This window comes from Lacisediminihabitans sp. FW035, assembly GCF_054880895.1.
The window spans coordinates 732,596-790,266 of sequence record NZ_CM142187.1 but is presented as its reverse complement, the minus strand read 5'-3'; the positions used below and the strand labels follow the sequence as shown (position 1 = coordinate 790,266).

The following is a 57,671-nucleotide window of genomic DNA, read 5'->3' as shown; positions in this document are numbered from 1 at the left end:
CCCCTTCTGCCGCAGACGTCACGGTTTCGTGGCGAATCTCCTGCGTTTTCGTTGGACGTGAGATCGCGCTGTCGACCGCGAGAGGATGCCGCGAACGTGGGCTCGATGAACATTGAGGCGATATGGCCGGCGCTTTCGGATCGTCATGAGCGCGAAATCGTCCGCCCGGCATCGATTCACGGCCAGAAGGATGCGCGCGAAATCGCCGTAGAGCTGGCGGTAGGTGAACCGCAGCACGCGGTCCCCCGTGATCGCCATCGTCGTGTCCCTGTCGTGGTCTTTCTCCCACGAGTTCGATGCCGTGGTCGTCCACTCCGGATCGTGTTGACCACCGTCGATCTCGACGAAGGTGTGCGGCCCGACTTGGAAGTCGAGTCGCCCGACCCCCCGACGTGACACCTGTTGAACCACCGAGAGTCCCGAATCCCCGGCCCAGAGCCGGAAAAAGGTCTCACCGTGCGACTCGTCAAGTGGACTCACCAACCGCCGCCACGCTCGCACTTCCCGAGGGGCGCGGGCGAACACGGCGTCCATCCGGCGATCGGTCCACCGCTCGAAATGCATCACGAGACTCGCGCATGCGACGGCGATATCCCGTGGCTCGTCGATCAATATCTGCAAGAGGGCGTCATCACTCGACACCCTCCACCGGGAACCCGCGGATGCCACGCGGTCGACCCAGTGGATGCGCACATCGCGCTCGCCCGCGAGGCGCTCCCGGCGATCATGTGTCGACCGGAGCCGGCTGGCTGTCGCTTTCACCGCGACGTGGATTCCCGGTCGCCGAGGAACGGGGATCCCGTACGACTCGAGCGCGGAGATCGAGGTCAACCGCCCGCCGACCCTCACCGCGCGGATCGCTAGCTCCGGGGCATCCGGAACCGAGTACCAGCCCTGCCGCACCCGAAAGATCCGGCGGTCACCGAGCGCGGCACGGATCGATTTGTCGGTGTGGCCGAGCGCCAGCAGGTCCCTTCGTCGCAGGAACCAACCGGATTGTCGCAGGAGCGTGTCGATGGGCATCATCGGAGTAGCTTCCCGGCACTCGGATGTGGCGTAGGCCGCCGCCTGCCGGTGTGGGGAGATCGTCGTCCGCGACGCTTCCGGAGGGAGAGGTCACCCCGCCACAGCTTCCCAAAACGCAGGAGATCCGCCACCAAACCGCCCCTCCGGCGGCAGACGACGGCGTTTCGCGGCGAATCTCCTGCGTTTTGGGGAAAGTCTCGGCAGGGAGTCGGCCGACGACGCCAGGCGGACGGCCGAGCGCGCCTACGACCCCGTCGTCGCCACGAATACCGTGCCCGAGCCGGTGAACCGCAGCCCCGCCTCATCCGGCGTGATGTAGACCGCGTCCCCGAGCACCAGCGCGACGGATGACGCGGCGCCGGAGATCGACACCTCGCCGGCGGTGCACAGCGCGATTGCCGGCCCCGTGAGCGTGACCGAGGCATCGAGGAACATCCCGTCCACGCGGAGAAGCTCGAAGTCCGCGACATCCGGGGTGAAGGCGGCGACGCCATCGGCGGGGGATGTCGAACGCAGGTACGGCACCGGCACCGGCGTGAAGTCCAGCACGTCGAGCAGCTCGGGCACGTCGACGTGCTTCGGCGTGAGCCCACCGCGGAGCACATTGTCGGAGGCGGCCATGAGCTCGACTCCGAGCCCGCTGAGGTAGGCGTGGATGTTGCCGGCGGGCAGGTAGAGCGCTTCGCCTGCCGCGAGCGTCACCCGATTGAGCAACAGGGCGATCACGATTCCCGGATCCCCCGGGTACTCCTCCGCGAGCTGGGACACGGTCGCCATCTCGGCGTCGTAGCCCGCCACGCCGCGAGACGCCAGCGTCGTCACGAGCGACACGAGGGTCGCGACGCCGGTGCGCCGGCCGATCAGCCATTCGAAGGTCTCCGGCAGCGCGACATCCGATCCCGACAGCGAATCGAGGAGGTCTTCGAGAGGCTGCGGCTGCGGGTCTTCGAGGGCGAGCGACGCATCGATGAGTGCGTGCAGAAGCGCTCGCACCTCGTCGAGTGGGCGGAATCCGCAGAGTGCGTCGAAGGTGGGCGACAGCGCGTAGATCAGCTCTGGCTTGGGGAACGCGTCCTTGTAGTTGCGCTCCGGGGCGTCGAGGGCGATTCCGAGCTCATTCTCGCGGTCGAAGCCCGCTCGTGCCTGTTCAACAGTCGGGTGCGCCTGGAGTGAGAGCGGCGAGGCAGCCGCGAGCACCTTGAGCAGGAACGGCAGCCGACCGGATGCCGCGAACCTCCCGAGTGTGGTCGTCGGGTCGGCGTCGATCCACTCCGCGAGATCCGTCGCGCCGCCCGTCTGAGTCGGATCGAGGATCACGCTCGGCGAGCCCGGGTGCGCGCCGAGCCAGAGTTCCGCCTCGGGGCTTCCGGTCACCTCGTGTCCGAGCAGCTGGGCGATCGCGGTGGTCGACCCCCACGCGTATGGCCGGGGGGTGTTGGTGATGCCTACAAACATCCGCGGGTTCCTTCGATCGGGGGTTAGACAAAACTACCAATCGCTTGGTCAACGCCCAGAATCGGCACTTAAAGTGGCGGAACCCCTCCACGGAACGGAAGACCCCATGACCCTCACCGCCGAAAACTCGCCCGCCTCCGCCGAGCTCGCCCCCTTCACCCCGCTGGTCAGCGACTTCTACGGCTACGAGAGTCTGCTCAGCGACCACGAGAAGCAGTACATCGTGAAGCTCCGCGCGTTCCTCGAGGCCGAGGTGCGACCGATCATGAACGACCTCTGGATGAAGGCGGAGTTCTTCCCCCGCCACATCATCGACGGCCTCGCCGAGCTCGGCCTCTTCGGCCAGTCCTACCCCGAGACCCAGCAGTTCCCCAACAGCGCCACCTTCCGCGGCTGGGTCGCCCTCGAGCTGGCGCGGGTGGATGCCTCGGTCGCGACCCTCGTCGGAATGCAGAACGGTCTCGTGATGGGTTCGATCGCCGTCGCCGGCTCCGCAGAGCAGCGCGCAGAGTGGCTGCCCCGGTTCGCCAGCGGCGAGTTGCTCGGCGCCTTCGGACTCACCGAGCCGCTCTCCGGATCCGACACCGCCCAGGGGCTGCAGACCGTCGCCAAGCGCGAGGGTGACCACTGGGTCATCAACGGCGCCAAGCGCTGGATCGGCAACGGGTCGATCAGTGACGTCACAATCATCTGGGCCCGCGATGCCGACGACAACCAGGTCAAGGGCTTCATCGTGCCGACCACGACCGAGGGCTATTCCGCAAAGCGCATCGAGAACAAGCAGGCGCTGCGCATCGTGCAGAATGCCGACATCGTGCTCACCGACGTGATCGTTCCGGAGGCGAACCGCCTCCAGGGTTCCAAGTCGTTCCGCGAGACCGCGGCCGTGCTCCGCCTCACCCGCGCCGAGGTGGCCTGGGCCGCGGTCGGCAACTCGGTCGGCGCCTACGAGGCCGCCGTCGACTATGCGGGCACGCGCATCCAGTTCGGCCAGCCGATCGGCAGCCACCAGCTGGTGCAGGAGCTTCTGGCCAAGAGCCTCGCCAACATCACCTCGTCGATCGGAGTCGTCACCCGCGTCTCCGACATGCTCGACCAGGGTACCCAGCGCGACGAGCACTCCTCGCTCGCCAAGGAGTTCACCACCCGGCACATGCGTGAGACCGTGGCGTGGTGCCGTGAGCTCTTCGGCGGCAACGGCATCGTCATGGACTACGGCGTGATGAAGTACTTCGCGGATGCCGAAGCCATCTACTCCTATGAGGGCACGCGCGAGATGAACACCCTCATCGTCGGGCGCGCGATCACCGGCAAGGCGGCGTTCGTCTAACCACCACCCTGCTGGTTGAGTAGCGCCCGAGGAACGAGGGCGCGTGGCGAAACCCCGCACCCCATACCCTGTTCTTTATGAAGACACTCGATAGCCGCGGATTCCGCCTGGGATTCGCGACTTTCGTGCTGTTCACCGGAATCGCCGGTGACTTCTGGAGAAACTCCTTCAGCTGGTACGGATACGGCGTGTTCGTCGTGGTCATCGCCGCCATCTCGATCGTGGTACTGGTGCACAATCGGGCCCGATTCCGCATCGGATCGCTGCCCTATCCGCTGCTCGCCTTCATCGCACTGGCGTTCTTGTCGATCGCCTGGTCGTTTTACCCCGGATTCACGGCCCTCGGCGCCATCGTGCTGCTGCTCACCACCGCCTCGGCCGTGTCGATCGCGGTAACCGTGACCTGGCCGGAGCTCCTCGTCGTGCTCGGCTGGGTCTTTCGGCTGGTGCTCGGCCTGTCGTTTCTGTTCGAATTCATCGTGTCGGCGATCATCCGCCATCCGATCTACCCGGTCTGGGTCACCCCACAGAGCCACCCGGCCAAGCTCCTGTACTGGTCGCGCGACCTGCTCTTCGATCTCGGCAAGATCCAGGGCATCGTGGGCAACTCGAGCCTGCTGGCCATGGCCGCGCTGCTCGGGCTCATCGTGTTCGCTATCCAGCTCGCCTCGAAGACGGTGAAGCGCGGATGGGGCTGGTTCTGGCTCGCCGTCGCCCTCGTCACGGTCGCGCTCACCCGATCCGCCACCATCATCGTCGCGCTCGCCGCCGTGATCGTGGTTGCCCTCGCCGCCCTACTGGTGCGTCGGGCACGGACGCCCCGCGGGCGGGCCTATGCCTACGGCGGTATCGTCCTCGTCGCGGCCGCCCTCGCCGTGCTCGCGGATGTCGCGCAGAGCCGCATCCTCGCCCTCCTCGGCAAGAGCTCGGACTTCACAGGCCGATTTACGATCTGGCATGAGGTGATCACGCTCGCCCAGCAACGCCCGGGCGCGGGCTGGGGCTGGCTCGGCTATTGGATCGTCTGGATCGCCCCGTTCGACACCCTCAAGAAGGCCGGCGGAGTACAGCCTCCCCATGCCCATGACGCTTGGCTCGACGTCTGGCTGCAGCTGGGGATCATCGGGGTGGTCGTCTTCGGCGCCCTGGTGCTCGCCACGGTCGTGCGCTCCTGGCTCATCGCCGTCGACCCGGTCGTCACCGCACCACGCGACCCGGGAACCCACGTCTGGCTCTCGCTGCTCCCGCTCCTCATCCTGACGGCGCAACTCGTGCAGAGCATCGCGGAGAGCCGCATCCTGCTCGAGGGCGGCCTGATGCTGCTCGTGATCTGGGCGGTCAAGACCAAGACAAGCCCCCTCGGTCTCGAACCGGTCGAACCCGAACTCTCCCCCGTGACGCTGCGGACCCGCCCGTGAACCGCGGTCGCCCGTGAGTGCGGGCCTCGCGCCGCCGCGGCATCCGGCCTTCGACCTCGCGCGGCAGATCCTCGGATCGCCGCGTTTCTCTGCCGCGCTCACCCAGGCGATCATCGGTGCGCTCGTCGCCTCCCTGCTACTACGGGAGCTGATCGGCTGGGCCGGCTGGCTCGCCGTCCTTGCCGGGCTCGTGGTGCTCGCGACGCTCTCCCTGCTCGCCCAGCGCGAGGAGATCGAATGGCACGGGCTGCTGCCGATCTCCCTGCTCGTGTTCGTCGGCTGGGCCTCGATCTCGGTGTTCTGGAGCCAGTACAACTGGGCGACCGCCGGCAGCGCCATCTACCTGCTCTCGGTAACGATGCTCGGGATCTATATCGCGCTCATCCGTGACACGATCCAGATCGCGCGGGCCTTCGGCAACGTGTTGCGCGGAGCCTTGCTGCTCTCCCTCGTGCTGGAAATCTTCTCCGGGGTGCTCATCGACAGCCCTATACATTTCCTCGCCATCGCGGGCAATCTCGATGTGCTCGGGCCGATCCAGGGTATCTTCGGCACTCGCAACCAGCTCGGCATCGTCACGCTGGTGGCGATCGTCACCTTCGGAACCGAGCTGCGAACCCGGTCGGTTCCGCGCAATCTCGCGATCGGCTCCCTCGTGCTCGGGGGGCTCACCCTTCTCCTCGCCCGCTCCCCGATCGCCTTCGGCACCTTCCTGGTCGTGATGCTCGCCACCCTTGCCCTCTACGGCCTTCGCCGGATATCGCCGGAGCGCAAACGCGTCTGGCAGTTCGTGCTCCTCGGATCGACGATCACGGTCGGCGCGATCGCCTGGGCGGTGCGCACCCCGATCATCAATGCCCTCAGCGCCAGCAGCGAGCTCAACCAGCGGCTCGCGATCTGGCGCCCGATCCGGCTGCTGATCCCCACCCACGAGCTCGAGGGGTCGGGTTGGGCCGGCCGCTGGTGGGACGGAATTCCCCCATTCAGCTACATTCCCAACGGACCCCATCCGTCGGCCCTCAACGCCTACCTCGACGTCTGGTTCCAGCTCGGCCTGATCGGTCTCTTCGCCTTCGTGTTCATGGTCGGGCTCGCCTTCATCCGCTCCTGGCTGCTCGCCTCCCGTCAGCGCAGCTTCGTCTACGCCTGGCCCGCCCTCGTGCTCGTGGTGTTGCTCGTCACCGGGCTTGCCGAGAGTTCGTTGCTGGTGGAGTTCGGCTGGCTGACCTTCGTGGTGTGCTCGGTGAAGGCGTCGAGGGAGCTGAGCTGGCGGAAGGCGTTCGCGGCGACGCGCGTGCCCGCGGTGTGGGAATAGTGGCCCTACAATTGCAACGGCCCGACGGGCCGGAAGCTTTCCTCGTGTGTGATATTTGCGGAGTTCCATGCGCTTGACCAGCCCTCGGATACCCGGTCGGGCGCGTTCCTTAGTTGCTGTCGCGCGACTCCGGCTGTCTCGATTCTCGGAGCCTCGCGCCGACGGACTGCCGAGGGCGCGGGTCCTCCTCTCCTTCCCCGCGCTCTTGCTTCTCTTCGGAATCGTCTGCGTTTCGTTCGGCCTCAACGGCACGTCATCGGGAGAGATGTACGGAAGGGTCTACTCCGGCTCCGATCCGAGCCTGATCTCCGGGCACCCGGAGAACATCCGCTCCGACGAGTGGTACGTGAACACGTCCTGGTCGATCGCGCAGGTACAACAGGGTCTGCCCGATCGCAACCAGACAATGCCTGGAGGAATGGATGCTGCGCTGCCGCATGACCTTCCCCGAGCGGATTGGTCAGTGCTGCTGCGCCCGCACCTGTGGGGATATCTCTTCCTGGACGTCGGCCACGCCACGGCATTCAAGTGGTGGATCGCCGCCCTCACATTCATTGCCGCGGCATTCTGTTTCCTGGTGACGTTGCTTCCCCGTCGTCCGATCCTGTCCGCCGCGATCGCCGTAGGGTTCTATTTCAGTCCCTTCTTCCAATGGTGGTTCCAGACTGTAATCTTCTGGCCGTTGGCCTGGGCTCTCGTCACGATGACGGCGATTCTCTGGGCCACGCGAGACAAGTCCTGGGGATCACGGTGGGCGTGGGCCGCGGTCATCGCCTTCCTCACGCCCGTGATGGCCATGGGCATCTACGCCCCATTCATCGTTCCCGTCGTGCTTGTCGTGATCTTCTTCGCCGCTGGGGCGATCGTGGAACAAAAACGCATGGGCTCGACCTGGGTAGATCTTCTCAAGCGAGCAATTCCCATCGCTGTCGCCGGCGCGCTCGGCGCTGCGATAACCCTGGTCTGGCTCGCGACGAAGGCGAAGGCGCTTGGCGGATTCCTGTCGACTTCGTATCCCGGAACGCGCCTCACGCCCACCGGGGAGGCGACTCCGCTGTCGGCCGCCCGCACCATCAGTTCTGCCTTCACAGAGTCCCTCACCTACAGCAATGGATTCCTCGGCCTCAATTCCTCGGAGTCGTCGACCTTCTTCCTGGTGGGTGCATTCATGGTGCCCATCGTGGGATGGATCGTCTATCGCGCCGTTCGGGCACGGCGGGCGCTTCCCTGGATGCTCATCGCCCTTATCGCCGTCCTGCTGATTTTCGTCGCGTTCTCGTACCTTCCCGGTTGGAATGCGATCGCGCACCTCCTCTTTCTCGACCGCACCTCCGATAATCGCCTTCGAATCGGCTTGGGGCTGGCGTCCTTCGCGATCCTCGGACTGGTCCTAAGGCATCTGGAGCACGATTCGAAACGACCGCCCTCGTGGCTCTCCGCCGCCACGGCAGCCCTGTTCCTCCTCTCGCAGATCGGTGTTGCTGCGGCGGTCTGGATCGTCGAAGGGCGCGATCGGCTGTGGCACGACGCTCCGTTCTGGTGGCTGTACGCGCTCGCCTCCGCTGCCGTGATCTTCTGGTTCGCTCGAAAGCGATTCGCGCTCGGCGCCCTTGCCTTCGTGCTCGTCGGAGTGCTCGGAACCGCCGCCGTGAATCCCGTCTACGTAGGTGTGTTCGATCTGCGAAAGACCCCGGTGTCTCAGGCGGTCGTGAAACTCGACCGTGTGGACAAGGGAACCTGGGTTGGAGTCGGCGGCGTCGAAACCTCCGCGATCCTCCTCGAATCCGGTGTGCGGGCTTTCAACGGCGTCCAGGGGGCGCCATCCGCCACCATGTGGCGCGACATCGACCCGACCGGCCGGTATCGCTTCAGCTGGAACCGTCTCGCCGGGATCGGATGGATGCCCGCCCCGGGCGAACCGCAGGTGTCCAACCCTGCTCCAGACCAGATCCTCGTCACCTTCGACGCCTGTTCCACGTTCGCGCAAAAACACGTGGAGTACGTCTTGTCGGGCAAATCGACGCTCGGCAAATCGTGCCTGCACGCCATCGATTCTTTCGTCGTTCCGAGGCAGACGCTGACAATTTACCGGGTCGTCCCTGCACCGCGATAACGGGTCAGACGCGGTCCTCGAGCAGCGCCAGATCCGCTTCGACCATGATGTGGACAAGCTGTTCGAAATCGACGCTCGGTTTCCACCCCAAGGAACGCAACTTCGACGGATCACCTACCAAGCTCTTGGGATCGGCGGGGCGGTAGAGCGCCGGATCGATGATCACATGAGATTCCCAGTCGTCGATTCCCACATACGAAAACGCCGCTTTCACGAATTGTCGCACCGAGTGCGCTACGCCGGTGGCGACGACATATTCGGAAGCGTCGGGCTGATCGAGGATCGTGAGCAGCGCTTCGACATAGTCGGGCGCGTAGCCCCAATCCCGGAAGACGTCGATGTTTCCGAGCGTCAGCGACTCGGCTCCGCCCGTGGCGATCAGCGCCGCCTGGCGGGAGATCTTGCGGGCGACGAAACTCGCTGGGCGACGTGGAGACTCGTGGTTGTAGAGGATCGCCGAGCTGGCGAGCATGCCGCGGGCACGATATACGGCCACCATCTCCTGGGCGAAAGACTTGGCCGCACCATACGGCGTGACAGGCATCCGAGGAGTCGATTCGCGCTGGGGTGACGAGAGAGCGTCCCCAAAGACCTCCGCGCTAGACGCCTGGAGGAATCGCACTGGCGCGCCAGCCGACAACTGCAGTTGCCAGGCGGCCTCCAGCAGTCGAACCGGGCCGACGCCGAGCACGTCGGCGGTCTCCGTGGGAAATTGCCACGAGCGTTCGACCGACGTGTTGCCCGCGAGATTCACGATATGTGTGGGACGCACGTTCACGACGACATCGGTAATGCTCGCTGTGTCAGCGAGATCGGCGACGTGCGCAGTCACTCCCGGGAATTCGGCGATGAGTCGGCTTGCGCCCTCCGTGGAGTGACACATGCCGTGCACGTCGAACCCCCGCGCCACGAAACGCTCGACGAGATAGTGCCCGTCCTGGCCGTTCGCTCCGGTGACGAGAACGATGTTCGAGCCGTCGGATGCACCCATGGCGACAAGCATAGGGGAGGCCGTCAGACAGACTGGAGCGCTTGACGATACGCGCTCAGGTGCACGTCGCGGCACGCCTCCCAGGTGAACCGGGCCGCCTGGTGAACGCCTGCCATAGACAGGGTCGCTCGATCGGCGATCGCTGTCTCGATGCCGGATGCGATAGCGCCGACGTCGAGAGGATCGAAGAGTATAGCCGCGTCGCCGCACACCTCGGGGATGGAACCCGCATTCGAGACGGCAGCGGGACATCCGGATGCCATCGCCTCGAGCGGCGGAAGGCCAAACCCCTCGTACAGGCTGGGGAACGCGATCGCGGATGCCGACCGATAGAGGGAATGCAACTTCTCGGTGCTCACGAGACCCAAGCGATCGACCCAGTCGGGGAGCGCGCCGAGCGAGTCGAGGTTTCCGCCGGTGAGAACCAGCCGGATGCCCGGAATGGAGGTTCGAACGACGGCCATCGCCTCGACAAGTCGGGCGTGGTTCTTGTGTGCCCAGCCCCGGGCGGGATAGAGCACGAAGTTCTCTCGTTCGCCGAAATTCGGCACGAACGCGGAGGTGTCGACGCCGAGATGGGCGACGCGGATCTTCTCGGGCGAAAGCCCGAGTAGCTCGACCATTCGCGTCTTGGCGAACTCGCTGATTGTGATCACAACGTCGGCGCGCTTCGCCGCTCCCTGGTAGAAGTGGTGGCGATACGCCAGTTCCGCGCGGCTGAACAACTGCGGCAGGTCGAGGTGCTGCACGTCGAGCAGTGACTGCACGAAACCCTGGTGGCCCGTCGGTCGGGGCACAGGAACTGTGAAGGGGAAATGCACGACGTCGCGGTCGGCGGTCAGTCGCCGAATGCTCTTTGCGCGCACAGTGGCAGTCGCAACGGTGCGCAGTCGATCGCCCGTGGAAGCACCGCCTCGCACTTGCTCAACTACTCGTTCCGAGATTCCCTCACTGAAACCTGCCGCGGTAGCCGGCAGCACTGCCACGGCCGACACGTCGTCTATGCCGTCGAGCTGCCGGGTGAGGGCGCGGGCGTAAGTCTCGCTGCCCCCCATGCCACCGGGAACAAGAGTCAGCATCGACAGCGCGACGCTCAGTCCTGTGGATCTGGTCGGGCTCACTCGGGAACGTAGACCGTGTCGATCCAGGGCTTTCCACTCACGGCGAGCGCCTCGACATCGGCGTCGACCATGAGGCGGGCGAGCTGGGGAGTGTGGACCCGTGGCACCCATCCGAGCTGTTCCTGGGCACGGGATGCATCGCCGACGAGAGCATCCACTTCTGTCGGTCGCAGATACCGCTCATCGAAGGTGACGTACTTCTGCCAGTCGAGTCCGACGTGCTCGAACGAGATCTGCAGGAAGTCTTTGACCGTGAAGTTCGTTCCGGTCGCAACGACATAGTCGGTAGGAGTGTCGTGCTGCAGCATGCGCCACATCGCCTCGACGTATTCGGGCGCGTATCCCCAGTCCCGCACGGAATCGAGATTTCCCATGAACAGTTCGCTCTGCTGCCCCGCGGCGATTCGGGCGACCGCGCGAGTGATCTTGCGGGTCACGAAAGTCTCGCCGCGGCGAGGAGACTCGTGATTGAAGAGGATGCCGTTGACCGCGAACATGCCGTAGCCCTCGCGGTAGTTGCGAGTCACCCAATAGGAATAGAGCTTCGCGGCACCATAGGGAGAGCGCGGATAGAACGCGGTGTCCTCGTTCTGCGGTGGTGGTGTAGCGCCGAACATCTCCGAGCTCGATGCCTGGTAGAAGCGGCAGTCGAGACCGATCATCCGGATCGCCTCGAGAAGGCGGATGGAGCCGAGACCGGTGGAATCGCCAGTGTATTCGGGCTCATCGAAACTCACCCGCACGTGAGATTGTGCTCCGAGGTTGTACACCTCATCGGGGCGGATCGACTCGAGCAGCGTGACGAGTCGTGATCCGTCGCTCAGGTCACCGTAGTGCAGGAACAGCTTTGCGCCGCTCTCGTGGGGGTCGCGGTAGAGGTGATCGATCCGCGCCGTGTTGAACGTCGAAGCCCGCCGGATGAGCCCGTGCACCTCATAGCCCTTGGACAGCAGCAACTCGGCGAGGTAGCTTCCGTCCTGCCCGGTGATTCCCGTGACGAATGCACGCCTGGCCGTCTGTTCGCTAATGGTAGGCACTCCTGCATCGTGACGTTGTGGCGTGGCTGCGTCGGTACGCGCGCGCCGAGATCGGTCGCAACTCTATCGCACAGGCCCTATCTGGCCTGCGCGCTCACACGGCGTGCGGCGAAGGACGACGCCCAGCGGATCGGGTAGTTCCAGAGGGGGCTGATGGGGCGAAGCAGCGGTACGAGGTGCCTGGTCTTGACCGATTCCGACTCACGACTTGAATTGAGCCGATTGGCCACGGTGAGCGAGTCAGGGTGCCATCGGAACGCAGATACCGCGGTTCGCGTGCAGACGAAAGTCCCGTATGCCCGGAGCTTGAGGAACGCGTCGAGGTCCATCGCGTATTTGAGAGTGACGTCGAAGCCTCCGATGGCCTCGAGCGCATCCAACCTGATCATCGTGCCGGGGTGCGGAATCAGGTCCGGACCCCAGGGGAGCAGGAACTTGGCGAGTACGCCGGCATTGCTCACCGCCAAAACATTCCCCGCCGGGTCGATGTACTCGCAGCCGCCATAGGCGAGAACGGCCTCCGGATGCTCACCGAGCAAGCCCCGGAGAGTGTGGAGTCCGCCCGCCCGAAAAAGGTCGTCGTCACCGATCCAGGCATAGACTTCTTCGTCGGTCCTGGCTGCAAGGCCGCAGTTGATGGCAGCCGAGATCCCTTCCTTCGGGTCGTCAACAATCACCGCGGCGAATCCGGCCACGAGCTCGCGAGCGGCGACCGCGCCCGTCGGCATCACTACGATGAGGGTGAGATCGACGTCAGCACGCTGCGCGTCAACCGCCGAAAGCGTCTCTGCCAGAGAATCCAATCGCTCCCCCAGCGTGGGAAGAACGACCAGTATCTTCGCGTTGGACATGTTCGTCTCTCGAATTGTTAGAATCTCTGGCTGAGCGCAATTCAGCGCCTATCCTGACCGTCGCTGTTCGCGCCGCAGGCAGAATGAATATGGATCCCGTGAGTATATCCAGCCCTGAATTCCCTCTCGACCGGTCCGCCCGTATCTACGTGGCCGGCCATCGGGGTCTCTCCGGATCGGCAATCTGGCGCAGGCTGGAATCCTCCGGATTCACCGATCTCGTCGGAGCCCCCTCTTCCGACCTGGACCTTCGTGACCGCGATCGAGTCTTCGAATACTTCGAGGGGACCCGTCCTGAGGTCGTCATCGATGCGGCAGCCCGGGTCGGCGGCATCCTGGCGAACGACACCTACCCCGCCGACTTCCTGAGTGACAACCTGCAGATCCAACTCAACATCATGGATGCCGCGAATTCCGTCGGCGTCGACCGCCTTCTGTTCCTTGGCTCGTCGTGTATCTATCCGAAGTTCGCGCCGCAGCCCATTAAGGAGACTTCACTTCTCACGGGCGAACTCGAGTCGACCAACGATGCCTATGCGATCGCGAAGATCGCGGGAATCATGCAGGTTCAGTCGTACCGGCGCCAGTACGGACGTCACTGGATCTCGGCGATGCCGACCAACCTTTACGGGCCAGGAGACAATTTCCACCCGCGCAATTCGCACGTTCTTCCTTCGCTCATCCGCAGGCTGGATGAAGCTCGCCGAGACGACGCGCCCGAGGTGGTCGTCTGGGGAACGGGCACTCCTCGTCGCGAGTTCCTGCATGTGGACGACCTCGCGGCTGCGGCCCTCTTCCTTCTTGAGAACTACGACTCACCGGACACCATCAATGTGGGCGTCGGAACCGACCTGTCGATTCGGGAACTCGCGGAACTAGTCGCCCGCACAGTCGGATTCACCGGCATTCTCGTGCAAGATCTGACCAAACCGGATGGTACCCCCCAGAAGCTCCTCGACGTGAGTCGGCTATCAGAGTTGGGATGGAACTCGTCGATCGACCTTGCGGATGGCATCGCGAGCACCTTCCAGTGGTACTTGGACAACCACGAGCACCTCCGCGCAAAGTAGATCTTCAGCCGAAGTCGACGGGCGACGGCCGTTTCGCGAAAGCCAGCGAGAATCCGTGAATCACCAAGCCGGCTACAGGACCGAAAAGCAACGCCACGACAGTTCGTGTCGTCAGGTCCACAGGCAACTCGAGCGACAGGACTGTGATGACGGCGGCGGCCACCCAGCCCGCGGTGTAGCCGAAATGCTGGCCGCGAGCGAGCACCGCCGGGGCGCTGATGAAAAGCGCTGCCACCAAAGCCGATGAGATGACCAGCACAGCGATATACCAGCCTTGCAGCGCGACCTGGCCGCGGAACAACAGGCTGAAGACCGCCGGTCCGATGAGCCAGCCGATGATGGCGAGCACTAAGCCGCCGCCGAGAACCATCGCCTGCAGCCTGAGGAACGTTCGCCAGAAGTCGCGAGGCCGAGCCCGGAACGTCACAATGAAGTAGCTCTGGAGGGATATCGCGACGACGATCAGTGGCGCCCGCGCGAGCGTAATCGACAGGATGAGGGTTCCCACGAGTGCCCGCGGCTCGCCGGGTGCAGTGATCCCGATGAGGAACGGTAGACCGCTCACCATCGCGCTCGCGGCCGCTGCCGCCAACGTGGTGCGCGCCACGTTCCAGGTGAGTCGACCGTAGCCGACATCCAGTTCGGAGCGTCCGACGATCGACTGGCGGATAAAGAGCCAAAGAACGACGAGCGCACCAGGGAATGGGATGGCCGCCGCCCAGGCGAGCGCCACGATGTCGTGGGTGAGTGCCAGCACGATCCCGATTCCGGCAAGGCGAAGAAGCGAATCGACCACGATCATGAGGGCGATAGGCACCCACTGTGCGACCCCATAGAACGACCCCGCCAGAACCGCAACGAAGACGTAGGACCCAGCACCGACCGCGAGCGGCCCGACCAGTGCCCACCCCTCGGTCGGGAAGATTGCCGACACCCAGGCCGGTGCCGAACCGAGTATCACGATCAGCACGATCGCCGAAACGAGAACGGCGAAAACCGCCGCCCGCGCCGGCGCGTGATGCCGTGATCCACCGCCGACGTCCACGGCTACCGCGTGTGTGGCGCGAGTGACTTCCTGCTGGATTCCCGAAAGGGTCCCGACCAGCAGGTAGAGGAACGACCAGAAGACCGCGAAGAGCGCGTAGTGCGCGAGCCCGATCTGGTTGGGAACGAGCCAGGTGACCAGGTAGGAGGCGACGCCAGCGACGCCGGTGGCAACGATGATGAGCGAGACCCCGGAAAGTCGTAGACCATTGCGTTGCGGCGGTCCCGGTGCAGTCACGGATCCGAGTCTAAGCGGGGGCGTCGGAGGTCCCCGTGCGCGAATTGCTCGTTGGTAGGATCGCACCATGTCGCCCCTTCTCGAGCAGACGTTGGTGGTCATGCCGGCATTCAACGAAGAAGCCTCCGTCGGCGCAGTCGTCAGAGAAGTCTTCGAGACCCTGCCAGGAGTGACCATTCTCGTGGTCGACGACGGTTCGACGGATGCGACATCCGAGCGGGCGCAGACTGCCGGCGCGCTCGTCGCCACCCTCCCGTTCAACCTCGGCGTCGGGGGCGCGATGCGCACGGGCTTCAAGTACGCGCAGGCGAATGGATTCAACAATGTCGTACAGATCGATTCGGACGGACAGCACGATCCATCGAGTGTTCCCCGCATGCTGGCCGAACTCCAAGCCGCAGACCTCGTGATCGGTGCCCGGTTCGCCGGCGAAGGAGACTACGCGGTAGGCGGTCCACGACAGTGGGCCATGAAGTTCCTCGCTGTGGTGCTGAGCAAGACGGCTGGAACCCGGCTGACAGATACGACCTCGGGATTTCGCGCAAGTGGTCCGAAGTGTGTCGCACTCTTCGCCGATCACTATCCCGCCGAGTATCTCGGTGACACCATCGAAGCGCTTGTCATCGCGGCGAGGTTCGGTTGCGTAATCCGTCAGGTGCCCGTGTCAATGAGAGTGCGCTCTGGCGGTGTGCCTTCCCACAATCCGTTCCGCGCGGCCGCCTACCTCGGTCGGGTGGGCATCGCACTCGTGTTCGCGCTCGCGCGGCCATCATCGACTCTTCAGGGAACCTGATCCAATGAGCCTCGTCTCCTACATTTTTGGAATCGCGTCAGCGACCCTCGCCCTCATCGTGGTGATCGAGCTGCTGCGGAGAAGGAGCCTCCGGGAACGCCACGCGATCTGGTGGCTCGTTGCCGGCACGCTCGCCCTTGTCGTGGGGGTCTTCCCTGCGACGCTCCAGTGGGCTGCTTCGCTGATCGGCATAGAGGTTCCGCTCAACCTCGTCTTCTTTGTCAGCATCGCCGTCCTGTTCCTCGTGTCCCTGCAGCACAGTTCAGAACTCACGCGCGTCGAATCGAAAGTGCGGACCCTCGCTGAACTCGTCTCGCTCCAGGATCTGCGCATCCGTCAGCTCGAAGAGGCCGCGTCGCGCAACGCCGACGGCTGAGGGACATTCAGCTCTCAGCCAGTACCTGTCGAGGTCGGCCGCGGACGGCCGTCTCCCGACCATTGGGTAGTCTTGATGCGAACTCTTACCCTTCCCGGACCGTGCGCGCCCCGTTTCAAAGGATTCCAGTGCCAGAAAACTTCCCCAATGACGTAGTCGTAATCGGCGGAGGAGGTCATGTCGGATTGCCTCTCGCAATCGCCCTCGCTGACCGCGGATCGAAAGTCGTCGTCTATGACCTGAGTTCGAAGGCGGTCGACACGATCAACTCGGGCAAGATCCCGTTCAGCGAACCCGGCGCTGAGGCAGTACTCAATCGCGTCATCGCCGCCGGTCGATTCTCCGCCTCGACAGACGCTTCGGTCGTCGGCTCCGCCCGCAATGTGGTGGTTGTCATCGGCACGCCCGTGGATGAGCACCTCAATCCCGACCCCAACGCCATTCCAGCCGCGCTCGGCGGCTGTAGCGAATACTTCCAGGACGGTCAGCTCCTCGTTCTGAGGAGCACTGTTTATCCCGGCGTCACCGCTCTCGTCGAAAAGATGGTCGCTGCCCTCGGCGTCGACATGCCGGTCGCATTCTGCCCTGAGCGCATCGCCGAGCACAAAGCGATGGAAGAGCTCTTCACGTTGCCTCAGATCGTTTCGAGCCGGTCAGCAACGGGCAGGCAGCGAGCCGCGGAGCTCTTCGGCACCCTTACGGACACGATCGTGCACCTCGAGCCCGAAGAAGCCGAACTCGCCAAGCTATTCACCAATACCTGGCGCTATATCAAGTTCGCTGCGGCGAACCAGTTCTATATGATGGCGAACGACAGGGGCCTCGATTTCGAAAAGATCCGTAAGGGGCTCACTCAGGACTACCCGCGGGCAAAGGACTTGCCCGGGGCGGGTTTCGCTGCCGGGCCGTGCCTGTTCAAGGACACAATGCAGCTCGCGGCTTTCAGCGACAACAAGTTCAGCCTCGGCCACTCTGCAATGCTCGTCAACGAGGGATTGCCGCTGTACCTCGTAAGCCAACTCGAGAAGCGATTCGACCTCTCTGAGCTGACTGTCGGAATCCTCGGGATGTCGTTCAAAGCCGGCTCTGATGACATCCGGTCCAGCTTGTCGTACAAGCTCCGCCGGGTGCTCAAGTTCAAAGCGAAAGCGGTGATCGGTACGGACCCCTACGTCTCAGACGAGATCGACGACACGCTTTTGCCGTTGGAGGATGTATTGAAGAAGGCAGACCTGTTGATCATCGCGACTCCGCATGACGAATATCGCGCACTGGTCACCGACAAGCCGATTGCCGACGTGTGGAACATCCAGGGCGCCGGAGTGGTGGTGTGACCGCCTCTCCTCGGGTTTCGATAGTCATACCCGCCTATAACGAGGGTGAAGGCATCCTTGCGAGCCTCGACCGCATCTTCGAAGCGGTATCTCTGCCAGCCGAAGTGCTCGTGGTAGTCGACACCCCGGAAGACACGACGCTCCCGGTGGTTGCCGCGTACGAGAAGAAGGAGCCCCGCCTTCGCCACGTGATCAATACGTACGGGCGAGGGCCTGCGCAAGCCATTCGATTCGGAATCGACAGTTCGACTGCTCCCACGGTGGTCGTCACCATGTCGGATGGCTGCGATGACCCGCGACAGATCGACGATCTCGTCCGGTTGGTTGAGCGCGGCGTCGTCGTCGCAGCGGCATCGCGCTATATGGCCGGCGGGCAGCAGGTCGGCGGTCCGCGCTTCAAGCGATTCCTCTCGCGATCCGCGGGCACCTCGCTCCAGGTGCTCACGAATGCGGGCACCCGCGATGCCACCAATTCGTTCAAGGCATACAGCAGGGCATTCGTGCAGTCCGTCGGCATCGATAGTCGAGACGGTTTCGAAATCGGTCTGGAGCTGACGGCGAAGGCTCGACGCCTTCGACTCCCGGTGGCGGAGATACCCACGATCTGGCTCGATCGCGCATTCGGAGAGTCGAATTTCAAGCTCACCACATGGATTCCGAAATATCTGCGCTGGTATAGATTCGCTTTTGGCCCTCAACTGACCGTCGCCCAGCTCACCGAGCGAGCGACCGGCGGTAAGGGCCTCGCCCCTCAGCCGCACAACGATAAAGGAAATTCGGCCCCATGAAAAAAGTAGTTGTCACCGGCTCAGCGGGATTCATCGGCGGATACATCGTCGAAGAACTTCTCTCCAAGGGGTACCAGGTCGTGGGAGTCGACAACTTCTCCAAGTACGGCCCGGTCACGAAGTCGTACGACACCAACCCCAACTACGAGCTCGTCGTCGGCGATGTGCAGGATGTCGAGCTCATGACCCGTCTGCTCTCGGACGCGGACCACTTCATCGCCGGCGCAGCGCTCATCGGCGGAATCTCCTACTTCCATACGTACGCGTACGACCTTCTCGCGCAGAACGAGCGCATCATCGCTTCATCTGTCGACGCGGCGATCGCGGCGAAGAAAGCGGGAGGGCGCCTGGAGAAGGTGACCTACATGTCGTCTTCTATGGTCTTCGAGTCCACCGACCGCTGGCCGAGCAAGGAGGGTGACGAGCGGATCGTGCCGCCGCCGCTGTCGTCGTATGGATTCCAGAAGCTCGCGGTCGAGTACTTCGCCATTGCCGCCTGGGACCAGTACAAGCTTCCCTATACGATCCTGCGCCCGTTCAACTGCGTGGGAATCGGCGAGCGGCGCGCACTCGGTGACGTGGAGATCCATTCCGGAAATGTGGCACTGGCAATGAGCCACGTGGTGCCCGACCTCGTGCAGAAGATCCTGAAGGGACAGGACCCCCTTCACATCCTTGGAGGCGGCGACCAGGTGCGTCATTACACCTACGGCGGCGACCTTGCGCGCGGCATCGTTCTGAGCCTCGAACATCCGGCTGCCCTCAACAACGACTTCAACATCTCCACTGCCGACGGCCACACGGTCACCGAACTCGCCGGCATCATCTGGGAGAAGATCAAGGGACCCGGAGTTCCGCTGCACCTCGTGCACGATGAGGGCTTCGAGCACGACGTTCAGAAGCGCATTCCGGATGTCTCGAAGGCCAAGGACCTCCTCGACTTCGAGGCGACGACACGGCTCGAGGACATGCTCGACGAGGTCATCCCGTGGATTCAGAATGCCATTGCAGAACGCACCATCTAGCGAGGGCTCGACCGGTCCGGCAACCGCCGGTCCGGTCGGACACAGCATGTGGCTCGGTCGGACTGCTCGGGCTGGAGATTGGGTCTTCGGGCCGAAGGCCACGCTGACGTTTGGTTGGCGCGAGGGAACGCTCGCATTCGTGCTCACCGTCGTCGGTGCGTTAATCGCATTCCTCAGGGTTCCACTAGGCGCACGGAATGTGCTCTGGGCCGAAGACGCATCGGTCTTCGTGACAAGTGCGCTCCAACACCGCCCTGATGCATCGCTGTTCGAGCCTTATGCGGGCTACATGCACGCCTTTCCGCGACTCGTCACAGCTCTCGTGGTGGGCACGACGCCAATAGGCGAAGTGCCGGTTGTCCTGACTGCCGCGGCCTGCGTACTCACCGGCGTGATAGCGACGACTGTAGTTCTCGCCTTCCGGCCGCGCCTGCCGTCCGTGCTGATCCGTCTCACGATCTGGCTGGGCATAGTCACCCTTCCGATCGCGGGGATCGAAGCAAACGGAAGCATCGCCAACTCGCATTGGTATCTGCTCGTCGGGCTGTTTGCAATTCTCATCACCCGCCGCCAGAACACCGGGTTTCTCGTGCTCGGCGGGCTTGTCGTGGCCTTCGCAGTTCTCAGCGATCCGCTCTCGGCGATCTTCCTCCCCCTCGTGCTCGCTCGTTTCGTGCTCATTCGCAAACCGAGTGACGGCTGGATACCGACGATCTACGTAGTCGCGATGGTCATCCAGCTCTCCGTCGTCCTGGCGACCACGGTGGTGCCCGCTGCCGGGAGACCGTCGATCGTCGAGGTTGTGCGGACCACCGGGTTCCGGGTATTTCTTGCCGTTCTCACCGGTGAGACCGGGTCGGTGTCGCTCTTCCTTCAGTTCGGCCTGAAGGCCATTGCTGTTGCCACCCTGGTCGTCCTCGCCATCATCACCGCGGCGGTTCTCCGCGGAAAGCAATTCGGGGGACTCGCGCTTGTCTCGACCGGTGTCGCAGTGGTGTTCTTTCTCGCCGCGGCGATCATCCGCTGGAATCCCCAGTACGATCCGGCCGTGTCTACAACCTGGGGCGGAAGCCGCTATTCGGTCGTACCCATCAGTCTGCTACTCATATCTTTGGGAAGCGCGGCCTCGGCGTGGTTCACAGGTGCGTGGCGACAACGATGGGTGAGGTTCATCGCTCCGGCGGCGTTCGCAATGCTCGTGATCATCCTTTCTGTTCCGTCATTCGGCACGACTGCTCGAACCTCTAACGACTCGTGGGAAGTCGGACTGCACGATGCGCGACAGACCTGTGCCACTTCGAAGGATTCGCATCTGGTGCAAATCCCTGCGGAGCCCACGAACTTCGTGCTGACGGCGAGTTGCGAAAGTCTCGACTTCTAGTCGGCCGACTCGGACGCCGTCAGGCTGGCTGCAGAAGGTCGCGCGCGACATCGAGCCACCCGCGGCTGTATAGCGCGTAACGCCCTCTTGCCGCCTCGCGCAACACGGGTCTGATCCGGCCAACGTACGAAGTCGGGAGGTCTGCTCTCACTTGCTGGTGGGCGACCTTCTCACGGGTCCGGATGACCACGCGAGGGTCCACGGCATCCCCGAGGTCTTCCAAACGGTCCAGAAGCACACTCGCACGGTCGAGGAGATACTCGTTGCGGCCAAGCCTGGGTTCGCGGAGTCTGCCGAATTTTGCGCGCAGGCCGAGCTTCTCCGCGCCGATCTGATTGCTTCCATGCTGCCTGTAGTCGGTGAGCTGCTGCGCAAGCACGCCGATCTCGCCGGTTGCCGCCGCTATCATCGCAAGCCACTCGTCGTGCACCCACGGCGCAGGGAACGGTGCGGCGAGATCGAAAAGGCGGCGTCGGATCACCGTGGTCGCTCCCGTGACGAGATTGCGGCGAAACAGCTCATCCAGTGCGTGGCCGCTATTGATCGACGCGATGTCGCTCTCCCGGATTTCCAAAGCGGCGAAGAGCGTCAGACCAAGCGGAGCGCCCCCTGCGTCGACGAGCCGGGCATCTCCCGATACGAGCAGCAGCTCAGGACCTTCGGCAAACCGTTCGAGAACTGCCTCCAGCCGACCGGGATGCCAGACGTCGTCCTGGTCACTGAGTGCGATGAAATCACCCGTTGTAGTTCTGATCGCTTGCTCGAAATTGCGCGCAACCCCTAGCGGTTCGGCATTCTCGACAACGACGAAGCGGATGGCAGGGTCTGCTGTCGCCGCGAACTCTCGGACGAGTTGCGCGGTGCCGTCGCCAGAAGCGTCATCCGATATCACGATCTCTCCGGGCGGAACCGTTTGCTCCACGATGGAGCGGAGTTGCTCGGCGATGAATGCGCTCCCGTTGTGGGTGCAAAGCGCAACCGAGACCCCCGTGGTCACGACCGGGTGCGCTTCAGCCTGGTCGACACCTTGCGGAGAACAGTGCGCGGTCCGCTGGTGCGCAGGTAGTAGACCGCCAGTTTGACGTCATGGCGGAGTCCGGACACACGCACACGCTGGCGCGTGCGTACGCGGACGCGCCCGGAGCCGTGTTCGTATTCGCTGTTGTCGCCGGCGTGGTGAGGATCAGCAACGAAGGCGACGAGCGGCGCAAGAGCCTGCTCCCAGAAGTAACGTCCACGTACGCGACGGATGTTCCGCTTCGATGCCTCGATGAACTTCACGTCGAAGAGCACGCGCTCGAGTGCTGCGGCGAGAGCGGCGACATCACCTGCTTCGACCACTATTCCGAGTTTCTCGGCCTCGATCAGCTCGGCGAAGTGGTCGCCGGCGGTCACCACCATGGGGAGCTCGGCCCACAGGTAGTCGAGGATTCGGGTGCGAAAAGAGAAGGTCGTCTCGATGTGCGAATGGTGGGTGCTCACGCCAGCATCCGCCTCGGTGAGGTAGTTCTGGCGGTCGCTGTAGTCCACCCACGACGCGTTGAAGAAGACTGCCTTGTCGAGCACTCCCAATTCGGCGGCGAGGGAGCGGGATTCGGCGACAATTTCCATTTCGGGGACGCCGGGGTGTGGATGCTTAGTGCCCTGGAAGAACAGTCGCACATTGTCGTGGCTCTGGGACACCTGCGACACGGCCCGGATGAGAGTCTGCGGATCGAACCAGTTGTAGAGGCCCCCGCTCCATAGCAGAACCTTGTCCTGAGCGCCGATCCCTGGAAGGACCCCCTTGAGCACATCGCGCTCGTGTCGGGGCGGCACCGAGGACAGACCGAAGGGAGCGATTCCGATCAGGCCATTGAGATCCGGATCACCGTCGTAGTTCGACGGGTTGATTCGACCGAGGGAGGCCAGCTGCCCGAGCCAGAACATGCGCTGGCGGTCTGACGCCGCGAGGAAGAAGTCACCCCGCCGCATCTGCTCGTTGAGCACGCCTGTCGCGTCGCTCACCTGGCGGTTCCACTGTTCCGGCGGGAGTTCGCGGCCCTGCTCGAGCTGTTCGAGGTGCATCGGGTCGTAGATGTCCACGACGAGAATCTTGCGAGAGGTTCGGAGGGCATCGAAGACCGCCATGGCGTGACCCTGGAAAATGATCACATCGGCCCACTCCTCGAGTTTGTCGAAGGCACGGTTATTGCCGGGCGCGACGTGCACGAGGCCGAAGGGTGCGTCGAGTTGCTCGACGCCGGTGAGCGACACGATCTTCACGTCATGGTCGTGTGCGAGCAGCTGCGCCATGTTCCAGGCACGGATGGCGGGACCAGCGAGCTTTCGTCCGATCGGGTCGCCGGTGATGATGAGCACTCGTGTCGAGGCCGGAGGCTCCGACACATCGAAAGTGGTGACGATGTGCTCGTAGCCACGCAGGTAGTCGTCTTGCTGGTAGACCGGAGCGTCTGCGTACCCGAACAGCCGCCAGATCTGGCTCTCCGAGACGCTGCGGGTGGCCTGGATCTTTGCGCGGGAGTCGGCGAGACTGGGCAACTGCTCGACGAACTGGTCGATGCTGAAGAGGGCTGCGACCGCCTGTTTGGAGATATCGACGGACTTCTCCGCATCGCCGCCGGGCTTTCGCAGGTCGAAGGAGGTCGAGTCGACGGCACCACGAGAGATGTTTCGACGCACCGAGAGCATCATGGCGGCGGGCAACGCCTGGTCGACGGTCTCCTCGCCGATGTTCTTGTACAGGGTGAAGAGCGCATTCCGTTCGAGGAGGTAGGTCTCCTTGTACGAGCCGAATCCCTCCATCGAGGCATGATGCTTGTGATATGCAAGCGAAGCGGGTTCGTAGACGAACCTCCACCCTTGCAGGTTGAGACGCCACCCGAGGTCGACATCTTCGAAGAACATGAAAAACCGCTCGTCGAAGCCTTCCAGAGCGTCATAGACCGAACGGCGGACGAACATGGCCGAGCCCGTTCCGAATAACACATCATGTGCGACATCCGCTTTCGAGGGCACTGGCTCAGCAGTGAGCGGCTTGTAGCCCATGCCATACCACGTCATGGCGGAGCCGATGTAGTCGACGAGCTTGCCGTCCCAGTCAAGAACCCTGCTCGCAACCGCTCCGATTCGCGGCGACTCCTCGAACTTTGCCACAGCGGCGCGTACCCAGCTCCTGTCGGGCTTGGCATCGTTGTTGAGAAGAGCGATGTACTCGCCGCTCGACGCCTTCACCCCAATATTGCACCCGCCCGCAAAGCCCTCGTTCGTCGTGGAGACGACGAGATTGATATGCGGAGCGGCGGCACGGAGTCGCTCGGCGCTGTCGTCGCCGGAGCCGTTTTCGACAACAACGATCTCCAGCTTTTCCTGGGGCCAGTCGAGCAGCCCGAGCTGCCCTATCGCTTCAATGGTGTCGGAGGCGCCCCGAAAATTCACGAGGACAACGGAGACGACACCAGGTCGCAGCTTAGGCATGGAGATCTTTCTCACGGGAGCAGAGGGCGTAGAAAGTCTACCAAGGCCCTCTTTTGGCAACGCTCCACGTCGCGGGCGCTGCTATCGAACTCGCTAGTGGGCAAGAAGGGAAGCGGGTACCTCGTGTAGCGCGGCCGCGACCTGCGCAACCTGCGCATCGGTCATCCACGGCCCCATCGGCATGCTCGTGACCTGTCGGGACAACGCCTCGGCAACCGGGAACGACCGCGACAACGAGTCCTCCGACATGAGCGCCCGCATCGGCGCGAGCTCGTGGACTGAGTACGGATAGTGCACGTCTGTAGTCACTCCATGATCAGACAGGAAGGCCTGGAGTTCTGGCCTGACCTCCGCTCGAAGGACGAAGTGATGCCAGACGCTGGCCGCTACATCTGCGGGTCCGACGACTCCCGCGGCACGATCGGGCCCGAGGGCGGCGAGATAGCTCGATGCGATTGAGCGACGGCGTTCTGTCCATCCATCGAGTTTCACCAGGTGCTGGGAGAGGAATGCGGCCTGCAATGGGTCCAGCCGGGAGTTCCAGCCGGTGTCCACGTGGTCGTACTTGGAAGCGCCCTGGCCGTAGGAACGCCTGCTCGATACGCGACGAGCGATCTCCGGGTCGGACGTGGTGACGGCACCGGCGTCTCCGAGTGCTCCGAGATTCTTCGTCGGATAGAACGAGAATGCTGCGGCATGCCCCGCGGATCCGGTCATCCCGGCCGTCGACATCGCGCCGTGGCTCTGGGCTGCGTCCTCGACGACGACGAGACCGTGGGCGTCAGCCACCGCGCGTACCGCCCGCAGATCGGCAGCCTGCCCGTACAGGTGCACGGCGATGATCGCCTTTGTGCGTGGGGTGATAGCTCGCTCGATGTCCGATGCGTCTATGTTCGCCGACGATCCGCACACTTCGACTGGAACCGGGGTGGCTCCTGTCTGAGTAACTCCGAGCCAGGTGGCGTAGAAAGTAAAGGCCGGAACGATGACCTCGTCGCCGTCTCCGATGTCGTAGGCCTCGAGAATGAGGCGAATAGCGTCGAGCCCGTTGCCGGTGCCGACGCAATGCTCGGCGCCGACGAACTTCGCGAACTCGGTCTCGAAACGGCCAGTGAGCGCCCCGCCGATGAAGTACCCGGAGTCGATGACTTCGTCGAGCGCGAGATGCAGTGCCTCTCGCTCGGGCCGGATTGCCTGGCCGAGGTCGAAGAACGGAACGATCTCCGTCACTTCTGGCTCCAGGACACGAACTCCTCATAGTCGCGGATGTAGTCGGTCGGGTCGTACTCTTCGGACGCGAAGACCAGGGCGGCGGCTCCACCGGAGAAGTTGCTCAGCGTTCTCCAGTAGCCCGGCGGCACGCGCAGGCCTTTGTCCGGGCTGTGTAAGTCGTAGCTGGTCTTTTCCGTACCGTTGTCGAGCTCGACGACGAAGCTCCCCGATACGGCGATGATGAGCTGATTGAGCGCCTTGTGAGCGTGGGATCCACGCACAGCGTCTGCCGGAACGTCATAAAGGAAGTAGACGCGCTTGATCGGAAAGGGAAACGGGAGATCCTTCTCGACGACACCGAGCGCGCCGAGATGATCTCTCACTGCTGGGATGTCGACGAGGCCTGGGGTATCCCAATTAGTCATGGCAAAACTGTAACAGTGCGGGCTCTCGGCCTCGGCAACCAGCCACGCAGGGAGCCAGCCTCTAAGATGTTCGGTGCCGAGTGACTCCGGTCGTCGCTTTAAGGTGAGGTAGGCAAGCCTGTGAACTCTCGAGTTATCAACCTTCTTACCAAAGGTCGAGTCCGCAAGCCTCTGCCGCTGGTGAGCGTCGAGGCCGAGCTCACATGTCTCTCGGCGCTGAGGGTCGAACTTGCGAGCTCCTACCCGCACATCCGCACGGATCAGCTACTGGCGATCGCCACCTCACACGGCCTCGACCGATTTCCGACCGGATTCCTCGTCTCGGGTTCGATCCGCGCTGCAGGCGCAGACAGCGCCCGGAGCGCGCTCGATCGCGTGCGCGAATCCTCGAACGGCACCCCGGAAACAGTGCATCCGCTGTTCTCCCAAGCGTTCTATGCACTGGCGAACCCGGATGTCGTAAGCGCCGGTTTGGTCCCGTGGCTGCACTACCAGGTCCATGGCCGAGCCGAGGGCCGGGCACCTCACCCACTCATCAATACAGAGTTCCTCGCCGCGTGGATGCCTGGGGTCCCGCGCAAGAACGTCGTCGACCGCTACCTAACCGATTCGGAATTCTGGCTCGCTGACCCCGGCCCGTACGTGGACTGCCGCAAGTTCATGGTCGACGGCCCGTGGGACGGCGTGACGAATCCGCTCCTCCAGATCGTCGCTGGGCGGCTCGCGTCACCCTGGGTTCATGCCCGCCTTCAGCTCGTCGACACAGACTCCCAGTCGCAGCAGGTCGCGAGGCTCACCGGGGCTGCATTCCTTCTCGGCACCACCGGTGCACGCTCGCGACTCGCCAATATCGAGACTTGGGCACTGCCTGAGGTCGATGAGGCGGTGACGAGAACATCGACGTTCACAGCGGTGCCAGGATCATTGCTCGGCGCCGACAAGCGCGTGCTCTGGTCGAGGCCCAGTCTGGTGCTCAGCCCCGACTCCACGATTGTGCGGCTGCCGACGGAAATTCTCAGCCTCCGTGCCGGTGAGACCACGAAGGCGGTGCGACTGCTCAATCTGGAAGGGGATTTCGAGCATTCGCGGCTTGCCGCCCTGGTGTCGGCGCTTCCGCCGCGTTCGGCGATTGCGCCATACACCTTCGCGCAGGAGGAGTCCCTCGTCGATATCGTCGCCCACTCCGGAATCGACGGCCTGCACATACTTCCTTTCGGTCGACAGGTACGTGTCGAGAGCGCCGAGGTCCTCCGTGAATATCCACCCGCAGCGCGCAGCTACGACGCCTGGCAACCCGGGCCGAGCGAGGATGGCGCCCGCTCGGCTTTCGTCCTCACCGACGACGAGCTCGCCTTTCGGCTCGTCGACGCCGGGGTAAAGCAGATGATTGCGGCCGGCGCGCTCGTCTGTGTCGTCGGAGCCTCCGGGCTCACTCCATGGCTCCCCGCCCTGAAGGCCCGGGACCAAATAATCTGTCGCGAGCCGCTCGCAGGGCTCGTCGCAACCTTCCTCTCCGTCGAAATCAGAGTGTTCGGCGACAACCACGCGGAGAAATTCTGATGAGTGCACCGCGCTCGGCGGCGATCATCGCCACCTTCAACCAAGACGGTTTCATCGCGGAAGCCGTGGAGAGCATTGCGGACCAGGTCGACGAGGTCATCGTGATCGACGACTGTTCGAGCGACAACACCCCGCTGGTGATGGCAGGGCTCGACATCCCTCACCTTGTCTCGATTCGAAATGATATCCAGCAGGGTGTCTCGCGGTCGTACAACATCGCTGTTGCACGTTCCACGGCTGACATTCTCGTGATCCAGGGCGGCGACGACCGCTCGCTTCCGGGGCGTGTGCCTGCCCAACTGGCCGCCTTCGATGACCCGGCTGTCTCACTCGTCTACAGCCTTCCCTACGTGATCAGTGCAACAGGCCGCCGCTTTCCCGACGAACTGGCCGCAGAATTCCTCATCGGGCGAGATGCGGTCGACCCGCTCGCGTTTCTGTTCTTCGAGGCGAACTTCATCTGCGCCCCTTCAGCCGCGGTGCGGCGGGACGACTATGTTCGGTTCGGCGGATTCCGCGCCGGGCTCGACCTCCTCCAGGATTACGCGCTCTGGCTGGACCTCGCTGCACACGGCAGTTTCGTTTCGTTGCCCGAGCCCATAGTCGAGTACCGGAAGCACGGCTCGAACCTGTCCCGGGAGTATGTCGGCATCGACGCTCCCAAACAGCGCCGCCTAGTGGCGGAGCGGGAGTCGATCCGCACCCGTTTCGCCGAGGACGCATCGGCCGAAACACTCACCCGGCTGGCCTCAGATCGTGACCTCGACCTCGACCTGTTCAGCGGCCTGGGACACGAAGAGCAAGTTGCCCTGATCGAGCTCGCCCATCCCGACAAACTCGTGCTCAGGCGCGGCTTGGCATACTTGTTCGGGGCAGCGGGCGAATCCGACGGCGAGGAGCGACTCTCGCGGTTGGGCCTGGACCTCTCGGCCCTCGGTCGGCTGTCGCTCGTAGCCGACCATGAGAATCTCGATGAGGTGGGCCGGGCGCTCGCCACTGCCGGTTCAATCGATCGTTTAGCCGCACGCAGACCAAGGGAATGACCGCAATGCCCATACATCCGACTGCGTCAATCGATCCCCGGGCACGCCTGGGCGACGGTGTGACGATCTGGGCGGGAACCCACGTTCGCGAGTTCGCGGTCATCGGCTCGCGCACATCCATCGGCCAGTATGCCTATGTCGGGCCTGGGACGACCATCGGCAGCGATTGCAAGATCCAAAACGCTGCGTTGCTCTATGAACCGGCCATCATCGGCGATGGTGTGTTCATCGGGCCGCGAGTCGTCTTCACCAACGATCGCCATCCTCGGGCCATCACCCCAGGCGGAATGCAGAAAGGTCCAGAGGACTGGGATGCCGTCGGCGTCACGGTCGAATACGGAGCGTCCATCGGCGCTGGTGCCATCTGCGTTGCCCCGATTCGCATCGGAGAATGGGCGACGGTCGCTGCCGGGGCCGTCGTGACGACCGACGTGCCCGACTATGCCGTCGTCGGAGGAGTACCCGCGCGACGGCTCGGCTGGGTAGGTCGGTCGGGACTTCCACTTCGCAAGGAAGGCACGGACTGGGTGTGTCCCACAACCGCGGAGCGCTACCACGAAACCGAGAACGGCACCCGACTCGTGCGACTTCAGCCATGAGCTCGTTCACCTCCCAGACTCGTGCCTATCGAGCATTCGAGAAGAAGTTCATCGAAGCTGTTCATGCTTTCGCTCTGGAATACGACGAGCGCTACCTCGAGTCCGCCGCGCAGCTGCTCGCCTCGATCAGCGCCGAGACCCATGACCAGCATGTGATCTCGCCCGTGCGCACCGTTTCCCTCACGGGCTGGATGCTCTCGAACAGCGGTTTCCGAATCCGGTCGAGGCGGCTCCGAGCGCTCAACCCCGACTACACGATTCATGTCAAGCGATACCGGCGACCGGAGATCGACAAGCGGGACCAGCGGCCGACCCCCGCGGGTTTCATCATCAATGCGAGAAGTGCTGTCGAGTCGCCGCTCTTTGATTTCCGCGTTAGCGACTCGTCAGGCCGGACCTACCTTCTGCCGACCTCCAACTCGGACGCGGCCTTCCAGTCCAGCTTTTATCCGCACCTGATCGACGATGACGGCGAACAGTCTCCCGATCAGCCGCTCGGATATCTCGACTCGATCCGTCAGTCGCCCTGGCCGATCGACGGCGATCGATCAACCTGGCTCGGCGTTCTTGCCCACCGGGTGCCGACGGAGTTGCTGACCGTCGTCGACGCACCGCAGGGGGAGCCCTGGCGAGAGACTTTCGCCGATCTCCTCGGGGTGTTCTCTTCGGAGGCCCGCTGGGCCGATCGCTTCAATTTGACCGGCCGGGGAGCTGCAGGGCGTTTTCACTCCGATTTTCGATTGGTACGAGTTGATCGCCCTCCAGCGCTGATCGAAGAGAAGTCGGGAGATGGCGTTGCTCTTCCCGTATTCGACGAGTCGCGGCGCATTCACCGAGCCGTGCCGGGACCGGTCAATTTGAGAATCCCCTCTACCGACTGGTTGCGGCTCGAGAACGCCTCGGTACAGGATGGCGGAACCGTCCTTGTGGGCGAATCTCTCGTGCTCTACGAATCGGCGTCTGATCCACAAAACGATTTCGTTGCGGGACAGTGGGACTCGGTGTTCGGCTCCCAAGCCCATCCCGAGGCTGCGCTCGTAAACCTCAAGGAGCTGGCGGGCGACATCATCCCCGAAGGAATCCTGCTGGCCGGACGAAGTGACGCTAACTGGTATCACTGGCTGATCGAGTACCTGCCTCGCGTGTTGATGATTGATCCGGAGATCTCGCCAGACATCCCCCTCCTAATCACGCCTCGAACTCCAGCATCGGGCCTTGCAGCACTTCGAGCGATCACCGATCGTCCTCTCGTCTCCATCGATCCCGGTCGGCTTCAACGCGTCGAAACGCTCCATGTGGTCGCTCCGCCGGTCCAGGTTCTGGATACCACTCGGGTGCCCTGGAGCGAGGGGCTCAGCCTCAACCCGGAGCCACTTCGTCTTCTGCGCTCAGCCTGGGGTCTCACCGACGAGCCGATCATCGGGGGTCGCAAAATATTCCTCAGCCGTAAGTCCGCTCACCGCGGCCTGCTCAACGAGGCGGAACTCGTGGATCTCGCGGTCGCGAACGGGCTCGAGATCGTCGAGCCGGGAACCATGACGTTCGAAGACCAACTCGAGTTGTTCTCCTCCTCGTCCCTGGTCGCCGGAGCGAGCGGGGCAGTAATGGCAAACTACTTGATGATGAGCAGGGGCTCCAGGGTGATCGCCCTGACTTCTGAAGCGCTCACCGAATTCGTGCTCCCCGCAGCAATCGCCGCGGTCGCTGGCGTTGGTTTCACGTATGTCTCCGGGCCGACCAACGTGACACTCTCTGAAAGTAAGACGCGGAACGACTGGATGCACTCGGACTTCTCGATCGAGCCCGCAACGTTCTCCGCAGCTCTGACAGATCATTAAGCATCTGTAGGCGGGCCTCGCCCGAAGCGTGGTGGGCAGTTCACAACGCAGCCCGACGGTCAGTTCTTCGTTGCGGCCTGGCCGCCGGGATACATCGAGACACCTTGCGAAACGGCGAGTCAAATGAGTTTTCCACCACTATCCTCGATCAAGGCAAGTCTCAGGATCCTTGATATCAGGTCAAAGCCGGGACAGTCGCGTATCGGCCGGTGGGGAGATGACGGAGCGATGGCAATTTCGGCTATGGTCCTTGCCGACGCGGTCCCGTGATTCGTTTTGCGCGAGGCGGCTCCAAGTACGCCGCATTCGAAACGGCCGTCGTCGCTGCGATCCACCTTTACTGGCTTGACAACGATGAGAAGCATCTGCGGCGCTCGGCAGACCTCCTTCGACATCTGGACAAAAGAGTTCGTTCGCGCCACACGGCATCAGACATCCAATTGGTCACGATCGAGGGTTGGCTCCTTTCAAAAAATGGCTATCGGATTCGGATGACCCACCTTCGAAAGTTGAACCCTGGCTATCGCATAAAAATTGAACGCTACGTTCGGGTTGAGTTCCGGCGCAGCAGGAATCTCCCCCCTGCTGGGTTCCGAGTAACCGCGCTAGGCCCGCGATCCCTTCCGCCATTCGACTTCTCCATCGCGGACGCTTATGGCGATTCGCACCTCCTTCCCCTCTCGAACTCTGACGCCCTCTATCAAGCGAGGTTCTTCCCCCACTTGATAGACGATGGTCCTCTCGACCTGTTCGAGTACTCCCACGGATACATTGACTCCATCGTGCAATCGTCATTGGGAATCGACGACAATCCCAGTACCTGGCTCAGCACGCTCGCCCATCTCTTCCCCGCCGAAATGCTCGAACTTGTCGAGTCGCGTTTCGCGCGGTTCCTCGCCCCTATCGTCGCCGAACTCCTGACGCTCTTCCCGTCGCAGGCCCGATGGTCGGATCGATTCGCTCTGGCTGCACACGGGGCCGATGGAGCGTTCCATTCGGACTACACGCCCATGCGGGTGGATGCCGTTGCTGAGAGCTCACGCGTGATCGTTAAGCACTCGATTCCCATTCCTCTGCTCCGAAAGGTCGGAGCAGTTCATCGAGCCGTGCCCGGAGAACGGATGCTTCCGGTCCCGGACACCCGATGGATACGGCTGCGCGATGCGCGTGTTCAGAGCGGCGGCACTGTGCTTGCCGACAACGCCCTCGTGTTGTATGAGGAGGCCGCCGACCCCCGCCGAGATTTTGTCGCCGGGCAGTGGGACAGCGTGTATGGCTCTCCCACCCATCCGGAAGCCGCGTTGGTGGAACTCAAACCCAGCTCCGTCGAGTCGATCGATGAAGGAATCTTGCTCAGCGGTCGGAACGATTCCAACTGGTTTCACTGGATGATCGAGTACTTGCCTCGAGTTATGCAGATCGACCCGTCGATCGATTCGACGGTCCCGCTCCTTGTCACAAATCGCACGCCTGTGAACGGACTTGCGGCCCTTCGCAGCCTCACCGCCCGTCCCGTCCTGGTGATCGATCCGGAGGTGGCTCAACTTGTAAACACGCTTCACCTGGTCGCTCCTCCGGTGCAAATTCTCGATACGACCAGAACACCCTGGCGCGAGGGCCTGAGCCTCAATCCGGCGCCACTACGAGCCATGCGTGCGGCATGGGCGCTAGACAACTCTTCACCGCAAACGCCGAGCCGGAGAATCTTCCTTAGTCGCAGGTCTGGCCATCGGGGCCTGATCAACGAACAACATCTCGCCGACATTGCAGTTGAACTCGGATTTGAGACTCACGAGCCAGGATCGATGTCTTTCGAAGAGCAACTTCAGGTCTTTTCTCACGCGTCGTTGCTCGTGGGTGCCAGCGGCGCAGTTATGGCCAATTATCTCATGATGTCCCCGGGTAGCACGATCATTGCGCTCACCTCAGATGCGCTTACCGATTTCATTTTGCCGGCCGCGATCGCCGCAGTAGCAGGGGTCCACTTCAGCTACCTCTCTGGGCCACCGGTGAGGCCCTTGGCGGAGAGCGGCACCCGGAACAACTGGTTGCACTCTGATTTCACTGTTGATCCGAACACTTTCAAGTCGGTGCTGGGGCGTGCCCTGGAAGAGCCGGACTCAATCGACAGCCAGCCCACTCTGGCCGGAAAGCAGAGGGACGGGGGACAAAGGACCCGACACCTCGGGGCATTTCGCGCCCACTCCCCGTGGTCGCGCACAAGGCGCTGAACTGGCAGCTACCAGGTCTTCCACGGTGCGTCGCCGGAATCCCAGAGGTCGTTGAGCATCTTTGACTCGCGATAGGTGTCCATCGGCTGCCAAAACCCATCATGGGGATGCGCGGCGATCTGCGCATCGGCAGCCAGACTTTTCAACGGCTTCTCTTCGAGCATTGAGTCGTCGTCGAGGTAATCGAAGATCTTTGGCTCGAAGAGAAAATACCCGATGTTGATCCAGCCTTCAACCTGCGGCTTCTCCTTGAACTGCTTAACCGCACCGTCCGGTTCGAGATCGAGAACTCCGAAGCGGCTCAGCGGCTGAATCGACGTCATCGTCGCGATCTTGCCATGCGACTCGTGATATTCGGTGAGCGCTTTGAGGTCGATATCGGCGAGGCCGTCTCCGTACGTGCAGAGGAAACGCTCACCCTTGACATACTTCTCGATCTGCTTGATCCGGCTGCCGGTTGGAGCGTTCGGACCGGTGTCGGCGACGGTGACGGTCCAGTCGAACTCGTCGTGCGCACCGTGGTACGTGATTCCGGCCTGGTCGCCGAGGGTCACGGTGAAGTCTTGGTTCACCGCGCCGTAGTTGGTGAAATAGTTCTTGATGATCTCGCTCTTGTAGCCGGTGCAGATCACGAAGTCCTTGATGCCCTGCTGGCTGAGAACCTTCATGATGTGCCAGAGGACGGGCCTGCCGCCGATTTCGACCATCGGCTTCGGCCTGAACTCAGTTTCTTCACGCATGCGCGTTCCGAGCCCACCGGCAAGTAGTACTGCCTTCATGTGATTTCCTGTCGTACTGGGGGGACGGGCCGCTCCGTGGCGGACCCACCGACAGACAACCCTAGCCTTAGGCCTGCTTGACTCCTCCTAGAATGGTTGGTCGGACTACATTTTTACGGAGCACATACATCGTGGCTGAAGACCTAGAACGCCAGCAGATCCTCGACCAGGTTCGGGCCTACGCCGAAAAGGCACTCGCAAAAGCCGAATTCGTCCCAGGAGAGACTTCCGTTCCCGTCTCGGGGAAGGTGCTGGGGCCAGAGGACTTCGAGGCCCTAGTGGATGCGTCGCTCGACGGCTGGCTCACGGCCGGTCGATTCCACACGCAATTCGAGCGCGAACTCGCCCGTTACGTCGGCAGTCGCAGCGCGATGTTCGTGAATAGCGGATCGAGTGCGAATCTCGTCGCGCTGAGCGGCCTGACGAGTCCCAAGCTCGGTGCACGGGCACTCAAGCCGGGCGACGAGGTCCTCACCGTCGCTGCAGGCTTTCCCACAACCGTGAACCCGATCATCCAGAACGGACTTCGCCCTGTGGTCGTCGACGTCGAGCTGGGTACCTATGACGCGATCTCGGAGCGATTGCGCGAAGCGGTCAGCCCGAAGACGCGCGCCATCATGATGGCCCACACACTCGGCAACCCGTTCGACCTCGACACGGTACAAGAGTTGTGCCGCGAACACGACCTCTGGCTGGTCGAAGATTCGTGCGACGCGCTCGGATCGACCTACGACGGCAAACGAACCGGTAGTTTCGGCGACACCGCCACGCTCAGCTTCTACCCTGCTCACCACATCACCACCGGCGAGGGCGGAGCGGTCTTCGTGAAGTCGCCTCTCGTGCGTAAGCAGGTCGAATCATTCCGCGACTGGGGTCGGGACTGCTATTGCGAGACCGGCCACGACAACACCTGCTTCAAGCGCTTCGAATGGCAGCTCGGGGATCTGCCCGTCGGCTACGACCACAAGTACATTTACAGTCACATCGGATACAACCTCAAGGCAACCGATATGCAGGCCGCACTCGGATCCTCGCAATTGACCAAGATCGATCGTTTCGTCGACGCACGAAAGAAGAATTTCACCCACCTTCACGAACGGTTCACCGGTGTAGACGGCCTGATTCTTCCGTTCGCTACGCCGAAATCGGATCCGTCGTGGTTCGGCTTCCCTATCACCCTCGATCCCGAGCATCCGGTCGACCGCAATGCTCTCATGCGCTTCCTGGATGACCGGAAGATCGGCACCCGCCTGCTGTTCGCCGGCAATCTCACCAAGCAGCCGGCCTATCGCAATGTGGACTTCCGGGTCGTGGGAGATCTCACCAACACCGACATCGTGATGAACCGCACCTTCTGGGTGGGCGTCTATCCCGGGCTCACAACACCGATGCTCGACTACATCGCTGATTCGATCATCGAGTTCGTAGAAAACGCCGCAAGGTAGACGGTGCACTATCTCGTCACTGGACATACCGGTTTCAAGGGGGCGTGGCTCGTTCTCCTTCTCCGGTCTAGAGGCCACACGGTGTCCGGGCTTGCACTCGATCCTCTCGAAGGGTCGCTATTCGAGACGGCTCGGCTGACGGAATTGATCGAGGCGGATCGGCGAGTGGACATTCGCGATGCCGCCGCCACCGCTGCAGCGATCCGGGAGATCGCTCCGGACGTGCTCCTTCATCTTGCCGCGCAGCCGCTGGTGAGACGTTCCTATGCGGATCCACGCGAGACATTCGAGACCAACGTCATGGGAACGTTCAACGTGCTCGAGGCTGTCTCGACGACCCCCTCGATCGCAGCGCAAGTGATCATCACGACCGACAAGGTCTACCGAAATGTCGATCAACGCGCCGGATACCGGGAGTCTGATCCGCTCGGCGGCGACGATCCGTATAGCTCATCAAAGGCGATGGCGGACCTCCTCACACAGTCGTGGGTGAAGAGTTTTCCCGGCGTTCCGACCGCCATCGCTCGAGCAGGAAACGTCATCGGCGGCGGCGACGTCAGCCCGGATCGACTACTGCCCGACCTCTTGAGTTCCTATTCACATGGGGAGCCGGCATCGTTGCGGTACCCACTCGCAGTTCGGCCCTGGCAGCACGTGCTCGACTGCCTCAATGGCTACCTCGCGCTCACTGATGCGCTCCTCGTGGGTTCAGGCGAAGGCGAGTGGAACTTCGGGCCGGGCGAGGAGAGCTTCGTCCCGGTCGGCGAGGTCGCTGACATCACCGCCCGACTGTGGGGCGAAGGGGCGAGCTGGAAGGCGCCCGGCGGCGAGTACCCCCACGAGGCGAACCTCCTTGCCCTCGACTCTGCTAAGGCTATTAACCAGCTTGGGTGGTTCAATCGGCTTCTGTTTCCCCGAAGTGTCGAGTGGACCATCGACTGGTACCGTGCGGTGGCGGACGGGCAAGATGCGCGTGACGTCACGTCTGCCCAAATCCGCGCGTTTGGCGAAGTTCACTGAATCCGTTCGGCTGTCGCCCCACTATGGGCGCTTCCGTCAGAGCGGTTCTTCAATCAGAGCGGTTCTTTAACGGGTTATCACCGCTCCGCCGCCCGGCGTCCACGAGATCGCGCCATGCTGAAAAGCTTGGGCACAACTGGTCGCCTGAGTGTTGCAGACCGCGGCACCGGTTGGCCATCCGAGAGCTCCCCCCTCGCCCAACACCGACCAATACGCGTCACGGATTGCGCCGGAAACAGCCCACCCGCCGGACGCTGCCGACCAATAAATCGACCCGTTCTGGAAACCCTGCGCCTTACCCCCACCATTCACCGACTCGACGAAAACCGGACTTCCGATCTGGCCAAGTGAACCACTTGCTCCACCGAGACTCTGATGGACGGCATCGATCTCCGGAGATGTCGACGCGACACGCGCGGTCGACGCACCGGTCGAGATGATGTTCGCGTTCTGGAACGTCTGGGTGCACTGTCCCCCCGCACAGGTCGGCGCCGCGGTCGGCCAGCCCAACGGCCCCCCCTCGCCCAGCACCGACCAGTACACGGAGCGGAACACGCCGGACACTGCGAAAGCCCCGAGGCTCGACTGGTATATCGACCCGTTCTGGAACCCCTGCGACTTTCCCCCACCATTGACTGTGAGCTGATACGGGCCACTAATCGGCCAACCCAACGCACCAGCCGGCCCCCCAGCAACGCCGTATGCCGTCAGGATGGCACCAGACATCATCACTCGCGCTCCACCCGATCCGGACGAATAGATCGACCCTCCCTGGAAAGTCTGGACGCTACCGCCACCGTTGGCCGAGGACGGCACCGCGGCACCGGTTGGCCATCCGAGAGCTCCCCCCTCGCCCAACACCGACCAATACGCGTCACGGATTGCGCCGGAAACAGCCCACCCGCCGGACGCTGCCGACCAATAAATCGACCCGTTCTGGAAACCCTGCGCCTTACCCCCACCATTCACCGACTCGACGAAAACCGGACTTCCGATCTGGCCAAGTGAACCACTTGCTCCACCGAGACTCTGATGGACGGCATCGATCTCCGGAGATGTCGACGCGACACGCGCGGTCGACGCACCGGTCGAGATGATGTTCGCGTTCTGGAACGTCTGGGTGCACTGTCCCCCCGCACAGGTCGGCGCCGCGGTCGGCCAGCCCAACGGCCCCCCCTCGCCCAGCACCGACCAGTACACGGAGCGGAACACGCCGGACACTGCGAAAGCCCCGAGGCTCGACTGGTATATCGACCCGTTCTGGAACCCCTGCGACTTTCCCCCACCATTGACTGTGAGCTGATACGGGCCACTAATCGGCCAACCCAACGCACCAGCCGGCCCCCCAGCAACGCCGTATGCCGTCAGGATGGCACCAGACATCATCACTCGCGCTCCACCCGATCCGGACGAATAGATCGACCCTCCCTGGAAAGTCTGGACGCTACCGCCACCGTTGGCCGAGGACGGCACCGCGGCACCGGTTGGCCATCCGAGAGCTCCCCCCTCGCCCAACACCGACCAATACGCGTCACGGATTGCGCCGGAAACAGCCCACCCGCCGGACGCTGCCGACCAATAAATCGACCCGTTCTGGAAACCCTGCGCCTTACCCCCACCATTCACCGACTCGACGAAAACCGGACTGATGATGGGCCCAAGAGAGCCTGACGCTCCCCCAAGACTCGAGTAGACGGTCTGGATTTCAGGCGAGGGAGGCTGAATTACCTGCGCCCCTCCTGAGGCTGTCCAAACAATGGTGCCGTTCTTGAACACCTGAGTGCAGGTTCCTGAGGCGCAAGTCTGAGCTGAGATCGGGAATCCTAAGAATCCGCCCTCGCCGAGAACGGACCAGTACTTGTCCCGAATCGCGCCGGACACTGCAAATCCGCCTGCCGAAGGACTCCAGTAAAGAGAGCCGTTCTTAAACCCCTGGGCCTTCCCACCATCGTTTGCGGTGACCGCGTACTCGTCACTGATTGGCCATCCAAGCGCACCCTGCTGGCCTCCCAAACTCTGATACGAGGTCAGCATCGGGGCATAGAGCGCGTGCGCGCCGCCAGAGGCCGACCAGAATATTGTCCCCTTCTGAAACTGTTGTTGTGTTCCCGAGCCGTTGGCAGAGTCGTAGTATCCGGGGGTTGTCGGCCACCCGAGCGTTCCGGGCGGGCCGCCAGTCGATTCAAATAGCTCCGAAAGAGGGCCGATGATCGCCCGAGCACCGGTTGTGCTCGACGAATAGATCGTTCCGAACTGGAACGACTGTACGACGCCGCTGATTCCTTGCGCACTCTCGGCAACAGTGCCAGTGGTAGGCCACCCCAAGGATCCATTGAAGGCACCGATGTTGTTATATGCCGTGAGAACAGATCCCGTGACGGAATACGTCCCGTAGCTGGAAGTCCAATAGATCGATCCGTTGGCGAAGGTTTGAAACAGACCGCCGCCGAACGTGCTCGCGGCTTGGACCGTGCTGGTGGAGGCGCCCAGAGCGCCTGCCGCTCCCCCCTGGGCTGCATAGAAGGCGGCGATTTGCTCCTGTCCGGCCGCTGCCGCTGTCGTAGTTGGCCCGAACCAGGTGCTGTAATAGACCCAGAAATTGCGATTTCCGTATGACGAACACCCGTCGCCGAGGCCGGTGACGTTGGCGAGCGCGGCAGGGTTCGGTTGGTAGGGAGTGTAGTTATAGAGGGCCGCCGTTGCGTAGTTCTGAATGTTCACTGAGCCGCTGCCACAGCCCGCATTCGGGTTCCACAGCACATTGCGCACTCCGGGCTGAACTCCAAATCGACTGGCCTTATAAGTTACAAGCTGCCGACTACCTGCATAAATCTGATTGCCGAACCCCAACGTGTCGACCGCGCAGGGAGCGGTGTCGGGACAGGCCATCCCCATCGCTCGGTCGAGCGCTGCCTGCGATGGTGCCGCCTTCGTAATCAGCCCCTGTTCTTTCTGGAGCGTTACCAGGATGACCTTCGCGCTCAAGTTACAAGCGACCTGCGCTCGGAATATGATCGTCGATGCCGCGAGGGTACCGCCTTGGAAAGCGTTGCAACGTAGGTTCCCTGTCGAGTCGGAGACCGAAAGTCCACGGCTGGCGACCGCGAAATTCATCGACGCGAGCCCACTTCCCATCCCGGACAGGAAGCTTTGAATTTGGCTCTCCGACATCGCGTTGCCGTCATAAAATTTCGAATCATCAATGATTCGACCCGCGTGGAAGTCGGTGCCGGAGAGTGCCGCCGCCGGTTCTGGGGAATTGAATACAACCGCGGACGTGGCGATGGTCAGGGCGAGGAAACACCCAATGACTAGCGATACCGGACGCGAACGTCCCCAAGATCGAGTTCCCATCGACTCATCCACCCATGATTCGGCGTAGCGCAGCCCGACATACGGGTGCTCGCGAGCTTAAGAATATGCGTTTTCAGGTACTTTGACGAGATCCGACACCGTCACGCCGGGAATGAGGCGCGTCACGTTTCCGCGAACGAGTAGGAATTCCACCTCGACAATAGGCTGCCACAAGACATTCGCCCCTATGCGTCGAGAAGTCCCGCGAGATAGACCCCGTACCCGCTCTTCTCCAAGGGTGTGGCAAGCTCGGCGAGCTGATCGTCTGAGAGCCAACCGGCGCGCCAGGCAATCTCTTCAACGCATCCAATCTTGTAGCCTTGGCGATCCTCAACGACCCGCACGAACTCGGTCGCCTGGATCATCGATTCGAAGGTTCCGGTATCGAGCCATGCCGTGCCCCGGTCAAGCACGCGCACCTGGAGCGACTTGTTTGCCAGGTAGTGGTCATTGACGGCGGAGATCTCGACTTCGCCACGTGCGGACGGTTTGATGGCCTTGGCGACTTCAACCACTGAGTTGTCGTAGAAATACAGGCCCGGAACGGCGTAGCGACTCTTGGGGTTTTCCGGCTTCTCTTCGATCGATATCGCCTTGCCGTCCGCATCGAACTCCACGACGCCATAGGCGCGGGGGTTTGCCACCTGGTAGGCGAAGATCAGTGCTCCTTCGACGTCGGCGTGCGTCCTGAGGTTGGATCCGAGTCCGGCACCATGGAAGATGTTGTCGCCGAGAACGAGAGCGACCTTTTCTTCACCGATGAATTCTTCGCCGATGACAAAGGCCTGCGCGAGTCCATCTGGCGAGGGCTGCACCGCATACGAGAGTTCGATCCCCCACGCGCTGCCGTCACCCAGCAGCCGTTGGAACTGTGCCTGATCCGAGGGTGTCGTGATGATCAGGATCTCGCGGATACCAGCGCTCATAAGCGTCGAAAGCGGATAGTAAATCATCGGTTTGTCGTAGATCGGCATCAGCTGCTTCGAGATGCCCTTGGTTATCGGCCACAGGCGGGAGCCGGAGCCGCCCGCCAGAATGATTCCGCGCATCAGCTTCCTTCCACTAGCGACTGGTAGTAATCGACCGCTTCGTTCCACCTCGGAAGTGCCTCGATCGCGAGAGCCTCTGCAAGGGACGGCGCTTCTCGGTCTTTCTCGGAAAACAGCAACTCCCCGGCCTCCGCAGGGAAGACGAGACCGATTTCCGAATCGAGCGGGTTGATGCCGTGCTCGACACTGGGGTTGTAGACGTCCGAGACGAGGTAGGCCACTGTTGCTTCATCCGTGAGAGCGACAAAAGCGTGGCCGAGTCCTTCGCTGAGGTAGACGGCTCGGTGCGTCTCCGTGTCGAGGCGCACAGCTTCCCACTTACCGAACGCGGGTGATCCGACCCTGATGTCGATTACATAATCGAGTACCGCACCGTGGGTGACTGTGACGTACTTGGCTTGGCTCGGCGGAATGTCGGCGTAGTGAATTCCACGAACGACGCCGCGTTTGGACACGGACAGGTTCGCCTGGCGGAGTGTGAACGGGTGCCCGATAGCAGCCTCGAGATCGTCGAACCGGTACCACTCGAGAAAGACACCGCGATCGTCTTCCCGCTTTGTCGGGGTCAGTTCGTAAGCGTCAGGGATCGAGAGCTGGCGAAGTTGCACGGGTAGATCCTATCCGGGACACACGTCGGGGCAGATGAGCAGGCGAGAGAGCGGTTTGGGGATTGTGGGCGCGAATCTCCGAAGAACTTTCCGGCTAGCCTGCGGAGAGGGAGTGAAGGTAGGCGTTGATCGTCGGGACTGCCGCGCCGGCAGAAATCAGTTTTCCATGACTGAGCCACGCGGCGTGATCGCACATCTGCTTGACGGTATCCATCGAGTGGCTGACGAGGATGACGGTCTTGCCGTCTCTCTTGAAGTCTTCGAACTTGTGGAAGCACTTCTCTTGGAACTCCGCGTCGCCGACGGCGAGGACCTCGTCCACAACGAGGATGTCCGGCTCCACGTTGATGGCGATCGCGAAACCGAGGCGCACATACATACCGGATGAGTAGTTCTTCACCGGCTGATCGATAAACTGCTCGACTCCGGAGAAGTCCACGATCTCATCGAACTTGCGAGTGACTTCTTTTTTGGACATCCCGAGGATCGATCCGTTGAGAAAGATGTTCTCCCGGCCGGAGAGTTCATGGTGAAAGCCCGAGCCCACCTCGAGCATCGCCGCGATCTTGCCGAAGTGCGTGATGCTGCCGGCATTCGGGTGATAGATGTTCGCCAGACACTTCAAGAGTGTCGACTTCCCCGAACCGTTGCTGCCGATGAGACCGAAGGTCGATCCGGTTGGCACATCGAAGCTCACGTCGTCGAGCGCGAGGAAGTCATCGTGCACTGAACGTCGTCCGCGCATCACCGCAGACTTGAGGCTCTGGTTTCGCTCGTGATACAGGCGGAACGACTTAGTGACATGGTCGACCCGCACCGCAGCCGGCGTCACAGCGCCTCCGCCAGGTTTCGCTCGTTCTTTCGGAAAACGATCATTCCGATCACGAGCGCCGCGAGGGCCCAGCACACGCAAATGAGCCATTCGACGCCGTCCGGCCAACGGTTGTCATAAATCAGCTCACGAAACAGTGCCACGAAGTGGACCATCGGGTTGAGGTCGTAGAGACCGAGAATCGTCACGGGAGTTCCCAACAGTCCGCCGTGGGTGTGGGATGCCGCCTCCACGAGCTGGATCGGATAGATGATCGGGGTGAGATAGATCCAGAGTTGAAGCACGATTCCGAGAAGGTATTGGGTATCGCGAAAGTACACGTTCGCGATGGAAAAGATCAGGCCAACGCCAGCGGCGAACACGGCGAGCAGCACCATCACTATGAGAAGAAGGGGGATCCACGGGAGAACGAAGCCACCTGCAATCGATACCGCCACAAGGAGGACGACCATCTCGAATCCCCAGTTGTACGCTGACGAACCGACTGTTGACAGCGGAAGCACAATCCGGCTGAACGACACCTTCTGGATGAGGTTGGCATTGCCGACGAGAGATGACGCGGCGGTACTGACAACTGCCGAGAAGAAAGTCCAGGGAAGAAGTCCGCAGAGAAGCCACAGCGCGAAGACGTCGAGCCCGCTCGGATCCCCGGGAAGAGGGTTGCTCTTGAAGAGCACACCGAACACCAGGCTGTAGATGAGCATGAGCGCGAGCGGGTTCGCCAGCGACCAGAGCTGCCCGAAAATCGTGCGCTTGTACTTGCCGCGTACCTCTCGGGAGGTCAGGTTGAGGAGCAGCTCTCGGGAGCCCCAGACTTCCTGCAGGTATTTCATACATCCTCTTAGTTGAGCGCGCTGACGACGTGGAGCCGCGCTAATTCTCGAACAATCTAGCCTAGACGGTCGGTAATCCCGGCAGCGCCAGGTACTGCGCGAGAGGATAGGGCGGCTCCGTTCGGCCCGCCGACGGTACATCGGGTACCGTGAGTCGAAACGCTGAATTCGCAAGACCGGCATGCAGACCCCGCGAATTCCCCGAAGAACTTCGCCACTTTCGAAGGAAACCAATTGTCGATCACTGGCTTAGGCAATGAAGTCACGATGTCGTGGCGCAAGCGCGCGATCCTGGGCGTCAGTGTCTTTGTGCTCTCCTTCATTATCGAAGTCTGGATTGCGCTTCCAGAGTGGACGAAAACCAAGTTCTTCGGCATCTCGGCCACCGCGCCAATCTCGAAGTTGTCCCCGGTGCTCGGCGGCAGCGATGCAGGCAGCTATCTGAACGCCGCGGTCGACCTTCAGGACGGGGTGATGTCACAGGCTCACATCTGGGTACTCAACCTGTGGCCGCCCGGGATGCCCTATCTGTTGGCCGTATTGGTCAAACTGGGTGACGGAGCCTCACCGGTCATCCCCATGGTGCTCTTGCTATGCGCGCTCTGGTCTCTTGTCCTCACATTCGCCGCGCTCATCTTCATCCCCCGCCGCGGGTACGTCAGTTTCGCGGTCTTTGCGATCTTCTGGGTCGGCAGCCCCATCTTCACGGGCTGGACGATTCACGCCGGCGTACTCGGGAGTGACGGACTCGCCACGGCGCTCGGCACTCTAGTAGCGCTCGGCCTTCTCTGGGCGAGCCAGACCCCGCCGCGCAAGCCCCGCGTCTGGTTATTCATCTTGCTTGGCGCAGCTCTTGCCGCGCTCGCCTACCTTCGCATCATGTGGTTCAACGCGGTTCCCGCTGCGCTCATCGGGCTGGCAGCGGTGGTGGTCGTAAGGTACATCGTCAACCGCGTCCGCCTCCGCGGTGAGCCGCGAAAAGCTATCCCGCCAGACTCGCGTCGCGGCCTCATCGAGTGGGGTGCACTCGGTCTCACCTTCATCATCCTGTGCGCCCCGTGGACGATCTACGGAGAGCGGGTATTGCATCCCGGAAGTTTCTCCTGGTCACAAAGCGACTACCAGTGGGCCCAAGAGTGGATGTCTGACAAGCGTCTCACTGACATCGGTGGAGGTTTCATTGTCACGGGCGGCGGAAACTGGCCGTGCCATCTCGAGCCGCTCAAATGCGCCGCTCTGAATAAACAAGAGTCAGCTCGGGAATACCCCTTCGGTGGAATCGCGCCGAACACCTTTGGGTTCTTCCAGAAGGAGTCTTTCAAAGCTGCACTGACGAACCCTCTCCCGTTCGTAGGCAATCGAACGGTGTACACAGTCCAGACCTGGCTCACCATCCCGGGCGGGTCCGTTGGCCGGTTCGACAACCTCGGATTCGGAATCCTGACCCTCATTGCCTTCATCGGAGCGTTGGTGATCCTCTTGAGGGACAGCATTAAACGACGGGCGGCGGGACCGCTCATGATCTTTTTCATTCTCGGAGCGAACATCGCTGTGGTCTGGCTTACCCACTTTGAATCCCGCTACGTCGTGCCCCTTCAGGCCATGTCCATCCTCGTAGTTGCTTTCTATGCCATTCCGCGCGAGCGAAGGCTGTGGAGGCGCTTTATCGCGCGGCGCCGCTCGAAGAGTCCGGCAAGCGTTTCGGTGGATGAACTCTCGGAAGACACCGGTGAACGCGTCTCCGCGTCGTAGCCGACACTCATGCGTGTAGCTGTATTCGGCGCTGGCGGATTCCTCGGCGCTTGGACGGTGCGAGCGCTGTTGGCGGCGGGTCATGACGTCGTCGCCGTCGTTCGCCCGACAACCGACCTCTGGCGCATAGACGGGTTGCCAGCCCTCACGGTCATCTCTCGAGCGAGCGCGGATTGGCCATCGATCGTCGATCGCGGCCGCTTCGAAATCGTCATGCTCCTCGACTGGGAAGGCGTTGCATCCTCCACCCGAAACGACGAGATCCAGTGGAGCAACCTCGAGCGTCATCGATTGCTGGTCGAGGCGGCAGCTGAAGCGGGCGTGCGTCGAGTCGTCGGGTTAGGTAGCCAGGCCGAGTACGGAGCGCGCACGAACCGCTCCGACGAAGAGTCGCCCACGAATCCGGAGACGACATACGGCGAGGCGAAGGTCGCGGCGATGCTGCAGTTGCGAAACCAGTGCGAATTACTCGGACTCGCGTGGGTGTGGGCGCGGGTGTTCTCGGTGTATGGGCCAATGGACAACGCGGGGATGCTGCTCGCCAGCATCGCGGGGAGCCTCGGCTCGAACGTGGACGTCGCCCTGTCCTCGGGGCAGCAGCGCTGGAGCTACCTCTATGCGTCTGACGCCGGGGCCGCGCTCGCGACATTGGCGACCGCTGCTCAAGCGGGTGGCATCGTGAACGTCGGCCACCCGATCGCCCCGCCGCTCAGGGAGATAGTCGTGCAATTCGCCAGCAATTTCGACAGTGGCGGCCGGCTCTTGTTCGCCCCGGCGCCCGCAGATCCCAGCGAGATCGCCCATCTGGAACCCGCCACGCTGCGACTTCTAGCGCTCGGCTGGACGCCCGAGGTTTCTCAGGCACAGGGGCTGTCAACCACTGCGCACTGGCTCACAGGACACGGAGTCACCGATCCGTATTTCGCCAGCCTCCAACTACCGCGCCCGGCAGGCGCTAGAGAGCAGAACTGACCGCAAGGTCACTGGGGCTCGCGGGGTAGTCGAAGGGAAGCGGCTGCTGGCCGGAACGGCTCACATACGGGAACTGGTCGTGGATGAAGTGCCCACCCTCGACCTTCGGCGTGATGAGGGCCTGCGGCGGGACGACGAACTCGACCAACTTGAGTCCACGCTCGAACATTCCCGACTCGATGTCCTGGACAGCGGACACGCGGCTGAACGGAATTTCATACGCCGCCGCGATCTTCCTGAGGTCGGGGGTCGAATAGCCCTCGCCGCTCGCGTGATAACGACTGCTCGTGTTCGAATCCTGGAATTGCTTGATGATTCCGTATCCGGAGTTGTTGAACACCACAATGGTGATCGGAAGCTCATAGTTGACCGCGGTCTGAAGCTCCTGGATGTTCATCTGGAGTCCGCCATCGCCGATAACGCATACGACTGGCGTTTCAGGTCGGGCGATCTGAGCGCCGATTGCCGCGGGAAGGCTGTAACCCATAGGCGAGTTACCGCCGGAAGTGAACAGGTAAGAATCGTCTGGAGCATAGGCCTGAAAGAGCCAACAGAGATTGGCGCCGGTATCCGAGACGACTATTGCTCCCTTCGGCAGGTACTTCTGGAACTCCTGGACGGCGTCGTAGGGGTTCAACTCCCCTGGCTCGACGGATGCTTCCCAACCGGAAGAGTTGGACTCCTTATCGGCCTGCACGAGCTCGAGCCATGGCTGGGAGTCGTACTCGAACGAAACACTTCCGAGCACGGGCGCCAAATCGGTCAGGTCGAATGCGCGTCCGGTATAGCGCGGGTTCGCGTGGAACTTACGTATCTCTTCCTCGTCGACGTCGACGACGAAGATGTCGGCGAACGGCGCGTAAGCACGAGGGTTCCCTGTTCGTTGCCGGTTGTCGAGCCGGCTGCCGAGGGAAAGGATCCTGTCGGCACCCTGCACGCTCCAGTTCGCATGGCGCGAGCCGTAGACGCCCTGTGACCCTTGGTAGCCCGGGCGTGAACGGTCGAGATAGGTGAGTCCGGCCCAACTCGCAATGTAAGGGATGCCGTGCGCCTCACACCAGTCCTGGGCGATCTTCGCTGTTCCCGCAAGGCCCAACCCTCCACCCATGATGACGAGCGGGCGCTGGGCGTTCTCGAGAAAGCTCTCGATCTGAAGCCCGATCTCCCGGGCGTCGATCGCCCCGAGTATTGGCTGGACGTCGACGTCGGAGAGGGCATTCAGGTAATCCTGCTCCGACACGGGGTCCTGCTGCACGTTCATCGGGACGTCCACTACGACAGGGCCCATCCGTCCCGAAGTGGCGATCGCGACGGCGTCACGCAGCGCCACCGCGAGCTCGGCTGTCGTTGAGACCTTCACGGCCATCTTGGTGATCGTGGAAACCATGGACACGATGTCGGTCTCCTGGAATCCGGCCTGGCGCACATCCGCACCGATAGTCGTCTTGCTCTCCCGGTCGTTGACCTGCCCGGTTATGTGAAGCGCCGGAATCGAGTCGAACCACGACGACGCGATACCGGTGATGAGGTTTGTCGCGCCCGGGCCGCTGGTGACCATCGTTACGCCGATCTTGCCTGTAGTGCGCCAGATGGCGTCAGCGGACATCGCCGCGGCCTGCTCGTGCTGTACACAGACGTAGTCGGTCGCGCTGTTGCGTCCGAGCGCGTCGATCATGAAGACGCACGCACCGCCATTGACCACGAAGACATTCTCGTGACAGCGCGCTGCAATGAAGTCTGCGATCAGGTCGGAGCCGGTCTTATGCGAGGCCCATACGTGCGCGTTCATTTTCACCAGTTCTTCCAGGGAGTCGACCCGCGGTCCCGTAGTCGGTTGGAGAGGTCAGATACCAGTGTCTCTCGACAAGTATCCAACGGCTTCCAGCTAATCGAAGTTAATTCGCTCGCGTTCGAACATCGGCGGCTCCGGCCTCACGCTCGAATGAATGCTCAGGATGTACTCACCGATGAGCCCGAGGAAAAAAAGATTGACCCCACCAAACAGAAAAGTCGCCACGATGAGCGTCGGGATTCCTGGAGCGGCCGACGAGCCGCCTACGAGGAAAATCAACAGGTTGACGATGCCTATCACCACCCCGACAAAGGCGAAGACGAGCCCAAGAAACAGAGCCCACCTGATGGGAGTTCGCGCTGTCGTGACGATTCCGTTGAGCGCCTGGTCGATGAGATCGGGAATCGAGTTCTTCGACTTGCCGACATCACGTCGGGCCCATTCGTAGGTGTAGGTCTCGAAGCGTGGGTTGGTCTGCGCCACCAGACCGCGAATGTAGGGGTAGCTCCCGCCGACCTCGGAAATCGCGTCGATCACTTCACGACGAGCGACCATGAATTCACCCGCGTGTGGAGGTGGGGTCGCCCCCCCGCTCGACCGAAGCGCTAGATAGTAGGAATTGCGGGCAGCACGCATCAGGATGCTCTCCCGACGGTTTGCGCGGATGCCATAGACAACCTCGACAGCGGGGGTCAGGAGCGCGATCATCCCGGGGATGGCCGACGGAGGGTCTTGGAGGTCAGCGGGGATCATCGGGACGATGATGTCGCCGGTGACACTCTTCAGGCCGTTCGCCATGCTGCGGAACGGTCCGACATTTCGCGAATTGACTATCACCTTCACGTGGGGATCAGCGGCGGCCAATTCCCGGAGAGCGGACAGAGTGCCATCCGTGCTCGCGTTGTCGCAAAAGATATGTTCGTAATCGAACTCGCCAAGCTCGATCTCCATCACCCGCGCGACCTCGGCCGCACAGGCGGCGACGTTTCCCTCTTCGTTGTAGCAGGGGGTAATGATCGAAATCTTCTGTCTGGTCATCGCTCGCGCACATCCACCGCCCAAGACTATCGGTCGCCTCGTCGGTCACTGACGCGTCCGTGGCGATGCCATGACCGGGCACGGGCCGGGCGGATCCTTAGGATGGGGTGCTACCGTCGCACGGGGAAATTAATCACTCGATGAGCACCGCGGAGTCTGGCCATGAGCGATAACACCCCGGCTGACGCGGCAGCCGACGGGCGGCCACGGGGGCCGATTCGATTCGTTCGAAGGCTCCTTCGGGACGAGCGTGTGCGATTCCTAGTCGTCGGCGGGTTCAATACTGTGGTCGGCTACGGCATCTTCGTACTAGTCCAGCTCACTGTAGGCAGACACACCAGCTACCTGCTGAGTCTGTATGTCGCCACCTTCCTGGGCACGATGGTCGCGTTTCTCAGCCACCGTAGGTTCACGTTCAGGATTGCCGGGCGACGCAACATAGTTGTCGAATTCTTTAAGTTCGCAAGCGTGAATATCGTCTCGCTGGTGATCAACACCATCGCCCTTCCGCTGCTCGTCGAGCTAGGCGGACTAAATCCACTGCTCGCCCAGGCGCTAATCGTGATCGTGACCACCGTAGTCAGCTACATCGGGCACAAATTTTTCTCGTTCCGAAGGCAGAAGAGCACTGGCGAAGCCCACGATGTCCTGTAGCCCCACCGAAGTAGGATTGGCGTCGCTATGCCTGCCCCTGAATCGCCAGCTCACGACACCGGACTCCCGGTGAGCCGCGTCGCGGTCATCACCGTCAGTTACGGCTCATCAGGTGTGCTTGATGGCTTCTTGGCGAGTGTTCCCGCTGCGAGCGCGAGTCCGGTCGCCGTCGTTATCGCAGACAACAAGCCGGAAGGCGCGGACGGTGTTCGCGACCTGGCCGTGGCGAACGGAGCGGAGTACCTGCCCCTCGCTGGCAACCCTGGTTATGGCGGCGCTATCAATGCCGCCGTGAAGGACCTCCCGCCGACGGTGGAGTGGATCCTGGTCAGCAATCCTGACCTTGTGCTCGGGGCCGGCAGCATCGACTTGCTCCTCACGACGGGAGACTCCAACCCGACAATCGCTGCTGTCGGGCCAGCGATCGTGACGAAAAATGAGGTGTACCCATCGGCGCGTTCGATCCCGTCGCTGCGAAATGGAATTGGACACGCCCTTTTCGCCAACGTTTGGCTCGGAAATCCGTGGACGAAGGCCTACCGCAAAGACTCCCAGTACGAAGCAATCCGTCGTGACGCCGGGTGGCTTTCCGGTGCCTGCGTGCTCGTGAGACGGAGCGCCTTCGAGAGCCTCGGTGGATTCGATGAGATGTTCTTCATGTACTTCGAAGACGTCGACTTCGGTTACCGCCTCGGTAAAGCAGGGTTCCGAAACGTCTACGAGCCCGCAGCCGTGGTCGAGCACTCCGGCGCTCACTCCACTGAGTCGCCCTCCGAGTCCGCTCGGATGATCGCGGTGCATCACGAAAGTGCGCGGCGGTTTCTCGGCAAGAAGTACAGCGGGCCGCTCCTATGGCCGGTGCGCTTTGTGCTCGGAATCGGGCTCTCCATACGCTCGGCTGTGCTGAAACGTCGATCCGGCCATCACTAGAATCGTCACGACTGTGCCAAGGAGGCATCCTCCCCATGAAAATCCTCGTCACCGGCGGCGCCGGTTTCATCGGCTCGAACTTTGTTCGACGCACCCTGCAAGACGCCTATGCCGGTCTCGAAGGTGCCGAGGTGATCGTGCTCGACGCGCTCACCTACTCTGGAAATCTCGAGAACCTCGCCCCGATCGCAGGCTCCCCGCGCTATGAGTTCGTGCACGGGGACATCCGCGACTCCGAACTTCTCGACACCTTGCTTCCGACCGTGGATGCCGTCGTGCATTTCGCCGCGGAATCCCACGTCGACAGGTCAGTGCGCGACTCCGGCATTTTCGTTGAGACCAATGTGCTCGGCACCCAGCGGTTGCTCGATGCGGCCCTGCGCGCCGATCTCCAGAGATTCGTGCATGTCTCGACCGATGAGGTCTACGGATCCATCGCCGAAGGCTCGTGGGACGAGTCACGGCCGCTCGAGCCTAATTCCCCCTACTCTGCATCGAAGGCCGGAAGCGACCTGCTGGCCCGCAGCTACTTCCGCACGCACGGCCTCAACCTGTCGATCACGCGCTGCTCGAACAACTACGGTCCGTATCACTTCCCAGAGAAGGTCATCCCGCTCTTCGTCACGAACCTCATCGACGACAAGCATGTTCCGCTTTACGGCGAGGGCAACAACATCCGCGACTGGCTGCATGTAGACGACCACTGCCGCGGAATCGCGATGGTGCTCGTCGGCGGCCGCGCGGGCGAGATCTACAACATCGGCGGCGGCACCGAGCTCACCAACAAGGAGCTGACGCAGCTGCTTCTGGATGCCACGGGCAAGGACTGGTCGTACGTCGACCGGGTCACCGATCGCCTCGGCCACGACCTGCGCTACAGCGTCGACATCAGCAAGATCCAGACCGAACTCGGGTACGCGCCGCAGGTGCCGTTCGAGCAGGGACTCGCGGATGTGGTGCAGTGGTACCGCGAAAACCGCGCTTGGTGGGAGCCCCTCAAGGAGCGTGCGGCGCTGTGACTCGATACCTCATTACCGGAGCGGCCGGCATGGTTGGCCAGGATCTACAGCAAGCCCTGTCCGGCCGGGAGATCACGGCGCTCAGAAGGGCGGACCTCGACATCACCGATTTCGATGCCGTTCGCGATGCGGTCGATGGTCATGACGTGGTCATCAACGCCGCTGCCTACACCAAGGTCGATGACGCGGAAGAGCACGAAGACGAAGCCTTCGAGATCAATGCGACAGGAGCCGAGAACCTCGCGATCGCCGCATCACAAACAGGGGCACGGCTGGTGCAGCTGTCTACAGACTATGTTTTCGACGGAACGGCGACGTCTCCCTACGAGGAATCCGCGCCGCTGCACCCGATCTCGGCCTACGGCCGCACCAAGGCCGCTGGTGAACAGCGAGTGCTGTCGGTGCACCGCGATGGCACGTTCATCGTTCGGACGGCCTGGCTGTACGGCGCCGGCGGACCGAATTTCGCGAAAACTATGCTGCGCCTTGCGACGAGTCACGACACTGTGAGCGTTGTGAACGACCAGCTCGGCCAACCGACCTGGACGGGCGACCTCGCACGCCAGATCGTGGAATTACTGGACGCGGATGCTGCGCCGGGTGTCTATCACGCGACCAACTCAGGTGAGGCGACCTGGTTCGACTTCGCCAGCGAGATATTCCAGGTAGCGGGGCTCGACCCCGCCCGGGTCGTGCCAACCACCAGCGCTGAGTATGTTCGCCCCGCTCCTCGCCCCGACTATTCGGTGCTCGGACACGGGGCCTGGGGCCGCGCCGGCATCTCGCCGATGCGAAACTGGCGGGCAGCACTCTCTGCGGCCCACTCAGCCGGAGCGTTACAGAACGCTGACTGAGCCATGGTTCGCTTTACCAGCTCGGCGGACAACGCAGACGACATTCGAAGTCGAAAGCACGACCGGCAACCCAGGAAAATACAACGCGCGTTTGATACCAGCGGATACGCCGATGATCGGGCCGGCAACGAGGGCGTAAATGCCGTTAGCGAACGAGGTTGCGAAGCTGTGGCGGCGAGCTCCGCGGAAGCTGACGACCTCGAGTCCCGACTGGAGAGCGAAGAAGGTCATCTTGAGATATCCGATGGCGGTGACATGTGTCGGGTCGCCATTCTGGAGAGGATTGCCCAGCCAGCTATCGGCATTGGGAAACCGGAAGAGGATCCTGCCTCCCTCGCGAAGGGCACGAGTCAGCTCGATGAGAAAAGCGGGAATCGCTTCCTGCGGAATGTGCTCGAGCACGTCGAAGACCGCGATCAGGTCGAATGAGCGCCCAGCGAGCTGGGCCATCTGGTCGGCGGCGAACACTTCGTAACCCGAGTCCGTTGCCGCTTTCACCAAGCCGGCATCCAACTCCGTCCCCGTGATGTTCCATCCCATCGACCGGCAGTAGGCGAGGAACGAGCCGTTGCCATAACCGATCTCGAGAACATCCCGGATGCCGTCCGGCTTAACGTGCACACCTTTCAACTCGCTGGAGAAGTAGGCAGCCTCTCCCGCAGACAGATGGCCGAACGGAGTCTGATCGACCCAGCCTTTCCACTCCACATAGTCGGAACTGCCTGATCCTGCTTCGTCATTCGACACGTCACGACTTTCGATTCGATATGTTCTTCGCGATTGCCCTCCCATGATGGCATGGTGTGTGCCGGGCGGAGGTCGACTGATCCCTGGCCCCCATTCGCGGGGTCTCGAGCTCGCTGGTAATGTCGTTGCAGGGGAATCGGCGGTTCCCGACAACTTCATTGGAGCGACATGACGACCCTGCGCGTGATCGTGGACCAGATCGTCGCGCCGATTCCGGGCGGCATCGGACGTTACACCGAGGAGCTCACGCGCGAACTCATCCAGACGGCCCCTCGAGGTTGTCATGTGACGGGCATCGTCTCTTCTTCGCCCGAGGCGGACTATGAATTGATCACCGCTGTCCTCCCTGGCCTCGACGGACTCTTCAAGAGTGCGCTGGCCCGTCGGGAACTCGAACTCGCCTGGCAGCACGGCTTCACCCGGCTGCCCGGAAGTGGCATGGTGCACGCGACCGGACTCTTCGCGCCCCTGTTCAAGCACGATCGCGTCAACACCGTCGGTGAACAGATCGCGGTGACGATCCATGACGTCATCCCGTGGACCAACCCGGAAGCCCTCTCGCCCCGGCGCCTCGGCTGGTACAAGTCCATGGTCAAGCGCGCCCACAAATATGCGGATGCCGTAGTGGTTCCGACGCATGCCGTGGCATCCCAGCTCGCCGAGATCTACGACTTCGGCGATCGGGTGAGGGTGATCGGCGGGGCGGTGAGCTCCAAGCTCACACTGCCCGTGGATCCGGATGCCCGTGCGGAGCGTCTCGAGCTCCCCGAGCGGTACATCCTCAGTGTGGGCACGCTCCAGGCTCACAAGGGCATCGCCCAGCTCATCCAGGCGATGGCTCTGCCCGAACTCGAGGGCTATACCCTGCTCATCGCTGGACCGGAGGGCTCGCAGGGTCTCGATGTAGCGGGCATAGCGGCCGCGGCCGGACTCGCCGAGGATCGCGTGCGCGCGCTCGGCTACCTCGCCGATGCCGACCTGGCGGTCGCGCTCGACCGCGCGGCGGTTTTCGTCTTCCCGAGCCTCGCCGAGGGTTTCGGGCTCCCCGTGATCGAGGCATTCAACTTCGGAACCCCGGTGGTTCACTCTGACGATCCCGCGGTGCTCGAGGTGTCGGCCGGGGCCGGCCTGGCGGTCGCTCGCGAGCCTGCGTCGTCCTTCGCCGAACGGCTGGCCGAGGCGATCGGCTCGGTTCTGGTGGATCCCGTGCTGGCCGAGCGGATGGGGTTCGCGGGGCGGGACCGCTCGCGCAACTTCAGCTGGGCGGATTCGGCCGAAAAGGTCTGGCAGTTGCACGCGGACCTGTAGGTCTCGACACGGGCGCTGAGCGCCCTACTCGACCAGCAAACGGTGCCGGGCGCTGAGCGCCATACTCGACCAGCAAACGGTGCCGGGCGCTGAGCGCCATACTCGACCAGCAAACGGTGCTGGGCGTTGAGCGCCCTACTCGACCAGCGGACTGCGGTACCAGGGCGCGTATTAAGACCGCGGCGGGAGGCTACGGCGCCGGTGTCGCCGTCTTCGGAGCGGTCGCGGCCTTCACCGCCGCATAGAGCTGCGCGTAGTCCGGCTTGGCCGGGTTGAACGTGGGCGGCACCAGCTCGAGATGGGTGATCGGCAGCTTTCGTGCCTTTTCCGCGAGGTCGACGAAGCCGGGCAGCGCACCCGACGGCACGTCTGTCTTGACGACCTGGGCGCCGGCCGCCGCGATGTCCTGGAACTTGGTGACGACGATATTGGGCTGGAACTGCTTGACGATAGCCTCCTGCACCTGGCGCTGGCGGGCCATCCGTTCGTAGTCGTTGCCCATGTACCGGGAGCGTCCGTACCAGAGCGCGAGGGCGCCATTCAGATGCTGGCTGCCGGCTTCGAAGGTGCCGTAGGGCTTGGTGGCGGTCACCGGTCCATAGGGCAGCCGGGCCGGCACGTTGATCGTCACCCCGCCGAGCGCGTCGATGAGGTCGGAGAAGCCCTGCATGTCGATGAGCCCGTAATACTGGATCTTGAGGCCGGTGACGCCCTCCGCGGCATCCTTCATCGCCTCGATACCCGCCGAGCTGCCCTTGGCCGCCGCATTCGGATAGAGAGACTTGTGCTCTTCGGCGTAGGTATACAAGTAGTCGATGAGGCACTGGTCGCCGCAGTCGTAGCCGTTGGGGAACGGCCCGTAGAGCGGTGATCCCTTGGCGAACTGGATCTGCTCCATGTTGCGCGGGATACCGATGATCGTCGTGGCACCGGTGGTGGCGTCGATGCTCGCCACCGACGTGCTGTCGGGGCGGAGGCCGGTACGGTCGGGTCCGGCGTCACCGCCGAGGAGGAGGATATTGTACCGCCCGTTCACCGGCGCGACCATGTCGCTCCCGGCGAAGATCGAGCTCACCGCGTTGCGCGCGCTTCCCGCGCTTGCCGCCCCGTAGCCCGCGGCACCCGCTGTCGCGACGAGCGCGAGGATCGACAGCGCAGCGATCGCCGGCCGCATCGCGGGGGCCGTCGCGATCAGGCGGGTGAGGCGCAGGGTGTCGAGCGTGAGCACGATCCAGAGCACGGCGTACGCGGCCAGCACCACCTGGATCGCCGTGAGCCCGATCGGACTGGTCACGATGCCCAGGATCACGGTGTGCGCCACGAGCCAGGTGACGATGCCGACGACCACGACACCCCAGAGCAGGAAGGTGGTACCGACGCCGAAACGGCCGAGCCGCCGATTGCCCGCGAGGATCTGGGCGGAGCCGGGGATGAGCAGGTTGAGACCCACAAGCCACCAGGCCCGCTTGGTCATGGTGGGGGTCGAGCGCAGATCCGGGGTGCGGATCGGGCTCGTCGCGGTCATCGCGCTCACAGGCTCGACTTCAGCGCGGCGTTCTTCGCCTCGACGGTGGCTTCGAGGGACCGGGAGAAATCCGCGAGAGACGCGGCGAGCGCGGGATCGGAGATCGCGAGCATCCGGATCGCGAGCAGTCCGGCGTTGCGCGCCCCGCCGATCGAGACGGTGGCGACGGGCACCCCGGCGGGCATCTGCACGATCGACAGCAGCGAGTCGAGCCCATCGAGGGTGGCGAGTGGCACCGGCACCCCGATCACGGGGAGGGTCGTGACCGCGGCGAGCATCCCGGGCAGATGCGCGGCACCCCCGGCCCCGGCGATGATCACGCGGATGCCCCGGCTCGCGGCATCCCGTCCGAACGAGATCATCTTCTCGGGCGTGCGGTGCGCCGAGACGACCTCTACCTCGTGTGACACCTCGAACTCGGCGAGGGCCGCGGAGGCGGCTTTCATGACGGTCCAGTCGGAGTCCGACCCCATCACCACGGCGACGATAGGCCGCTCAGAAGACAGGGGTTCGGGCATAGCGAACAGCCTAAAGGTCAGTTCTGGTAATGCTCTGCAGCGGCGCGCGCCTGGAAGACGACCTCGTCGAGGTCGTCACCGCCGGCGGTGACGTGTCCCACCTTTCGCCCCGGGCGGGGCGACTTGCCGTAATTGTGCACCTTGACCGAGGGCTCGTCCGAGAAGGCATGGGGGTAGCGGTCGTCGAGGCCGCCCGAGAGCGGTCCGCCGAGGATGTTGACCATGACCGACCACTGGTCCCGGCATCCGGTGGCGCCGAGGGGCAGGTCGAGCACGGCGCGGAGGTGCTGCTCGAACTGGCTGGTGGTCGATCCGTCGATCGTCCAGTGCCCGGTGTTGTGCGGACGCATCGCGAGCTCGTTGACCAGCAGCCGCTCATCCGTCGTCTCGAAGAGTTCTACGGCGAGCACACCCGTGACCCCGAGACTCTCGGCGACCGAGCGGGCGATCTCCTCCGCGACATCCGCGAGGCGCCCGCGAGAGGATGGCGCGGGCGCGATCACTTCGGAACACACTCCGTCGCGCTGGATGCTCTCCACCACCGGCCAGCAGGCGATCTCCCCCGACGGGCGCCGTGCGACGGACTGGGCGAGCTCGCGGCGGAATTCGACGAGCTCTTCGGCGAGCAGCGGATGCCCGAGCGCAAGCCAGTCGGCAGCCTCCGCCGCGGCACGCACCACCCGCACCCCTTTGCCGTCGTAGCCACCGGTGGCGGTCTTCACCACGGCGCGGCCACCGTGGTCGGAGAGGAATTCGGCGAGCTGGGCCTCCTCGTCGATTCGCGCCCAGTCGGGCACCGGGAGGCCGAGGGCCGAGAGGCGCTCCCGCATGAGCAGCTTGTCCTGGGCATAGAGCAGGGCGTCGGGGCCGGGGCGCACGGCGACGCCGGCCCCGAGGAGCGCGGCGAGCACCTCCTGCGGCACGTGCTCGTGATCGAAGGTCACGACATCCACAGTCTGGGCGAAGGGAAGCACGTCGGCGGCGTCCCGGAAGTCGCCGAGGGTCGTCACCGCGAGGGAGGCCGACTCGCCCGCGGTCTCGGCGAACACGCTCAGCTCGATGCCGAGGTTCACCGCCGCGGGGATCATCATTCTCGCGAGCTGTCCGCCACCGATCACACCTACCCGAAGAGTCACGCTGCCAGCCTAGCGAGAGGCTCACCTGCAGAGCGGCTCCTCTAGGTTAGGATTTCTTTTTACCAAGCCAAGGGGATTGTGTGCTCGCTCGACTGACCGCTCTCACCCGAGCGCTCTATTACAAGCTACTGAGATACGCCCTTAAATTCGGTGTGATCGGCCTGGCCGGCTACTTCGTCGATGTCTCCATCTTCAATCTGTTGCGGCTGGGCGTCGCGGGCGACGGCCACTTCTTCCAGGGCCCGATCGGCGCCAAAATCGTCTCGGCCGGCATCGCAACCATCCTCACCTGGTTCGGAAACCGGTACTGGACCTTCCGCGAACACCGCCGTCAGAACTACCTGCTCGAGCTTGCCGAATTCAGCGCGGTCTCGGTGGGCGGCATCCTCATCGGCCTTGGCTGCCTCTGGGTCTC

Annotated in this window: 49 protein-coding genes (1 of these 49 cut by a window edge); 26 read left to right on the top strand and 23 right to left on the bottom strand. The window is 62.8% G+C overall.

The window, feature by feature from the left end; genetic code table 11:
• Positions 1-18 precede the first annotated feature (18 nt).
• Together ACVXZ4_RS03835 and manA are read right to left on the bottom strand one after the other, a co-directional pair.
• On the bottom strand, positions 19-1,026 hold the full coding sequence (locus ACVXZ4_RS03835) for a hypothetical protein (protein WP_461796910.1): 1,008 nt from the start codon (positions 1,024-1,026) through the stop codon (positions 19-21).
• Positions 1,027-1,269: 243 nt separating this feature from the next.
• A complete protein-coding gene (manA, locus tag ACVXZ4_RS03830) occupies positions 1,270-2,481 on the bottom strand; it encodes a mannose-6-phosphate isomerase, class I (protein WP_461796909.1) in 1,212 nt (403 codons plus the stop codon).
• A gap of 106 nt (positions 2,482-2,587) precedes the next feature.
• Here manA and ACVXZ4_RS03825 point away from each other — a divergent pair, with 106 nt between their 5' ends.
• From ACVXZ4_RS03825 to ACVXZ4_RS03810, 4 genes are all read left to right on the top strand, one after another.
• A complete protein-coding gene (locus ACVXZ4_RS03825; protein ID WP_461796908.1) occupies positions 2,588-3,811 on the top strand; it encodes an acyl-CoA dehydrogenase family protein in 1,224 nt (407 codons plus the stop codon).
• Between the two features lie 77 nt (positions 3,812-3,888).
• Complete coding sequence (locus ACVXZ4_RS03820; RefSeq protein WP_461796907.1) at positions 3,889-5,229, top strand: O-antigen ligase family protein; 1,341 nt, start codon at positions 3,889-3,891, stop codon at positions 5,227-5,229.
• Between the two features lie 13 nt (positions 5,230-5,242).
• Positions 5,243-6,544: an O-antigen ligase family protein gene (locus tag ACVXZ4_RS03815; RefSeq protein WP_461796906.1), complete on the top strand. Its 1,302-nt coding sequence runs from the start codon at positions 5,243-5,245 to the stop codon at positions 6,542-6,544.
• Between the two features lie 205 nt (positions 6,545-6,749).
• Positions 6,750-8,657 carry a DUF7657 domain-containing protein gene (locus ACVXZ4_RS03810; protein ID WP_461796905.1) on the top strand — a complete coding sequence of 636 codons (1,908 nt, stop codon included), beginning with the start codon at positions 6,750-6,752 and terminating at the stop codon, positions 8,655-8,657.
• Between the two features lie 4 nt (positions 8,658-8,661).
• On the opposite strand, the gene ACVXZ4_RS03805 is transcribed toward ACVXZ4_RS03810, so the two are convergent.
• The 4 genes from ACVXZ4_RS03805 to ACVXZ4_RS03790 form a co-directional block, all read right to left on the bottom strand.
• Positions 8,662-9,648, bottom strand: a complete 987-nt coding sequence (locus ACVXZ4_RS03805) for a GDP-mannose 4,6-dehydratase (RefSeq protein WP_461796904.1) — start codon at positions 9,646-9,648, stop codon at positions 8,662-8,664.
• Positions 9,649-9,671: 23 nt separating this feature from the next.
• Positions 9,672-10,769 carry a glycosyltransferase family 4 protein gene (locus ACVXZ4_RS03800; protein ID WP_461796903.1) on the bottom strand — a complete coding sequence of 366 codons (1,098 nt, stop codon included), beginning with the start codon at positions 10,767-10,769 and terminating at the stop codon, positions 9,672-9,674.
• Positions 10,766-11,806, bottom strand: coding sequence for a GDP-mannose 4,6-dehydratase (gene gmd, locus ACVXZ4_RS03795; protein ID WP_461796902.1), 1,041 nt, complete (start codon positions 11,804-11,806; stop codon positions 10,766-10,768). The genes ACVXZ4_RS03800 and gmd overlap by 4 nt, the downstream gene beginning before the upstream one ends.
• Positions 11,807-11,883: 77 nt before the next feature.
• The gene (locus tag ACVXZ4_RS03790) at positions 11,884-12,657 is read right to left on the bottom strand and encodes a glycosyltransferase family protein (protein WP_461796901.1); all 774 of its coding nucleotides are present in this window, start codon (positions 12,655-12,657) and stop codon (positions 11,884-11,886) included.
• Between the two features lie 98 nt (positions 12,658-12,755).
• Here ACVXZ4_RS03790 and ACVXZ4_RS03785 point away from each other — a divergent pair, with 98 nt between their 5' ends.
• Positions 12,756-13,727 (top strand): GDP-L-fucose synthase family protein, encoded by a 972-nt coding sequence (locus ACVXZ4_RS03785; protein ID WP_461796900.1) that lies wholly within the window; start codon positions 12,756-12,758, stop codon positions 13,725-13,727.
• A gap of 4 nt (positions 13,728-13,731) precedes the next feature.
• Here the strand turns inward: ACVXZ4_RS03785 and ACVXZ4_RS03780 are convergent, their stop codons facing one another.
• Complete coding sequence (locus ACVXZ4_RS03780) at positions 13,732-15,009, bottom strand: hypothetical protein (protein ID WP_461796899.1); 1,278 nt, start codon at positions 15,007-15,009, stop codon at positions 13,732-13,734.
• A gap of 67 nt (positions 15,010-15,076) precedes the next feature.
• Here ACVXZ4_RS03780 and ACVXZ4_RS03775 point away from each other — a divergent pair, with 67 nt between their 5' ends.
• The 6 genes from ACVXZ4_RS03775 (at position 15,077) to ACVXZ4_RS03750 (ending at position 20,706) form a co-directional block, all read left to right on the top strand.
• The gene (locus ACVXZ4_RS03775) at positions 15,077-15,802 is read left to right on the top strand and encodes a glycosyltransferase family 2 protein (protein ID WP_354574131.1); all 726 of its coding nucleotides are present in this window, start codon (positions 15,077-15,079) and stop codon (positions 15,800-15,802) included.
• 4 nt (positions 15,803-15,806) lie between these two features.
• Positions 15,807-16,178: a DUF2304 family protein gene (locus ACVXZ4_RS03770; protein ID WP_461796898.1), complete on the top strand. Its 372-nt coding sequence runs from the start codon at positions 15,807-15,809 to the stop codon at positions 16,176-16,178.
• A gap of 128 nt (positions 16,179-16,306) precedes the next feature.
• Complete coding sequence (locus ACVXZ4_RS03765) at positions 16,307-17,512, top strand: nucleotide sugar dehydrogenase (protein WP_461796897.1); 1,206 nt, start codon at positions 16,307-16,309, stop codon at positions 17,510-17,512.
• Positions 17,509-18,300, top strand: a complete 792-nt coding sequence (locus tag ACVXZ4_RS03760; protein WP_461796896.1) for a glycosyltransferase — start codon at positions 17,509-17,511, stop codon at positions 18,298-18,300. Before ACVXZ4_RS03765 ends, ACVXZ4_RS03760 begins: the two co-directional genes overlap by 4 nt.
• Positions 18,297-19,325 carry an NAD-dependent epimerase/dehydratase family protein gene (locus ACVXZ4_RS03755; RefSeq protein WP_461796895.1) on the top strand — a complete coding sequence of 343 codons (1,029 nt, stop codon included), beginning with the start codon at positions 18,297-18,299 and terminating at the stop codon, positions 19,323-19,325. Before ACVXZ4_RS03760 ends, ACVXZ4_RS03755 begins: the two co-directional genes overlap by 4 nt.
• A complete protein-coding gene (locus ACVXZ4_RS03750) occupies positions 19,300-20,706 on the top strand; it encodes a hypothetical protein (protein ID WP_461796894.1) in 1,407 nt (468 codons plus the stop codon). The genes ACVXZ4_RS03755 and ACVXZ4_RS03750 overlap by 26 nt, the downstream gene beginning before the upstream one ends.
• A 19-nt stretch (positions 20,707-20,725) precedes the next feature.
• Here the strand turns inward: ACVXZ4_RS03750 and ACVXZ4_RS03745 are convergent, their stop codons facing one another.
• From ACVXZ4_RS03745 to ACVXZ4_RS03730, 4 genes are all read right to left on the bottom strand, one after another.
• A complete protein-coding gene (locus tag ACVXZ4_RS03745) occupies positions 20,726-21,703 on the bottom strand; it encodes a glycosyltransferase family 2 protein (RefSeq protein ID WP_461796893.1) in 978 nt (325 codons plus the stop codon).
• Entirely contained in the window at positions 21,700-24,183 is a 2,484-nt protein-coding gene (locus ACVXZ4_RS03740) for a glycosyltransferase (protein WP_461796892.1), read from the bottom strand. Before ACVXZ4_RS03740 ends, ACVXZ4_RS03745 begins: the two co-directional genes overlap by 4 nt.
• 93 nt (positions 24,184-24,276) lie before the next feature.
• The gene (locus ACVXZ4_RS03735) at positions 24,277-25,413 is read right to left on the bottom strand and encodes a DegT/DnrJ/EryC1/StrS family aminotransferase (RefSeq protein WP_461796891.1); all 1,137 of its coding nucleotides are present in this window, start codon (positions 25,411-25,413) and stop codon (positions 24,277-24,279) included.
• Positions 25,410-25,820, bottom strand: coding sequence for a sugar 3,4-ketoisomerase (locus ACVXZ4_RS03730; RefSeq protein WP_461796890.1), 411 nt, complete (start codon positions 25,818-25,820; stop codon positions 25,410-25,412). The genes ACVXZ4_RS03735 and ACVXZ4_RS03730 overlap by 4 nt, the downstream gene beginning before the upstream one ends.
• A gap of 120 nt (positions 25,821-25,940) precedes the next feature.
• On the opposite strand from ACVXZ4_RS03730, the gene ACVXZ4_RS03725 reads away from it, so the two are divergent.
• From ACVXZ4_RS03725 to ACVXZ4_RS03705, 5 genes are all read left to right on the top strand, one after another.
• A complete protein-coding gene (locus tag ACVXZ4_RS03725; RefSeq protein ID WP_461796889.1) occupies positions 25,941-27,380 on the top strand; it encodes a hypothetical protein in 1,440 nt (479 codons plus the stop codon).
• Positions 27,380-28,423 carry a glycosyltransferase gene (locus ACVXZ4_RS03720; protein WP_461796888.1) on the top strand — a complete coding sequence of 348 codons (1,044 nt, stop codon included), beginning with the start codon at positions 27,380-27,382 and terminating at the stop codon, positions 28,421-28,423. The genes ACVXZ4_RS03725 and ACVXZ4_RS03720 overlap by 1 nt, the downstream gene beginning before the upstream one ends.
• A 5-nt stretch (positions 28,424-28,428) precedes the next feature.
• The gene (locus tag ACVXZ4_RS03715; protein ID WP_461796887.1) at positions 28,429-29,022 is read left to right on the top strand and encodes an acyltransferase; all 594 of its coding nucleotides are present in this window, start codon (positions 28,429-28,431) and stop codon (positions 29,020-29,022) included.
• Positions 29,019-30,860 (top strand): glycosyltransferase family 61 protein, encoded by a 1,842-nt coding sequence (locus ACVXZ4_RS03710; RefSeq protein WP_461796886.1) that lies wholly within the window; start codon positions 29,019-29,021, stop codon positions 30,858-30,860. Before ACVXZ4_RS03715 ends, ACVXZ4_RS03710 begins: the two co-directional genes overlap by 4 nt.
• A gap of 266 nt (positions 30,861-31,126) precedes the next feature.
• Entirely contained in the window at positions 31,127-33,091 is a 1,965-nt protein-coding gene (locus tag ACVXZ4_RS03705; protein WP_461796885.1) for a glycosyltransferase family 61 protein, read from the top strand.
• Between the two features lie 8 nt (positions 33,092-33,099).
• On the opposite strand, the gene rfbF is transcribed toward ACVXZ4_RS03705, so the two are convergent.
• Positions 33,100-33,870 (bottom strand): glucose-1-phosphate cytidylyltransferase, encoded by a 771-nt coding sequence (rfbF, locus tag ACVXZ4_RS03700; protein ID WP_354574116.1) that lies wholly within the window; start codon positions 33,868-33,870, stop codon positions 33,100-33,102.
• A gap of 131 nt (positions 33,871-34,001) precedes the next feature.
• On the opposite strand from rfbF, the gene rfbH reads away from it, so the two are divergent.
• Both rfbH and rfbG read left to right on the top strand, forming a co-directional pair.
• The gene (gene rfbH, locus ACVXZ4_RS03695) at positions 34,002-35,315 is read left to right on the top strand and encodes a lipopolysaccharide biosynthesis protein RfbH (protein ID WP_461796884.1); all 1,314 of its coding nucleotides are present in this window, start codon (positions 34,002-34,004) and stop codon (positions 35,313-35,315) included.
• Between the two features lie 3 nt (positions 35,316-35,318).
• On the top strand, positions 35,319-36,335 hold the full coding sequence (gene rfbG, locus ACVXZ4_RS03690) for a CDP-glucose 4,6-dehydratase (RefSeq protein ID WP_461796883.1): 1,017 nt from the start codon (positions 35,319-35,321) through the stop codon (positions 36,333-36,335).
• Positions 36,336-36,401: 66 nt separating this feature from the next.
• On the opposite strand, the gene ACVXZ4_RS03685 is transcribed toward rfbG, so the two are convergent.
• From ACVXZ4_RS03685 to ACVXZ4_RS03665, 5 genes are all read right to left on the bottom strand, one after another.
• Entirely contained in the window at positions 36,402-39,689 is a 3,288-nt protein-coding gene (locus ACVXZ4_RS03685; RefSeq protein WP_461796882.1) for a hypothetical protein, read from the bottom strand.
• A 185-nt stretch (positions 39,690-39,874) separates the two neighbouring features.
• The gene (gene rfbA / locus ACVXZ4_RS03680; RefSeq protein WP_354574111.1) at positions 39,875-40,738 is read right to left on the bottom strand and encodes a glucose-1-phosphate thymidylyltransferase RfbA; all 864 of its coding nucleotides are present in this window, start codon (positions 40,736-40,738) and stop codon (positions 39,875-39,877) included.
• The gene (locus ACVXZ4_RS03675; protein ID WP_461796881.1) at positions 40,738-41,346 is read right to left on the bottom strand and encodes a dTDP-4-dehydrorhamnose 3,5-epimerase family protein; all 609 of its coding nucleotides are present in this window, start codon (positions 41,344-41,346) and stop codon (positions 40,738-40,740) included. The genes rfbA and ACVXZ4_RS03675 overlap by 1 nt, the downstream gene beginning before the upstream one ends.
• A gap of 94 nt (positions 41,347-41,440) precedes the next feature.
• Complete coding sequence (locus tag ACVXZ4_RS03670) at positions 41,441-42,178, bottom strand: ABC transporter ATP-binding protein (RefSeq protein ID WP_461796880.1); 738 nt, start codon at positions 42,176-42,178, stop codon at positions 41,441-41,443.
• Positions 42,175-43,011 (bottom strand): ABC transporter permease, encoded by an 837-nt coding sequence (locus tag ACVXZ4_RS03665; RefSeq protein WP_354574108.1) that lies wholly within the window; start codon positions 43,009-43,011, stop codon positions 42,175-42,177. Before ACVXZ4_RS03665 ends, ACVXZ4_RS03670 begins: the two co-directional genes overlap by 4 nt.
• Before the next feature lie 234 nt (positions 43,012-43,245).
• Between ACVXZ4_RS03665 and ACVXZ4_RS03660 the strand changes: the two genes are divergently transcribed.
• Together ACVXZ4_RS03660 and ACVXZ4_RS03655 are read left to right on the top strand one after the other, a co-directional pair.
• Positions 43,246-44,763, top strand: coding sequence for a hypothetical protein (locus ACVXZ4_RS03660; protein ID WP_461796879.1), 1,518 nt, complete (start codon positions 43,246-43,248; stop codon positions 44,761-44,763).
• A 9-nt stretch (positions 44,764-44,772) separates the two neighbouring features.
• Entirely contained in the window at positions 44,773-45,735 is a 963-nt protein-coding gene (locus ACVXZ4_RS03655; protein ID WP_461796878.1) for an NAD-dependent epimerase/dehydratase family protein, read from the top strand.
• On the opposite strand, the gene ACVXZ4_RS03650 is transcribed toward ACVXZ4_RS03655, so the two are convergent.
• Positions 45,719-47,524 (bottom strand): thiamine pyrophosphate-binding protein, encoded by a 1,806-nt coding sequence (locus tag ACVXZ4_RS03650; protein ID WP_461796877.1) that lies wholly within the window; start codon positions 47,522-47,524, stop codon positions 45,719-45,721. The two genes, ACVXZ4_RS03655 and ACVXZ4_RS03650, sit on opposite strands and share 17 nt — an antisense overlap.
• Positions 47,525-47,620: 96 nt before the next feature.
• A complete protein-coding gene (locus ACVXZ4_RS03645) occupies positions 47,621-48,565 on the bottom strand; it encodes a glycosyltransferase family 2 protein (RefSeq protein ID WP_354574104.1) in 945 nt (314 codons plus the stop codon).
• 162 nt (positions 48,566-48,727) lie between these two features.
• Here ACVXZ4_RS03645 and ACVXZ4_RS03640 point away from each other — a divergent pair, with 162 nt between their 5' ends.
• The 4 genes from ACVXZ4_RS03640 to rfbD are packed head-to-tail and all read left to right on the top strand — an operon-like array spanning position 48,728 to position 52,022.
• A complete protein-coding gene (locus tag ACVXZ4_RS03640; protein WP_461796876.1) occupies positions 48,728-49,219 on the top strand; it encodes a GtrA family protein in 492 nt (163 codons plus the stop codon).
• Positions 49,220-49,246: 27 nt separating this feature from the next.
• Entirely contained in the window at positions 49,247-50,149 is a 903-nt protein-coding gene (locus ACVXZ4_RS03635; protein WP_461796875.1) for a glycosyltransferase family 2 protein, read from the top strand.
• 35 nt (positions 50,150-50,184) lie between these two features.
• Positions 50,185-51,168 carry a dTDP-glucose 4,6-dehydratase gene (gene rfbB, locus ACVXZ4_RS03630; RefSeq protein ID WP_354574101.1) on the top strand — a complete coding sequence of 328 codons (984 nt, stop codon included), beginning with the start codon at positions 50,185-50,187 and terminating at the stop codon, positions 51,166-51,168.
• Complete coding sequence (rfbD, locus tag ACVXZ4_RS03625) at positions 51,165-52,022, top strand: dTDP-4-dehydrorhamnose reductase (protein ID WP_461796874.1); 858 nt, start codon at positions 51,165-51,167, stop codon at positions 52,020-52,022. Before rfbB ends, rfbD begins: the two co-directional genes overlap by 4 nt.
• On the opposite strand, the gene ACVXZ4_RS03620 is transcribed toward rfbD, so the two are convergent.
• Entirely contained in the window at positions 52,005-52,769 is a 765-nt protein-coding gene (locus ACVXZ4_RS03620; protein ID WP_461796873.1) for a class I SAM-dependent methyltransferase, read from the bottom strand. The genes rfbD and ACVXZ4_RS03620 overlap by 18 nt on opposite strands.
• Positions 52,770-52,937: 168 nt before the next feature.
• Between ACVXZ4_RS03620 and ACVXZ4_RS03615 the strand changes: the two genes are divergently transcribed.
• Complete coding sequence (locus tag ACVXZ4_RS03615; protein ID WP_461796872.1) at positions 52,938-54,077, top strand: glycosyltransferase family 4 protein; 1,140 nt, start codon at positions 52,938-52,940, stop codon at positions 54,075-54,077.
• A gap of 190 nt (positions 54,078-54,267) precedes the next feature.
• Here ACVXZ4_RS03615 and ACVXZ4_RS03610 read toward each other — a convergent pair whose 3' ends face one another.
• The 3 genes from ACVXZ4_RS03610 to ACVXZ4_RS03600 are packed head-to-tail and all read right to left on the bottom strand — an operon-like array spanning position 54,268 to position 57,256.
• Positions 54,268-55,602 carry an LCP family protein gene (locus ACVXZ4_RS03610; protein WP_461796871.1) on the bottom strand — a complete coding sequence of 445 codons (1,335 nt, stop codon included), beginning with the start codon at positions 55,600-55,602 and terminating at the stop codon, positions 54,268-54,270.
• A 5-nt stretch (positions 55,603-55,607) separates the two neighbouring features.
• Positions 55,608-56,120, bottom strand: a complete 513-nt coding sequence (gene purE, locus ACVXZ4_RS03605; RefSeq protein ID WP_461796870.1) for a 5-(carboxyamino)imidazole ribonucleotide mutase — start codon at positions 56,118-56,120, stop codon at positions 55,608-55,610.
• Positions 56,121-56,137: 17 nt separating this feature from the next.
• Positions 56,138-57,256 carry a 5-(carboxyamino)imidazole ribonucleotide synthase gene (locus tag ACVXZ4_RS03600; RefSeq protein WP_461796869.1) on the bottom strand — a complete coding sequence of 373 codons (1,119 nt, stop codon included), beginning with the start codon at positions 57,254-57,256 and terminating at the stop codon, positions 56,138-56,140.
• An 80-nt stretch (positions 57,257-57,336) separates the two neighbouring features.
• Here ACVXZ4_RS03600 and ACVXZ4_RS03595 point away from each other — a divergent pair, with 80 nt between their 5' ends.
• A protein-coding gene (locus tag ACVXZ4_RS03595; RefSeq protein WP_461796868.1) for a GtrA family protein crosses the window boundary here: on the top strand, positions 57,337-57,671 show its 5' portion. 220 nt of this gene lie beyond the right edge of the window; 335 of the gene's 555 nt are visible here — the first part of the coding sequence; the start codon lies at positions 57,337-57,339; its stop codon lies off the right edge, out of view.

Bases quoted from the DNA above. Each gene is read 5' to 3' on its own strand.
- manA (WP_461796909.1), bottom strand. From the start codon at position 2,481: ATGTTTGTAGGCATCACCAACACCCCCCGGCCATACGCGTGGGGGTCG.
- ACVXZ4_RS03750 (WP_461796894.1), top strand. From the start codon at position 19,300: ATGCCATTGCAGAACGCACCATCTAGCGAGGGCTCGACCGGTCCGGCA.
- rfbB (WP_354574101.1), top strand. From the start codon at position 50,185: ATGAAAATCCTCGTCACCGGCGGCGCCGGTTTCATCGGCTCGAACTTT.
- ACVXZ4_RS03755 (WP_461796895.1), top strand. From the start codon at position 18,297: ATGAAAAAAGTAGTTGTCACCGGCTCAGCGGGATTCATCGGCGGATAC.
- ACVXZ4_RS03650 (WP_461796877.1), bottom strand. From the start codon at position 47,524: ATGAACGCGCACGTATGGGCCTCGCATAAGACCGGCTCCGACCTGATC.
- purE (WP_461796870.1), bottom strand. From the start codon at position 56,120: ATGCCCGAACCCCTGTCTTCTGAGCGGCCTATCGTCGCCGTGGTGATG.
- ACVXZ4_RS03740 (WP_461796892.1), bottom strand. From the start codon at position 24,183: ATGCCTAAGCTGCGACCTGGTGTCGTCTCCGTTGTCCTCGTGAATTTT.
- ACVXZ4_RS03645 (WP_354574104.1), bottom strand. From the start codon at position 48,565: ATGACCAGACAGAAGATTTCGATCATTACCCCCTGCTACAACGAAGAG.
- ACVXZ4_RS03770 (WP_461796898.1), top strand. From the start codon at position 15,807: ATGAGCCTCGTCTCCTACATTTTTGGAATCGCGTCAGCGACCCTCGCC.
- rfbF (WP_354574116.1), bottom strand. From the start codon at position 33,870: ATGAAGGCAGTACTACTTGCCGGTGGGCTCGGAACGCGCATGCGTGAA.
- ACVXZ4_RS03655 (WP_461796878.1), top strand. From the start codon at position 44,773: ATGCGTGTAGCTGTATTCGGCGCTGGCGGATTCCTCGGCGCTTGGACG.
- ACVXZ4_RS03710 (WP_461796886.1), top strand. From the start codon at position 29,019: ATGAGCTCGTTCACCTCCCAGACTCGTGCCTATCGAGCATTCGAGAAG.
- rfbA (WP_354574111.1), bottom strand. From the start codon at position 40,738: ATGCGCGGAATCATTCTGGCGGGCGGCTCCGGCTCCCGCCTGTGGCCG.
- ACVXZ4_RS03685 (WP_461796882.1), bottom strand. From the start codon at position 39,689: ATGGGAACTCGATCTTGGGGACGTTCGCGTCCGGTATCGCTAGTCATT.
- ACVXZ4_RS03775 (WP_354574131.1), top strand. From the start codon at position 15,077: ATGTCGCCCCTTCTCGAGCAGACGTTGGTGGTCATGCCGGCATTCAAC.
- ACVXZ4_RS03820 (WP_461796907.1), top strand. From the start codon at position 3,889: ATGAAGACACTCGATAGCCGCGGATTCCGCCTGGGATTCGCGACTTTC.
- ACVXZ4_RS03835 (WP_461796910.1), bottom strand. From the start codon at position 1,026: ATGATGCCCATCGACACGCTCCTGCGACAATCCGGTTGGTTCCTGCGA.
- ACVXZ4_RS03640 (WP_461796876.1), top strand. From the start codon at position 48,728: ATGAGCGATAACACCCCGGCTGACGCGGCAGCCGACGGGCGGCCACGG.
- ACVXZ4_RS03665 (WP_354574108.1), bottom strand. From the start codon at position 43,011: ATGAAATACCTGCAGGAAGTCTGGGGCTCCCGAGAGCTGCTCCTCAAC.
- ACVXZ4_RS03825 (WP_461796908.1), top strand. From the start codon at position 2,588: ATGACCCTCACCGCCGAAAACTCGCCCGCCTCCGCCGAGCTCGCCCCC.
- ACVXZ4_RS03615 (WP_461796872.1), top strand. From the start codon at position 52,938: ATGACGACCCTGCGCGTGATCGTGGACCAGATCGTCGCGCCGATTCCG.
- ACVXZ4_RS03715 (WP_461796887.1), top strand. From the start codon at position 28,429: ATGCCCATACATCCGACTGCGTCAATCGATCCCCGGGCACGCCTGGGC.
- ACVXZ4_RS03635 (WP_461796875.1), top strand. From the start codon at position 49,247: ATGCCTGCCCCTGAATCGCCAGCTCACGACACCGGACTCCCGGTGAGC.
- ACVXZ4_RS03790 (WP_461796901.1), bottom strand. From the start codon at position 12,657: ATGTCCAACGCGAAGATACTGGTCGTTCTTCCCACGCTGGGGGAGCGA.
- ACVXZ4_RS03720 (WP_461796888.1), top strand. From the start codon at position 27,380: ATGAGTGCACCGCGCTCGGCGGCGATCATCGCCACCTTCAACCAAGAC.
- ACVXZ4_RS03730 (WP_461796890.1), bottom strand. From the start codon at position 25,820: ATGACTAATTGGGATACCCCAGGCCTCGTCGACATCCCAGCAGTGAGA.
- ACVXZ4_RS03610 (WP_461796871.1), bottom strand. From the start codon at position 55,602: ATGACCGCGACGAGCCCGATCCGCACCCCGGATCTGCGCTCGACCCCC.
- ACVXZ4_RS03805 (WP_461796904.1), bottom strand. From the start codon at position 9,648: ATGGGTGCATCCGACGGCTCGAACATCGTTCTCGTCACCGGAGCGAAC.